We start from the raw sequence: 57,671 nt of genomic DNA on the forward strand, positions 1-57,671 counted from the left end.
CGGATATCGGTGTGCTCGGTGAGATGCGGCGTACCGGCGATGAGGTGACAGATGAATGTGGTGAGCCGCACGGTTCCAAAGTCGTAGGCGTATTCGCTGGTACATACCTCTTCCGCGACCTCAACTCCGCATAACAGCTCTTCTTCGATTTCGCGGTGCAAGGCTTGCCGCGCTGTTTCATGAGGCTCAATTTTGCCGCCGGGGAACTCCCAGTATCCGGCCAACGACTTTCCAGGGCCACGCTGGGCGCATAGTACGGTGCCGTTGGTGACGATTGCAGCTCCCACGACGTTAATGATTTTGCGTTCCCGCTCCATGAACAACCAGGATACAACGCTTCAAGATCCACAAGCGATCCACGATCCTCGGCGGTTTTGCATATCGATCCTGATGCTTTTGATTATGCGATCGGACGGGTCGAAAATGTCGGTGTGGACGCTACCGACTATTGTGGTAGCCAAGAGAAACAGTCTGTTTCCGAGGTGAGATTCGGGAACGGTCCGACTCTCGGCAGTGATTTATCCACGCAGACAAGCCAAAGGAGCCTCGCCATGATCCTCGTCACCACCACCCCGTCTGTCGACGGATACACCATCACCAACTACCAGGGCATCGTCTTCGGCGAAGTGGTGTCCGGTGTGAACATGTTCAAGGATCTTGGCGCGGGCCTGCGCAACATGTTCGGCGGCCGCAGCCAGGGCTATGAGGAAGAGCTGATGCGCGCCCGTAACGAGGCCATCGCCGAAATGCAACAACGCGCGGAGGCGATGGGTGCGCACGCCGTGGTCGGTGTGGACATCGACTACGAGGTGCTCGGCACAGACAATGGCATGCTCATGGTTACCGCGTCCGGCACGGCTGTGCAGCTCGCGCGCAAGGCCTGAAAATACCTATATTGAGGGCGGTCGGGTGGCCTGCTTGGCTGCCCACGCAGTTCGTGCAGCTTACAGCGCGCAAACAATCAGATAAATCGCCACGACGTGGCAGGCGTACCCGATGACCGTGCCCAAGTGAAACACCTCGTGGAACTCGAACCAGCCGGGGACGGGGTTCGGCTTGCGCAGTGCAAAACACACGGCACCGGCGATATACGCAGCGCCTCCGCATGCAATAAGTATGGTCGGCGCCGGGCCCACTGCGGGAGCCGTCCAGAGTTGCGGAATGAGCGTCACCGGGGCCAATCCCAGCACAACATACACAGTGGTGAACACCCAATTCGGGGTTCGTAGCCAGACGATATGCAGTATCGTGCCGATGGCCGCGGTCGCCCAGATCACCGTGAGATATGGCCGGCGAATCGCCGGGTTGAGCGCGAACAGTACGGGCGTATTGGTGCCGGCGATGATGAGGAAGATATTCGAATAATCAATGCCACACAGCACGCGGGTCACCTTCGCGCTGCGCCACGGCACGACGTGCAGCAGCGCGCTGTTGCCGAACAGCAGCATGGCCGAGGCGCCGTACACTGCGCAGGCCGCCTTGACGGGGCCGGCCGGCGCGATACAAATGAGCACGATGGATGCCGCGATGCACAGCGGCAGGGTGGCGAGGTGCAGCCATCCGCGAAGGCGGGGCTTGCGTATGCCGAATGCGTCCACGGGAACAATCTGACGCTTGACCGCTTTCAGCGCGGCTTTGGCCTGACGGTAACGTGATTGCGCGGCCTTGTAGCGGGCCGATGCGCGATCCAGTTCGGCGGGGCCGGTGCTTGCACCGGACTTTTGGCTCGCGGTCACGGAAGGCGTAACTGTTGAGGCGGAAGCCATTTTTCGCCCAGATGGCGTACTGATGGAAACGCTCATACGAATCACCTCGCCATGGCCGGCGACGCTCTCCCGACCACTAACTTACGCTACCGTAACCTAGTATAGGTCGACACAATAATCAAGGTTGATTCGTCCGACAGGTGAATGGACAAAAATCCTATGAACCCAGCAAAGCGGTCCTCGGTCCCGGACAAAGCAAAAGAGCCGGAACCTTTCGGTTCCAGCCCTTTACTTGCTGGTGCGAGTGGGGGGAGTTGAACCCCCACGAGCATACACTCACTGCCACCTGAAGACAGCGCGTCTACCATTCCGCCACACTCGCAGACAGTCGACCAACTTACACCCAGCCGTCCAATCGCACAACGTCCGGCGTGTCGCGTTGGTGGCAGACATGTATTGTTCGTGAATCTCCTACGGGTGCTGTGATTTTTTGAGTGTAGCGCTGCTCCCCTCGGTCACTTCGTGGCAGCTCCCCTCAGAGAGGGAAGCCAGAAGGAGATTGCGCAAGCTACGGCTAGACTCACAGGCCTGGTTTGCGCTCGCCGTTGCCGTAGAAGTGTGCCAGAGCCTCGTCGCGGAACTCGTCGAAGTAGCCGCCGTCGATCGAGGCGCGGATGTCGTCCAGCAGTTTCACGAAGAAATGCTCGTTATGAATCGTGGCCAGTGTGAACCCGTTGAACTCGCGGGCGCGCAGCAGGTGGTCGACGTACGCGCGCGAATAATGCTGGCACGTGTAGCAGTCGCACCCTTCCTCCAGCGGCCCGAAATCGAACTTGTGCTGGGCGCGCTTGATGTTGTACCGGCCGGCGCGCGTGTAGATCGCGCCGTTGCGGGCGCAGCGCGCGGGGGCCACGCAGTCGAAGGTGTCGCCGCCGTTCTCCACGCACGCGAAGATATCGTCCACGGAGGCGATGCCCAGCACATGGCGCGGCCGGTTCTCCGGCATCGTGTCGCAGATCCAGGCGCAAGTGTCGCCGATGATGCGTTTCTCGATCGCGCCGCCAATGCCCACGCCGTCGAAGTCCAGCGACGCGATCTGCGAAGCCGCGCGCCGGCGCAGATCCTCATAATTCGCGCCCTGCACCACGCCGTACAACGCCTGGTAGGGCTTGCCCAGACGCGCTGCCGTCAGCCGCTGATGTTCCTCCACGCACCGGCGGGCCCAGCGGAACGTGCGCTCCACCGAATCCTCCTGATAGGACCGCGTATTCATCAGCGTGGTCAGCTCGTCGAACGCGAACATGATATCCGCGCCAATTTTGTGCTGGATGCCCATCGAAATCTCGGCAGAGAACCGGTGCGTGTCACCGTTCAAAGGAGATTTGAACGTCACGCCGTCCTCGTCCACCCATGCCATGCGTTCCTTGCCTTTGGCGATGATGTCGTCCGACTTCATGCCGGTTACATCCATCGCCAGCGTCTTCTTGAATCCGACGCCCAGCGACATCACCTGGAATCCGCCCGAATCGGTGAACGTCGGGCCGTCCCAATTCATAAAGCGCGCCAGCCCGCCGGCTGCGTCGAGCACATCCTCACCAGGGCGTTCAAACAGGTGGAAGGCGTTGGCCAGCAAGCACTGCGCGCCCAACTCCTTCATCTGCTCGGGCAGCACGGCCTTCATCGCGGCCTGCGTGCCCACCGGTACAAATGCGGGCGTGCGAATGTCGCCGTGCGGCGTATGGATAATGCCGGTGCGCCCGTAGCGGGCGCCGTCACGCCCCAACCCGTTCGCTGCCGAAGGCAGCCGTGTAATCGTCTCGAAGTGGAAAGCGCTGCGGTCGCCGGGCTTTCCAGCCTGCGCTCCCAGCGGATGGTTCAAAACATCGCTTGTCATAGTTTCACTTTAGGCAAAAGGGCCAGAAATTGTGAAGAACTCGGTTTCGAGGGGCTGATTTTGTGTTTTCCAAACATCTATCTCCGCTTCAAGGGGCTGATGCCCAAGTAGACGGCTCACAAGAATGGCGGAATGGCGTTAACGCAAGGCTCCTGATACTCTGATTTGGCCAGCTGAACAGCCCCTTGAAACGGAAGTAGACATCCGGGAATCGCCGAATCAGCCCCTCGAAACCGAGATACCCATGGTGCTCTTCGATGATTACTCATAGACTTTCAACTAACGTTCAGAAAATCTCCAGATTAACTGCCTTTACTACTGAATTAGCGCATGAGAGTGGCGGCGAACAAGCGCCCAGAGCCGCTGAACAAACGTGATAGGAATTTTAGAAAAGGAGCAGCAATGGCTGACGAATTCAACCCGCAGGGCGTCGACCAGACCCCGCAGAACAACGAAAATCCCGCCCCAAACGGCAACGAGACTGAGACTCAGGCATCAGCTCAGACCGCAGCTGAGGGCGATGCCGCAACCACTTCATCTCACGAGGACAGCAACCCGACCCAGCAGATGCCTTCCGCGCAAGACGATGCCCCGACCGCTGCCACCGAGCCCATTCCGGACTACGCCGCAGCCAAGGGCGAGAGCACCGTGGTCTCCAGCGCTCCAGCCTCCACTCCGGCTGCAGGTGCAGACACACAGCCCACAACTCCGCTCTACCGCCCAGCCCCGGAGTTCGGCGCATATGGTCCGACTCCGACGCAGCCCGAGCAGTCCGCACAGAATGCCGCACCGCAGGGTCAGGCCGCCAACGGCCAGCCCACGCAGCAGTTCCCGTACGGCCAGGCCTCTTTGCCGCAGCCGCAAGGCCAGCGCAACCCCTACTTCAACAACCCGCAGCAGGGGAACGGCAACCCGTTCAATCCGCAGCCACAGCAGCCGCGCAACAACGGCAATCCGTTCGCCAACCCGAACGGTCAGCAGCCGCCACGTGGCGGACTGTTCGGCTTCGGCACGCCTGGCGCCGGCACCCCGAATGGTCAGGGTCCCCAGGGCTCGCCCCAGCAGCCCGGCCAGCCCAATAAGCCCGGCGCTTCCAAAACGGTGAACGGTATCGTCACCGCCGTGGTGGCGGCACTGGTTGCCGCCGCCCTGTGCCTGGGCCTCGGCTATGCGGCCATCACCAACGGCTGGGTGACTGTCCCGACCTCCAGCTCGCTCTCGAACGTCACTTCAAACAAGTCCGGCTCCGGCTCTGCCACTGCCAAGACTGGCGAAGCCCCCGATTGGCAGACAGTTGCTAGCGGCGTCTCCGGCTCTGTGGTCTCCATTCAGACCGCAATGGCCAACGGCACTGCCAAGGGATCCGGTGCAATCATTGATACTGAGGGCCACATCATCACCAATAACCACGTGATTTCCGGGGCTCAGCAGATTCAGGTGACGCTTGCTAACGGCAACATCTATTCCGCTCAGCTCGTCGGCACCGACACCACCACCGACCTTGCCGTGATCAAGCTCGACAACCCGCCGAGCGGTCTCAAGGCCGTCGAATTCGCCGATTCCGACAAGCTCGCCGTCGGCGAGAACGTGATGGCTATCGGTAACCCGCTCGGCTACGACGACACCGCCACCACCGGCATCGTCTCCGCCCTGAACCGCCCGGTGACCGTGACCGATGACAACAATAACGAGATCGTCACCAACGCCGTCCAGATCGACGCGGCCATCAACCCCGGTAACTCGGGTGGCCCGACCTTCAACGCGGCCGGCCAGGTAATCGGCATCAACTCCTCGATTGCCTCTACCGCAACTTCCTCCGACTCCGCCGGCTCGATCGGCATCGGCTTCGCGATTCCGTCTAACCTCGTCAAGCGCGTTGCCGATGAGATCATCAAGGATGGCTCGGTTAAGCACGTCGCCCTTGGCGTGGTCATCAAGTCCGACACGGTTGAAGCCGACGGTGTGACCCGCGGCGGCGCGACCATCACCAAGTCGAGCGCCACTGGTTCCGCAGTCGTCTCCGGCGGCCCGGCCGACAAGGCTGGCCTGAAGGAAGGCGACACCATCGTGGCCTTCAACGGTAACGCGGTCAACAACAACTACTCGTTGCTGGGCTTCGTGCGCGCCGCAGCTCTCGGCGATAAAGCGACGCTGACCATCGTGCGCGACGGTAAGACCATGGACGTCGACGTCACGCTCGACCAAGAGGAATCTTCCGTAAACGGTTCGTCCAGCTCGAACTCGAACGGCAACAACCAAAATAACCAGAACAACCAAAATAACCAGAACAACCAAAATAACCAGAACAACCAAAATAACCAGAACGGCAACGGCCGGAATGGTTACGGCAATGGCAACGGCAACAACGATGGCGGCACCGGTGATGGCGGCGGCTTCTCCGACCCGTTCGGTCTGTGGTAAAGCTGGTTCAGCGCGTCACACGGCGTTGAGCGGTAACCGTTGAATACCGTGTCAGACAGGCAAAGGCCCGTAGCAGTGAGCAACTCCTGCTGCGGGCCTTTCGTATACGCGGGAAGCGTTTGGCTGGGTCGGCCGGAGCGGCGGCAGATATCTTGTTCCGTGGGCTTTTGTATGCACGGGAATCGTTCTGGCAGGACGTCAGCTGCAGGCGCATAAGCTCTGTGAGCCCCTCATATGCACGGGAATTCTTGGCGGAATCGTAGGAGGGGGGCGATTGATGCCTTCCGACTGATCCGCCAACGTAGTTTCGCAGCCCGGCATGTCGCGTTCAGGCCGCTGATAGGGTAGGCCAAGCGCTGATTCAGGCAATGTCTCGAGCGATGCGCACAATAATTCAACACATAATTAAAAACGATTTCTTTACGCCGTGTATCGGATGGTCGCGCGGAGCCGAAAGGCCCTAAGCAAAGCCGCCGGTGGGTTAACAAGGCGTGACCGCAGCGCCGATTGCGCGGGCCACGCTTGCCGCAATCGACTCCGTATACGAGCGTAAGGAGCAATGATGAGCGGACTCATCAGATTCTTCACCAAAATCCTCGACATCTGCCGACTTGTGCCGATGCTTCCCGTTGTTGTTATCGCCGCGATCCCGCTAGCCCTGCTGGGCGATTGGTGCCCATGGGGCAACGCAATTGCGATGCCGGTGCTGGGTAATCCTGGTGTAGGCCAATGGCTGATAATCGCGCTGGTGGCAATCATTGTGATTGACACAGTGCGTGGCATGATTGACGATTTGCGCCACGGACAAGTCGGCGTCGATTTGCTGGCCGTAGTGGCGATTCTTTCCACCGTTGCCGTCCGCGAGTACTGGGCAAGCTGGGCGGTCATGCTGATGATTACGTCCGGTGAGGCCATTGAGGAATACGCGCAGGCCAAGGCCGAGCACAGCTTAACCGCTCTGATGCAGGCCGCGCCTCAAACCGCGCACGTCGTCAACCTGCCTGGCGTGGGGCGTGGGGCTGCCGCCGATAAGGACGATTCGTCCGATGGCTTCCGGCGTGTAGGCTCGGTTCCGGCGACGTCCTCCCCTCAGTCGACTTCGCCGACAGCTCCCCTCGGAGAGAGGAACCAAGTCCCGCCGTCGAGGGGAGCTGGCTCGCGGAGCGAGACTGAGGGGAGCTGGTCGGCTGAGGCCGCCACGCGCCGCTTCGACACTGTGCCGGTCGAGCAGGTGAAGCTGGGCGATGTGCTTATGGTGTTGCCGGGCGAAACCGTGCCGGTCGACGGCGAACTGCTTTCCGGCTCGGCCACGCTCGACCTGAGCAACATCAACGGCGAGCCGGTGCCGCGCGAGGTGTTCGCCGGTGCCCGAGTGATGTCTGGCGCAGTGAACGGTTCCACTGCCTTGACCATGCGCGCCACCCAGGTGGCCACCGATTCCCAGTACCAGCGCATCCTCGAACTCGTCGCTTCCGCACAGGAGTCCCGTCCGGCCGTGGTGAAAACCGCTGATCGCCTGGCTGTGCCGTTCACCGTGTTGTCTTTGGCGATCGCCGGCATTGCGTGGGCTGTCTCCGGCGTGCCGACGCGATTCGCCCAGGTGTTGGTACTGGCCACGCCCTGCCCGCTGCTTATCGCTGCGCCTGTGGCGTACATCGCCGGTACTGGTCGACTTGCCGCCGCCGGTGTGCTTATCAAGGCACAGGATGTGCTCGAAAACCTCGGCCGCGTCACTCAGGTATTCTTCGACAAAACCGGCACGCTCACCGTCAAGCAGCCGCAAGTGGTGCGCGTTGAGATGCTGCCCGGGGCTAAAACCCGTCTTAATGAGGATCATGTGCTGATGATGGCCGGCGTTGTGGAAAGCTATTCCGTGCACATCCTGTCGAAGGGCATCGCCAAAGCCGGTGCCGACGCGATGGCCCGCTTGCGTCAGCGTTTCGCGGACGGCCAGCGTCTCTGCCCCGAACCAGAGGCCAGCTGGCCCGGCCACGGCCGCGAATATCCGGTTGTCAAGAATATTAATGAGGACTCCGGCAAGGGCGTGTCCGGCGAGGTGAACGGCCATGCCGTCCGCGTCGGGCGACTGTCGTTCGCTGCGGCCGGCGATGACGGCTTCTTGACTGCCGAGGTAGCGGGTGTAAGCCGGGCGGATGGCCCACGGCAGGAGGCGGCCGACCTCCTCAGCCCGCTTCACGGACAGTCCCCTCTGGGCGGGGATACTGAGGCCGGATCTGGTCGCACGATTGCCGGGAACACTAAGGAAAAGGAAACGCTGCGTACGCGATTCGGTATGCTACAGCCGGACGAAATGGCCTCCTACGTGTCCGTTGACGGGCAACTGATCGCCCGCATCGTGCTGCGAGATGTACCTCGCGCCAACACCAAAACCGCGCTCGCCAATCTGCACGAACTGGGTGTTACCAAGCTCGCCATGCTTACCGGCGATAAGCGCGCCTCGGCCGAAATCATCGCGGACGAAGTCGGCATTGACGAGGTCCACGCCGAGCTGTTCCCCGAAGACAAGGTTGCCGCCGTCAAGGCTGCCACGGAGGCAAGCGCCGCGCCGGCCGGGCGCGCGAATCACGCCGCCAGCCCTGTGTCCGATGCCGTAGATGGCATCCGGTCCGATGGTTCTCAACCGTCGCGTTCTCGATGCAGCCGCGCCGCCGCAATTCGCAAGCCGGTCACGATGATGGTCGGCGACGGCGTGAACGATGCCCCGGTACTTGCCGTCGCCGATATCGGCGTGGCCATGACCGACGGCACTTCCACTGCTGCTTCCGAAAGCGCCCAAGTGGTCATTATGAATGACGATATTGCCGCTGTGCCGCGCGCTATCGCCATTGCACGCCGTACCAAGCGCGTGATGCTGCAGGCCGTGATCGCTGGTCTCGTACTCGCCACCATCGGCATGATTGCCGCCGCCTTCAACCTCATTCCAGTGGTCGTCGGCGCTTTCCTCCAAGAGGCCATCGACGTGGTCAGCATCCTTTGGGCCCTCACTGCCCTCATCGACCGCGACTAGGCGGGGTATCTCCTCGACTGAGTCGCGGTTTTGCCCCGCTGACGGTCTGTAAGCGGGGCGATTCTGTGGGTTAATAGGGGTTTTGCTCCACTCGTGGTCTGCGAGTGGGGTGATTTTACGGTCTAATAGTGGTTTTGCTGCGCTGGTGGGTGTTCAGCGGGGTGCTTTGGCTGGTTAGTCGCGGTTTTGCTCCGTTGATGGGCTGTAAGCGGAGCAATTTCTCGGGTTATTCGCGGTTTTGCTCTGCTGGCGGTCTGTGAGTGGGGCAATTTCTTGATTGACTCGTGGTTTTGCCCCGCTGGCGTGAGGCTGGCAGAGGGTATTAGGCACAGGATTCCCACCATTCGCCCCTGTTGCAACGGAAGGCTTTGCGATAACCTGTAACGCGTGACTGAATCTGAGAACACTGAACTTCGTATTGCTGTAATTGGCGCTGGCCCGGCCGGCGTCTACTCATCCGATATCTTCCTGCGCCAGCTCAAGAAACTCGGCGAGGAACTCGGCCTCGGCACCAAGGCCCGCATCGACCTGTTCGAAAAGCTGCCGGTACCGTTCGGTCTGGTGCGTTACGGCGTGGCCCCCGACCACCCGTCCATCAAGTTCATCGCCTCCGCACTCGAGAAGACGCTTGATAACCCGGACATCCATCTCTACTGCGACGTGGAATTCGGCAAAGACGTGACCCTTGATGATTTGCTTGCCCGCTACGATGCCGTGCTGTTCGCCACCGGCGCAGTCAAGGACAAGCCGCTGAACCTGCCCGGGGCCGACCTCGATGGCGTATACGGCGCGGCCAAGTTCGTCGAATGGTATGACGGCTACCCCACCGGCGCCCGCGAATGGCCGCTTACGGCCGAGAACGTCGCTGTGATCGGTGGCGGCAACGTGGCCATGGATGTGGCTCGCGAGCTCATGCGCAACGCCGACGACCTCAAGGCCAAGACCGATATCCCGGACAATGTCTACGAGGGCATCGACAACAACAAGGCGAAAATCCTCCACCTGTTCATCCGCCGCGGTGTGGCCCAGGCCAAGTTCAGCGTGCAGGAGCTGCGCGAGATGGAGAAGTTGCCCGGCGTGCAGCTCATCATCAATGAGGACGACTTCGATTTGGACGACGAGACCATCGAGGTGGCCGGCAAGGACAAGCTCACCCGCCAGATGGTCGAGGAGCTGTTCGCCATCCGCGAGATGGCCGAGGACATGGAAGATGACGGCGACGTCGACTTCGAAGGCAATCCGGCCGACCGCAAGTACTACGTGCACTTCAACTCCGCACCCACGGAAATCCTCGGCGAGGACGGCAAGGTCAAGGCCATCCGCGTGGAGCGCACCGAAACCGGGGCCGACGGCAAGATGAGCCACACCGGCGAGTTCACCGACTACCCGGTTGAGGCCGTCTACCACGCCATCGGCTACAAGCCGGCCGAGGCTCCCGGCATTACTTACGACGAGCACGGCGCTCACCTGGCCAACGCCAATGGCGATGGCCGCATCACTACCGAAGCGGACGGCGGCGAAGTGCGCGACCGCCTGTACGCCACTGGCTGGGCCAAGCGCGGCCCGGTGGGCCTGATCGGCTCCACCAAGTCCGACGCACTTGCCATCGTGACCAACATGCTTGAGGATCTGGCCAAGGCCGCCGAAGGTGGTCGCGTGGCCGAGGATCGCGACCCCGAATCCATCGACCGACTGCTGGAAAGCCGCGGCGTCAAGCCGATTGACTTCGCTGGCTGGAAGAAGGTCGACACCTTCGAGCGCGCCGAAGGCGCCAAGGAGGGCCGCGAGCACAAGAAGATCATCGAGCCCGACCAGATGCGTGAGCTCGCTCTGGCCTGATTGACTATCAGCTCATCGCATCGGCAACTGCACCAGCAGCTACGCAATCGGCGCGATTGATACATCGATAAATAAGGACGCCGGTTATACGCCGGCGTCCTTATTTATATAAAAGCCAGTGTCATGCCAGTCGAGCAGGCCGATGGGCCAAACGATCCAAGCAGCTAAAGCAAGCCAAACAAGCAAAGCGTCCCGATCAGACCAATCGGTAAAGCGGTAAAACAGGCCAAGCAGCCGCACTGTCAAGCATCGTCAATCCCATGTAAACAGGCTATTCCGATCCCGCAAACCGCACCGTAAGCACCGCCGACCCCCATCCGATTCACCCCTCGGCGCACATCCAGCCAATATTCAGGCAGTGATTTTAGTGTGAGCCTCATGGATGCCAAAGTACGGGTGCACGGCCATTTCAACGGCCTGAAGACTACGCTGCTGTTCGCCTTGATGTGGGCCATCATCATGCTGATATGGTGGGCCACGGGCGGCAGGCAGCAGACGCTGGGCATCTACGTCATTATCGGGTTGGCCACCACGTTCGGCTCATACTGGTTCTCCGACAAACTCGCCATCGCATCCATGGGAGCCAGGGAGGTCAGCGAGCAGGAAGCCCCCGAAATCTACCAGATCGTGCGCGAGCTGAGTGCCAAGGCCGGCAAGCCGATGCCTCGCATCTACATCGCGCCCACCATGAGTCCGAACGCCTTCGCCACCGGCCGCAACGAACGTCACGCTGCCGTATGCTGCACGCAGGGCATCCTGCAGATTCTGAACGCCCGCGAGTTGCGCGGCGTGCTGGGTCATGAACTGATGCACGTGTACAACCGCGACATTCTGACCTCCGCCATCGCCTCTGCCATGGCCACCGTCATCACGTACCTCGGTTATTCTCTGATGTATTTCGGCGGAGGCAACTCGCGCGACGACCGCGATAATTCAGGCGGTCTCGGCTTGATCGGCGTGCTCCTCAGCGTGATTCTCGCGCCGATTGCCGCATCACTGATTCAGATGGCCATCTCCCGCACCCGTGAATATGATGCCGACGAGGACGGCAGCCTGCTGACCGGCGACCCCGAGGCCCTGGCCTCCGCACTCAACAAGATCTCCTATGGTGCCCAGACCACGCCCATGCGCAAAACGGCCGGCACCCAGTCCGTCTCCGCGATGATGATTGCCAATCCGTTCTCCGCGGTCGGTTTCTCCAAACTGTTCTCCACGCATCCGCCGACTGATCAGCGCATCGCACGCCTGATGCAAATGGCCAATGAAATGAACGGCACTCCGGTGGCCGCATCCACGTATTCCACGCGCGCAATTCACTAGTCCAGTACAGAACTCAAACCGGCACATGGCGCAAGGTGCCGCATAGGTGATACACTTGCCTCTCGTGCGTGGAAGCGCACATGCGGACGTAGTTCATCGGTAGAATGAAAGCTTCCCAAGCTTTAGAGGCGGGTTCGACTCCCGTCGTCCGCTCCATCGATTTTCCTTGAAATTCCAACGGTTTTCCTTCTTTTGAGAGCTTATTTTCCTGCCGTATGACCACTATATGAGAACAATTCACGTCGTCCGCGTATCGTGATGGGCGATGTGTGAACCCAAGACCGCTGCAACCAATGGCCAACCAACGCCAACCCTCGAACGCACCCCGCACGACATCTTCGTCGGTGCCGGACTGGCGCTCGCCGGAGGCGTCTTCTGGGGCGTCAACGCCACCGTCTCCAAACTCCTGATGAATGACTACCATGCCGATCCGCTGTGGATCGCCTGCGTACGCGAGCTATTGGCCGGTGTCATCTTTCTGGTTTGCGCAGGAATCTTCACGCCTGACAAGTTCATCAACTCGCTTAAGGACTACCGTTCCTACCCGAGACTTCTGCTGTGCGCGTTTTTCTGTGTGCTCATGGTGCAGGTCTCCTACTTGAAGGCCATTGACTGGACCAATTCCGGCACGGCCACGGTGCTGCAGACGCTCAATCTGCTGGTTGTGCTCGTATTCGTATGCATTATGGGCAAACGGCTGCCCGGCAAACGCGAAAGCATCGGTGTGGTACTCGCTTTTGTGGGCACGGTGCTCATCGCCACAGGCGGCGATCTCAGCCAGCTCAGTCTGCCGCTGCCCGGTCTGCTGTGGGGCCTGACCGATGCCGTATGCACGTCGTTGCTTGCGATTCTGCCCATCGCATTAATGGCCAAATGGGGCAACTTCATGGCCAACGGCGTCATGTTCATCGTTTCCGGCCTGATGCTGCTGCCGCTCGTGCGCCCGTGGGCCACCGCCCCCGCGTTGGACTGGTTCGGCATCGGCCTGATGGCGTTCACCGTGGTGTTCGGCACATTCGGTGCCTATTGGCTATTCCTCGGCGGCACCCAGCGCTGCGGTGCAATGCGCGCCACCATGCTCGGCACCAGTGAACCTGTAACCGCCACTATCACCGGCGTGCTGTTCGCCGGCGCGGTTTTCACCCCGACCGATTTGGTCGGCTTCGCCATGATCATCATCATGGTGTTCCTCGTGAGATAGTTCACAGCTCGCCTGGCCCCAGAACCTAGTCTGGCGGGCACACCCCGAGCGATAATGAAGCCATGACAATCGCAACACCGGAACGTTATGCCGAAATGCTAGACGCCGCGCGACGCGGCGGCTATGCTTACCCTGCCATCAACGTGACCAGCTCGCAGACGCTGAACGCCGCGCTGAAGGGGTTCGCGGACGCCGAATCTGACGGCATCATCCAGGTGTCCGTCGGCGCAGCCGCATACCTTTCCGGCATCGGCGTCAACGACCGTGTCACCGGATCGCTGGCCTTGGCCGCTTTTGCACACGAGGTCGCCGCGAAGTACCCGAACATCACCATCGCCCTGCACACCGATCACTGCGCCAAGCAGTATCTGGACGAATGGGTGCGACCGCTGCTCGCACATGAGGCCGATCAGGTGGCGCACGGCCAGGAGCCCACATTCCAGTCGCATATGTGGGACGGCTCCACCGTGCCGCTCAAGGAAAATCTGGACATCGCCGAGGAGCTGCTCGCCAAGTCGCAGGCCGCGCACACGGTGCTGGAGATCGAGATCGGCGCGGTCGGCGGCGAGGAAGACGGCCATTTCGCCGAAATCGACGAACGCCTCTATTCCACGCCGGCCGATGGCCTTGAAGTGGCCCGTCGCCTTGGTTTGGGCGAGCGTGGCCGATACATGGCCGCCTTCACGTTCGGTAATGTGCACGGCTCCTACAAGCCCGGCGTGGTCAAGCTGCGTCCCGCCCTGCTTGGTGAGATTCAGGCCCGAGTGGCCCGTGCGGTGGCCGAGGGCGAGCTGCCCAGCGCCGCCGGCATGGTCGACTTCCCCAACGGCAAGCCGTTCGAGCTGGTGTTCCACGGCGGCTCCGGTTCCCGTCCGGAAGAGATCGCAGAAGCCGTGAGCCATGGCGTGATCAAGATGAACATCGACACCGACACGCAATACTCGTTCACGCGCCCGATTGCCGACCATGTATTCGAGAACTATGACAAGGTCCTCAAAATCGACGGTGAAGTGGGCGAAAAGAAGTTCTACGATCCGCGTTCCTGGGGCCGCAAGGCCGAGGAATCCATGTCCGCCCGCGTGGTCGAGGCGTGCAAGCAACTCGGCTCGGCCGGCAAAGCACTCAGATAACACCCAAATAAACTGTCATTCGCCGTGGCGGCGCCTTGGTGTCGGCCCGCCTCGCGCAACGCGCGGCAAAGACACCAGAAGCCCGATTGCGTGAGATGGCCGCGCCCCGAGTAGAGGGCGTAAGGTAGTCTGTTTCCGGCGGAATCGTGCGAGTGCGGAGGTGCATCATGCCCGGAATTGTTCTTATCGGTGCCCAGTGGGGTGACGAAGGTAAAGGCAAGGCGACCGATCTGATCGGCACCAAGGTCGATTATGTCGCACGCTTCAACGGCGGCAACAATGCCGGTCATAGCGTGGTGGTCGGCGACGAGTCGTACGCCCTGCACCTGCTGCCCTCCGGCATCATCAACCCGAACCTCACCCCGGTGATCGGCAACGGCGTGGTCGTGGATCCGGAAGTGCTGTTCGAAGAAATCGACGGCCTGGAATCCCGCGGCATCGATTGCTCGCATCTGCTGGTGAGCGAGGCCGCGCACATCATCGCCCCCTACCACCGTACCCTCGACAAGGTGACCGAACGCTTCCTCGGCAAGCACAAGATCGGCACCACCGGCCGCGGCATCGGCCCGGCCTACGCGGATAAGATCAATCGCATCGGCATCCGCGTGCATGACCTGTTCAACGCCGACCACCTGCATGACAAGGTGGAGGCCAGCCTGCACCAGAAGAACCAGATGCTGGTCAAGCTCTACAATCGCCGTGCCATCGACGTGGACCAGACCACCGAGGAACTTCTGAAGCTCGGCGAACGCCTGAAGCCGTACGTGGCCAACACCGGCCTGATCCTGAACAAGGCGCTTGACGAAGGCAAGACCGTGCTGTTCGAAGGTGCCCAGGCCACCATGCTCGATGTGGACCACGGCACCTATCCGTTCGTCACTTCCTCAAACCCGACCGCCGGCGGCGCCTGCACCGGCACCGGCGTGGGCCCCACCAAGATCACCCGCGTGATCGGCGTTGCCAAGGCATACGTCACCCGCGTGGGCGAAGGCCCGTTCCCCACTGAGCTGCTCGACGAGTCCGGCGAATGGCTGCGTCAGCAGGGTCACGAATTTGGCGTGACCACCGGTCGTCCGCGTCGTTGCGGCTGGTTCGATGCCGTCGTCAACCGTTACGCTTCCCAGGTCAATGGCCTGACTGACATCGTGCTGACCAAGCTTGACGTGCTCACCGGCTTGAAGGAGATCCCGATCTGCGTGGCCTATGACGTGGACGGCGAGCGTCATGATGACATGCCGACCGATCAGGCTGCTTTTGCCGCGGCCAAGCCGATTTACGAGACTATGCCCGGCTGGAATGAGGACATCTCCAACTGCCATACGTTCGATGAGCTGCCGGCCACCTGCCAGGCATACGTCAAGCGTCTGGAAGAGCTGAGCAACTGCCGTATCTCCGCCATCGGCACTGGCCCGCAGCGCGACCATGTCATCCAGATCAATTCGCTGGTCGACTGACCGTCTGCAACGAATTTCCCGGCTTGACTGGTAACGACGCGGCACATGATATCCGCCGGCTGATTCCGCGATTCGACCACTTGAAGTGGAAGATGGCGGCGGCCGGCATAGTCATTGGTCTGGTTTCAGGATTGCTGGTTGTCGTATACCGTCTCGGCATCGAATGCGGCACGGATGCGTCCCGTTGGATATATGCGCGGATTCGCGAGACCCCGTGGCTGATTGCGCCGTGGGCGGTTGCCGCGGTGGCGGCCGCGCTGGCGATCGCGTGGATGGTCGGCAAGGAGCCGATGGCTGGTGGCAGCGGCATCCCGCAGACCAACGGCGTGGTGATATGCGGCTTGAAGATGCGTTGGCAGACGATTCTGCCAGTCCGTTTCGTCGGTGGACTGTTGGGCGCGTTGTTTGGTCTGTCGCTCGGTCGTGAGGGGCCGTCCATTCAGATTGGTGCGTCGGGGGCGCAGTGTGTATCCCACCGTTTGCGCGGCCGCCGCCGTGAGGACATGCAGGAGCATTATCTGGTCACCGCCGGTGCCGCGGCCGGCTTGTCCGCCGCGTTCAGCGCGCCGCTGTCCGGCATGATGTTCGCTTTGGAAGGGGTGCATCGGAGTTTTTCCCCTGCGATTCTGATGGGCGCCACCGCCGCATCGCTGACCGCCGATTTCGTCTCAAAATACTGTTTCGGTCTGCGTCCGGTTTTGGATTTCGGTGATATCGGTCAGCTGTCGTTGGAAGAGTATGTGTGGCTGATTCCGTTGGGATTGGTGGCCGGTTTGGTTGGTTCGCTGATGAACCGCTCGTTGCTTGGCTTCCAGACGCTGTACTGCAAACTGCCGGCATGGAGCCGCCCGATGATTGCGATTGCGATCGCGTTGCCTGTCGGCATCTGGTTGCCCGATGTGCTCGGCGGCGGCTCGAATCTGATTGATACCGCCGAACATGCGCGCGTCGGCTTGGGAATGCTGTGTCTGCTGTTCGTGGCGAAGATGCTGTTCACATCTACGAGTTTCGGCTCAGGCGCGCCTGGCGGTATTTTCATGCCGATTCTTGCGGTCGGTTCGTTGGCCGGCGGCATCTGCGGTGAAGTGTTGCATCGATTCGGTAATCTGCCATCCGACGCAGTGGCGGTGTTTGCGGTGTGCGTGATGACGGGCACGCTCGCCGCGTCCGTGAAAACGCCGATCACGTCGATTCTGTTGGCTGTGGAGATGTCTGGAACGTTGACGCACATGCTGCCGGTCGCGGCCGTCGCTTTCGTCGCGCTGTTGGTGTCCGATTTGCTGCGCACCAAACCGATCTATGGGGAGTTGCTGGAGCGGTACGTGCGCGCGCAAGGCATGCAGATGGCGATCGCAAGCCATGTGGGCAGCGGCATTATGGAACTGCCATTGGAAATGGGGGCGATTGCGGACGGCAAGCGGGTGCGTGACGTGCGTTGGCCGTCTGGGTGTCTGATCATCGGCCTGCGTCGCGGCGAAAGCGAGATCGTGCCGCGCGGTGATACACGGCTGCGTGCCGGCGACTATCTGGTGGTGCTGTTCAGTGGCGAGGAGGAGCGCGAGGTGCGACCTGCGATGCGGCGGCTGTGTGATGCCCGGCTTGACTGAGCCTGGCTGAATTCGGCTGGACTCTGGATGTACGAATCTGCGGAATCGGACATCCAGGGTGCATACGTTGGCGCTCCGTGTAAACTCATATGCATTAGGAAGGCAGCAATCGCGGCCCAGCTCGTTGTTGCACGGCCTATGGGCGGGAACAACGCTGTCCGCGGAAGGCCAGTACAGGGGGAGCGCAATGGAATCGCAAGAACAATCGCCGGGAGACGTGGTGACTGCGGGTGAGGACTCGCATCCTATCACGCAGGCAATCGACGCTGTTGAGGTGACGCATGCTGATGCAACCGCGCCCGCCGCTAACACCATGGATCCGCCTACGATTCCCCTGGCACCGATGAAACGTATGCAGGCGCGGTTCAATCCGCTCGCCGACGGACTGATGTATGTTGTGGTGTTCGTCGGTGGATTTGTTGGAGTCGGCTGTCGGCATGCGTTGGATATGCTCCTGCCGTCGGTCAGCGGGACGCCATTCGTTGTGGGCACGTTTGTGTCGAATATGGTCGCCTGCTTCCTGTTCGCGATGCTGACCGAATTCATGGCGACCGCTTCGTGGCTGCGTCGCCGGGTGCGGCAGGTTGTCAGCCGTGGCGTTGGGCTCGGCTTGCTCGGCGGGCTTTCGACGATGTCCGGCGTGATGCTGGAAACGGTGGAAGGTCTGCACGAGCGGCATATCGCCAGTGCGCTTGGCTATCTTGCGGGAAATTTTGCAGGCGGTTTGCTCACTGCCGCCGCCGGCGTGGTTCTGATGCAGGCACTGCTGTCACGGAGTACTCGAAAGCGGGTTCGGGGTGCGTTTTCAGCTGTTTCCGTGTCCGATTCTGCCGAATCGGACACGCAGGGCGTACGCCATGTGAAAGTGGCCGACGTGGCGCGTTCTGCCGCGCAGGCCGCAATGGAAGCCGCGCAGGCGGCGCAGCAGGCCGCGCAGACGGGACAGGTTCCGCGAGTCGAAACGCCAACCGTGCCGCCGACTGCCATCCAGCCTATGCAGACAGGCCACGTTCCGCAGATTCCTCCGCTGGCCGTTCCTCAGCTGGCACAGTCATCGCATCCGTTGCTGCGCGAGCCGGATACTCCAGACTTGGGGCAGCTGCCCGAGATTAAGCAGTCGCAGCCAATCCAGCAGCCGGCCAACCCGCTTCCACCCAGCTTCGAGCCCAAACCGATCACTGCGGAGATTTCGCTTGTCGCCGACCCGACTACCGGGGAGGTGCGCTGATGATGTGGATGATCTGTCTGTTCGGCGGTCTGGGAGCCATGGCCCGTTACGTGCTCGACGTGTCAATTCAACAAGGCTGGAACCGCGAGAATCGAAGAACGAACCGCAACTTCCCGCTATCCACGCTCGTCATCAACGGCGTCGCCTCGCTATGCGCAGGCATCGCCATGATGTCCTACTATTCGCAATCGGTGGATATGGACACAGTCATGATGTTCGTTGTCGGATTTCTCGGTGGTTTCTCGACATTCTCCACGGCGCTCAACGAAGTGGTTTCATTGATTCGCCAGCGTCGTTTTACGCTGGCTCTGGGCTATGGAATAGCAACCGTCGCGGTGCCTCTCATTTGCGTGGCCACCGGTTTCGGCATTGCGCTGCTCGCCAATCCGGCGTAATTTTCACGTTACACGGACGGTCGCTGAGTAACGTGAAAGAAATCTGAGTACAACCGCCATCAAGGCCGCCAGTCCGGATGCAACGCTGGTGATTGCATTCGACCAGACCAAGCCGCTGCTGAAGACCCTCGCCTCCGCGGGAGTCGACACTAAGAAGCTGTATTTCGTTGACGGCAACACCTCCGACTATTCGAGCGAACTCGACGCAGGCCTGCTGGAAGGCTCGAAAGGCACCATTCCTGGCGTCAACCCGTCTGACGATTTCATCAAGCGTCTCGAATCCACCGGTGTGGATCTGAAAAACACCACCACGTATGGTGCTGAAACCTACGATGGCATTATTCTGGCGGCTCTCGCTGCGCAGAAGGGCGGCAGTGCTGACGGCAAGACCATTCAGGCCAATATTCCATCGATGCGGTATCGAATGCAGCGCAAAAGTGGCCCATGAATGTGATTTCAAGGGGGCATCATGAAAATCACATGATGGAAATAAAGTTAGGGGTGCCCCCGTCAAGCGATATACACACCGGACTGTCGAACAGGTTCGAGAGAATGTAAATGAATGTAATATTTCGTGGTAAGCACGTGAACATACAACGATAGAACAGTGATGACGGGGAAGATGCGATCATGGTCGGCATGCGCGATGTGGCGAAGAAGGCCGAGGTGTCTCTGAGCACCGTCTCGCTGGTGGTGAACGGCAACGGGTACGTGTCTGATGACATGCGCGAACGTGTGCGCAAAGCCATGCAACTGCTCAATTATGTGCCGAACGAGCTTGCCCGCAATCTGTATCATGATCGTACGAATCTGGTCGGTGTCATCGTGCCCACCATCCGCCACCCGTTCTTTGCAACGTTTACCGCACATCTGCAGCATGTGCTCGCTGCGCAAGGATTACGCACTATGCTGTGCTCTACCGCAGATGAGGCGGACGGCGAAATCCAGTATGTCGACATGTTGCGTCGGCACATGATGGACGGCATCGTCATGTGTGCTCACACTTCGCATCCCGGCGATTATTGGACGTCGATTCATCGCCCGATCGTCGCGTTCGACCGTGTGCTTGGAGACGGTATTTCGTCGATCGGATCCGACCACGAGCAGGGTGGGCGATTGATTGCGCAGATGCTGATCCGCAATGGTGCTAAACATGTGGTGATGATTGGCGGTCCGCGAGATCAATTCTTCGATTTGGCTGCGCGCGGAGAAGTCGAGGAAGGACCGTTCGATTTGGGAAAGACCACGTTCCCGACGGTGCGCTATTACCTCACGTTGGAACAGGAATTGACCTCCGCAGGCGTGAAATACGAGTATGTTGAAGCTGGCGAAGTGATGGATTTTGCCGGCTATCATCGTGCGGTCGGCAATGCGCTCGACAAGGTGACGGCCGACGGCGTCGATGCCGTGGTCAGTTCCGATATTGGCGCGTCGTTCTGCGTGCGCGAAGCGTTGAGCCGCGGAATTTCCATTCCTGACGAGCTGCAGATCGTTGCCTACGATGGTACGTATTTGACTGATTTGGCCGGCATGAAGCTGACCGCGGTCGCGCAGGATTTCTCGGCGATCGCACAGTCGGCGGCCGACCATATCGTGCAGGCTATTGCCAATGAGGAAGTGGCTGCGGCTAACGCTTCACGCAGGGACATCCCCAAGCCGTTCGAGCCGAACGTGCTTATTCCCATGGCGCTGGTGCCAGGCGATACCACGCGTTGATGCTGCGCGTCTTCATGCGTGTGCCCGGTGTGGATCGCATCGATTTCAGCGGCGTCCACAACCGGCGAACGCCCGTCGATAGTCGTGCTCATCATCCGACTTGTGCACATGTGTCCGATTCTGCCGAATCGGACGTCTAAATTCCGAAAGAAGTGTTCTGTGTGTCTGATTCTGGAGAATCGGTCATGTGTGATGCGTGAGATGTTTGGATGTCCGATTTTGCAGAAACGGACACATTGGGGTCGGACAGGCTGGGTTGTGTAGAACACCGCATCGAACCGGTTCGACACGCGCATTTTGCGGTATTACTGGACATCAACGTCTCTTTCGAGGTAATATCAAACCGGTTCGATACGTATAAGTATGTAAAAGCACGCATACACTGCGTACACATTGCACCTGCATCCATGAACCAAGGGAGGTCCCATGAAAAACAAAGTGCAGCTCATCGCTTACGCCGATCATCTCGGCGATGGCACTCTTAGCTCGATGACCGACATCCTGCGCACCCGCTTCGACGGCGTGTATGACGGCGTGCATATCCTGCCGTTCTTCACTCCGTTCGATGGTGCGGATGCAGGCTTCGACCCGATCGACCACACCAAAGTCGACCCGCGTCTCGGCAGCTGGGACGACGTCGCTGAACTTTCCAAGACCCACGGCATCATGGTCGATGCCATCGTCAACCACATGAGCTGGGAATCCAAGCAGTTCCAAGACGTGCTTGAAAAAGGTGAGGAATCCGAGTATTACCCGATGTTTCTGACCATGAGCTCCGTCTTCCCGAACGGCGCCACCGAAGAGGAACTGGCCGGCATTTACCGCCCGCGCCCGGGCCTGCCGTTCACCCACTACAAGTTCGCCGGCAAGACCCGCCTGGTCTGGGTCAGCTTCACCCCACAGCAGGTGGATATCGACACCGACTCCGCCAAGGGCTGGGAATACCTGATGTCCATCTTCGATCAGATGGCCGCCAGCCACGTGCGCTACATCCGTCTCGACGCCGTGGGCTACGGCGCCAAGGAGGCCGGCACCAGCTGCTTCATGACCCCCAAGACCTTTAAGCTCATCTCACACCTACGCGAGGAAGGCGTCAAGCGAGGCCTCGAAATTCTCATTGAGGTGCATAGCTACTACAAGAAGCAGGTTGAAATCGCCTCCAAGGTGGACCGCGTCTACGACTTCGCCCTGCCTCCGCTGCTCCTGCACTCGCTGTTCACAGGTCACGTGGAACCCGTGGCCCACTGGACCGAAATCCGCCCGAACAACGCCGTCACCGTGCTCGATACGCACGACGGCATCGGCGTGATCGACATCGGCTCCGATCAGCTCGACCGCAGCCTCAAGGGCCTCGTGCCCGACGAGGACGTCGATAATCTGGTCAACACCATCCACGCCAACACCCACGGCGAATCCCAGGCCGCCACCGGTGCCGCCGCCAGCAACCTCGACCTCTATCAGGTCAACAGCACGTACTACTCCGCGCTCGGCTGCAACGACCAGCACTATCTGGCCGCCCGCGCGGTCCAGTTCTTCCTGCCCGGAGTGCCGCAGGTCTACTACGTGGGCGCGCTCGCCGGCCGCAACGACATGGAACTGCTGCGCAAGACCAACAACGGCCGTGACATCAATCGCCATTACTACTCCACCGCCGAAATCGACGAAAACCTCGAGCGCCCGGTGGTGAAGGCCCTGAACGCCCTGGCCAAGTTCCGCAACGAATTGCCTGCATTCAATGGCGAGTTCAGCTACGAAGCCGACGGCGACACATCCATCACCTTCCGCTGGATCGCTGCCGACGGCAAGACCAAGGCCGCCCTCATCTTCGAGCCCGGCCGCGGACTCGGCACGGACAACACCACTCCGGTCGCCAGCCTCGCCTGGACCGATGCCGCCGGTGACCACGAGACTGATGATCTGCTGAGCAACCCGCCGATTGCCGATATCGACTAACCGTTGGCCCATAAACGCCACTCCGCTGTGCGCGCTCCAAGTAGTGCGTCCGGCGTAAGCTGGGTCCATGGAAAACAAACCGCCCGCAGTGCACTGAAGCTAGTGCGCTCGGGCGGTTTTGCATGTGGCGGGGTTGCGGGTCATGCTCAGTCGGAGCTGGCCGGTACCTCCCGCCGGTGATGAGAGCAAAGAAAGAGCAGCAACATGTTGGAACCGTACGTGCGCCCGGGTATTGACGACCGCCCGGATCTCGACAAGGCATTGAGTCCCGAAGACAAGGATGCCGTGGCCCGACTGGCCATCAAAGATCGTCGGCGTCCCCCCGAGGCATCCGCCGATCAGCCCGAGGCCCAGGCCGTGCGTCTGGCGGCCGCCGGTTCGTCGGCTGCTGCCGCTGCCGCGGCCAGCGTGGATGCCCCTGCGCCTGATCTGTCGTCTGCATATCTCGATATGCGCGATCCGATGGTCGCCGCCAATGGTCAGCGACCCACCGCTGTTCAGATTTCCCGTCTTAATTGGGGCTTTTTCGTGGCTTCGATTCTGGTCGGCGCACCTTGGGCGGCGTTGAACACCATCGCCATGCCCAACGCCGTGGCGCGTTTGTTCGACTACGACACCGCTTCTGCCATATCGGTCACCATCAATCCGTCCACCGGCCGTCCGCTGCCCGTCGCCACTGACTTGGTGGTGCCTCTGGCCGTGCTGGTGGTCGTTGGCGTGGTGGCCTCCATGTTCGCAATGCCCTTGGTCTCCGCGCTGTCCGACCGCACACGTATTCCTCTGGGCCGCCGTACCCCGTGGATGGTGGCGGGTGGCGTGCTGTGCGCGCTGATCACGCTGGTTCTGGGGCAGAACACAGGCCTCGTAGCGCTGTGTTTCTTCTGGGCGCTCATGCAGTTTGCCTATGCGATGATTTCCGTGCCGTTGGCCAGCGCCATCAGCGAACGGGTTCCGGACAAATTCCGTCCGCGCATTGAGCGCTGGCACGGTATCGGCGTGATGCTTGGCCAAGCGCTTGGTGTATGCATGGGTGCGCTCGGCGTGATGTTCGACTCCTTCACGCCGTTTGCTTGCACCGCCGCGCTGTTTGCGGTTTCCGGCATCCTGACCGTGATCATGCTGCCCAAGGAGCCTTCCAGCCAGGAGCAGCCACATCAACGATTCGAGTCGAGCCAGGTGTTTGACCAGCTGCGTCCGCCGGCACATGCGCCTGCATTCGCCCGTGTGTTCGCCGCTCGCGTGTGCATGATGACGGGCGTTGGGCTGACCGGGGTCTTTCTGTGGTATCTCGTGCGCTTTTGGGTGTATGGCAAGGCTGTGGTGTTCACTTCCGCGCCATTGACCATTCCCGCGGGCCTCCTCATCGCCGGCATGGCCGCGGCAACGCTCATCGGTGCCGCGCTCGCGTCCTGGGCCGCTGGGCCGATTTCCGAGAAGATCGAGGAACGGAACATCGCCACCACTGCAGTGGTGGCGGCATCCTGCCTGCTGTATGCCATCGGCGTGGCGGTGGCATGGGGGCTCGGCGTCTGGTCCACCGGCACGGCACGCGAAAACGGCATGCTGCTCTTCGCGCTGATCTCCGGATTCGCCTTCGGCGTCTACGATGCGTTAGGCCTTGAACTGGTAATGAATGCCCTACCCGACCCGCGCAACGCCGGTCATGATCTTGGCATCTATGCACTGGCCAATTCGGTCGGACTGGCGCTCGCCGCCATTATCGGAGCCGTGCTGGTCAGCGCATTTGCGAGCAGCTTCGGCTACTACCTGCTGTTCCCCTCCGCCATCGTCATGGTGTTCCTCGCCGGAATCATCACGCTCTCTTCCAAGGCAGAGTAACAGCGCGATAAACCGGTTCGAGTACACTGGTCGTCAGTAATCCAGCTAGTACTCACGGGGGAGCAAACCATGGTCGGTATGCGCGACGTAGCCAAAACGGCAGGAGTGTCGCTCAGCACCGTTTCGCTGGTGGTCAATAACACCGGCTATGTCTCGGACGATATGCGCGCCAAAGTCGAGGCCGCGATGCGCCAGCTCAACTATATTCCCAACGAGCTGGCCCGCAATCTGTACCGCAATCGCACCAACACCATCGGTGTGATTATGCCGACTATCGCCCACCCGTTCTTCGCCACGCTCACTGCGCATCTGCAGCGTGAGTTCGCCGCGCGCGACCTCAAAACCCTATTGTGTTCCATCGCTGATGCAGACAAAGGCGAGGGTGAATATGTCGACATGCTGCAGCGGCACATGATGGACGGCATCGTCATGGCGGCCCACACCGAGCATCCGGGCGGCTACTGGACATCCATTCATCGTCCGATTGTTGCTTTTGATCGCACGTTGGGCGAGGGTGTTCCGGCCGTTCGATCCGATCATGAACAGGGCGGCCGGCTGATTGCCCGTCAGCTCATCGATTCCGGAGCGCGCCATGTGGTGCTCGTCGGTGGTCCGCGCTCCCAGTTCGCGGAAGCCACCACGTTCCCCACGATTCGTTATCATCTCACCGTTGAACGGATGCTGGCTGATGCCGGCATTGCCTGCGATTACGTGGAAGCCGGCATTGTGGCCGATATTTCCGCACACGAGGCCACCGCCCGTGCCATCTTTGAGAGATATTCCGATGTCGATGCCCTCGTCGGATCGGACCTGGTGGCATCCGTGGCGTTGCAGGAGGCGCTGCGCCGAGGAATTTCAGTTCCCCGCGATCTGCAGATCATCGCCTACGACGGCACCTTCATGGCCGAGACCGCCGGCATGCGCCTGACCGCGGTGCGGCAGGATTTCCCCGCCGTCGCCGCCGCCCTCGCCTCCCGCATGGACTCCCAAATCGCCGCCGATAACGGAACCACGAGTGCCGCTGCAGCTGAGGGCGGGAATGCAGTTGCGGCCAATGGCGGCCAGTCTACTTCCGAAGACATCATCTCCGTAACCCTCATCCCCGGAGAGACTACCCGGTAGCTGTATCGTGGCTTTCCCCCTCCTCCCGATGAGAGGAGCTGTCTCACCACGACGGAAGCCGTGACGTTCTCCATCGTGGCTTCCTCTCCGAGGGGGAGCTGTCGCCGTAGGCGACTGAGGGGAGTTCGGCAGAACTACTTGGTAACCGATTTGCGGTGCAATCTTGTCAGTATTTGGCGGGTTAACTTCGCTGGGGAAGCGGCCGGCGAAGCCAAACTGCCAGTTACTGGTGGTTTTGCTCCGCTGGTGCGTTGTTAGCGGTGCTTTTTTACCAGCTCTTGGCGGGATAGCTCCGCTGAGGAGCTGTCAGCGGTGCAAAACTTCCAGTTATTGGTAGTCTGGCCTCATTGAGTATTAGTAAGCGGTGTAGAGCTGCCAGCTACTGGTGGTTTTGCCCCGCTGAGGGGTTGTGGACGGTGCGGAGCCCCCATGTACTGGCGGTTTTGCCCCGCTGAGGAGCTGTCAGTGGCACGAAGTTTCCAGTTACTGGTGGTTTTGCGTCGTTGAGGGGTGCTGAGCGACGCTTTTATGCCAATTGCTGGCGATTTTGCGCCGCACAGGGCATACATGCCGTCCACAATGTGAACCCTTGCTGGATTGGTGAGATGACCGAACCTATGTTTACATTCCAGTTCGGGTCGAACGGCCCGAGAAGATACCGAAAGGAGGCCACGCGATGACTGGATTCAATGCTTCTGCGTTTGTATCCGCACGAATTATTAGCCCGTCTTCGCTGGCGGACTAATTCGGCACTGATGCTTGAAGCCCCGTCAACGAAGGCAGGGCCAATCAAGCTGACACAATCGGCACGGCCCTGCATGATGCGGGGCTTTTTTTGTTGCGCTCACAAGGCTTACGGCAAAATCCCGCAGACGGAAACGGTAGCGACGGTACTCGGCAACAACAGCAACAGAACAGCAAACCTCCCGCAGGTGTCAATCACCTGCCGATGAGAGTGAACAGAGAACACACAGGAGTTACCAATGACTGCAGCAGTCGAAGAGACTGGCCTGGGACAGGCGGCCAGTAAGGCCACTGCCATGGTTCGCGATTCGGTCAAGACCGTGATCGCTGCATCGATGGTTGGGACCGCCATCGAATTCTACGATTTCTACGCCTACGGCACTGCCGCGGCAAATTACTTCCCGCACATCTTCTTCTCCGACAAGGCCAACCCGACCGTCGCCCTGCTGATGAGCTTGCTGACCTTCGCCATCGCCTTCATTGCCCGCCCATTGGGCTCGCTGGTGTTCGGTCACTTCGGTGACCGTATGGGCCGCAAGACTACGCTGGTCGTCAGCCTCATGACCATGGGTGTCGGCACGTTCCTCATCGGCTGCCTGCCCACCTATGACCAGGTCGGCGTCGCAGCAGTCGCCATCCTCTGCCTGCTGCGCTTCATCCAGGGCATCGGCCTGGGCGGCGAATGGTCCGGTGCGGCACTGGTCGCCACCGAGAACGCGCCTGAAGACAAGCGCGCGCTGTACGGCTCCTTCCCGGAGCTTGGCGCACCGATCGGCTTCTTCCTGTCCAACGGCACCTACTTCGTGCTCGAGTCCTTCAATGACCAGAGCGCGATGCTGGCGTGGGGCTGGCGCGTGCCGTTCCTGCTGTCCGCCATCCTCGTGATTGTCGGCCTCGTGGTCCGCGTTCACATGGAGGAGACCCCGATCTTCCGTATGGCCCAGGAGCAGAAGAAGGTCGTCAAGTCCCCGCTGACCGAGGTCTTCCGCAAGTCCTGGCGTCAGGTGCTGCAGGCCACCTTCCTCGTGGCCGTGACCTACACGCTGTTCTACACGCTCGCCACTTGGTCCCTTGCTTGGGGCACCAAGGACACCGCGAACGGCGGCGGCAGCCTCGGCTTCACCAACCAGGAATACCTGCTCATGCTCATGATCTCCATCTGCGTGTTCGCCCTGTTCATCGTGCTGTCCTGCCTGTACGCGGACAAGCTCGGCCGTCGTCGCGTGCTGACCTTCTCCTCCTGCGCACTCGTGGTGTTCGCCGTGCTGTTCCCGTTCCTGCTGGACGGACAGGTCGTCGGCCAGCACAACTTCTTCGCCAACATGGTGTTCCTGTGCGTCGGCTTCGCCCTGATGGGTATCGCCTTCGGCCCGATCGGCGCCTTCCTGCCTGAGCTGTTCGACGCCAACGTGCGCTACTCCGGCTCCGGCATCGGCTACAACCTGGCCGCCATCGTCGGCGCGGCCTTCGTGCCGACCATCGCCACCTGGCTCGCCCACAACTGGGGCGTCCACTCCGTGGGCCTCTACCTCGCTGTGATGGCCGTGTGCTGCTTGGTCTCCGTGCTCACCTGCAAGGAGACCAAGGACGTTGACTTTACTAAGTAAAGTCAACGGCTGGTTTCCTACCCCTCACTCAGCTATCGCTTCGTTCGGGCGTCGCCTACAGACAGCCTGGTGGGCTGTTCGTGGGCGAAGGCGAGCCGAGAGGCGAGCAGACAGGCCGCGGACGGTAGTCCGTCCATAATTGCGGCCGAGCTGTTGCGGAGTGACTGAGGGGAGTTCATCCCCATAACTGAATATCGCCAAGTTCACAACGTGAAAAATCTCAATTCCACGAAGTGAACCCCTGCGAGGCTTTTCCGGTGCAACAGGACTAAACCTGCATATCGGAAAAGCCCACAAGGAAAGCCACAACAGAATATCGCTCAGCGAAACCCCGCAGAGCACAAGAAAATTTCAACCCCATAAATAAACAAATAAAAGGAGCGCCGAAAATGGCAGCAACTATCTGGTACGAGAAGGACGCCGATCTGTCCGTGTTCGATGGCAAGAAGGTGGCCATCCTGGGCTACGGTTCTCAGGGTCATGCCCACGCGCTGAACCTGCGTGACTCCGGTGTCGACGTGGTTGTCGGCCTGCGTCCGTCCTCCAAGTCCGTCGAGTTCGCCAAGGAGCAGGGCCTTGAGGTCAAGCCGGTTGGCGAGGCCGTCGCTGAGGCTGACGTTGTTATGATCCTTCTGCCTGACCAGTACCAGGCCAAGGTCTACGAGGAAGAAGTTGAGCCGAACCTGAAGCCGGGCGCTGCTCTGGCCTTCGCTCACGGCTTCAACATCCACTACGGCTACATCAAGCCGTCTGAGGATCACCCGGTCTTCATGGTCGCTCCGAAGGGCCCGGGCCACATCGTTCGTCGTGAGTACGCCGCTGGCCGTGGCGTCCCGGTCGTCGTTGCCGTCGAGCAGGATCCGGACGGCAAGACCTGGCCGCTGTGCCTGGCTTACGCCAAGGCTCTGGGCGCTCTGCGTGCAGGCGCCATCAAGACCACCTTCACTGAGGAGACCGAGACTGATCTGTTCGGTGAGCAGGACGTCCTCATGGGCGGCATCAACCACCTGTGCGACCTCGGCTTCGACGTGCTGACCGAGGCCGGCTACCAGCCGGAGATCGCCTACTTCGAGGTCTTCCACGAGCTGAAGATGCTGGTCGACCTGGCTAACGAGGGTGGCCTGAACAAGGCTCGTTGGTCCTGCTCTGACACCGCTCAGTACGGCGACTACACCTCCACCGTCATCACCGACGAGACCAAGAAGCGCATGCAGTACCAGCTCAAGCGCATTCAGGACGGCTCCTTCGCCAAGGAGTTCATGGACGACCAGGCTGCTGGCGCCCCGAAGTTCAAGAAGCTGCAGGAAGAGTTCTCTCACCCGCACCTTGAGACTGTTGGCCCGAAGCTGCGCGCCATGTTCTCCTGGAACAACGCCGAGGCCAAGGACAAGGATGAGGCTGAGTCCTTCAACGGCAAGATCGCTCGTACCCAGGTTCAGTGATTGCCGCCCCTAAAGGGGATTTAAGCTAGCAAACCGCCGTTCCCGCCCATACGGGAGCGGCGGTTTTGTGTTGTTGCGCGCAGCGAATCATTCTCAATAACAACTATGCGCTGATTTCTTGCAGGCAAACGAACACCGAATATGCAAGATCGTTGATATCTCAGCCTTTCCCCATATGTGCGATTGTGCGATTCTGTTCAAAAGGGTGCAGAGTTGTTATCGAGAATCGTTCTCTGCACACGGCTGTCCATACTCCAATAGTGGCCTAGCTCACGTTGTGGACTCCAGCGGGGCTGCGACGGCGTTCTCGGTAGGATTGATTTCGGTTTGAAGGACACAATCCTCGCAACACAGGACTTATCTGCACACCGTAGATACCCCGGCGCCCAGCGGCGCCACACCCCACTACTGAAAAGGAGTGCCAATAATGGCAGCACAGATCTGGTATGAGAACGACGGCGATCTTTCCGTCCTCGAAGGCAAGAAAGTCGCAATCATCGGTTACGGTTCCCAGGGCCATGCCCACGCGCTGAACCTGCGCGATTCCGGTGTCGACGTGGTCGTCGGTCTGCGTCCGACCTCCAAGTCGGTTGATTTCGCCAAGGAGCAGGGCCTCGAGGTCAAGTCCGTGGCCGAGGCTTCCGCCGAAGCCGACGTGATTATGATTCTGGCCCCCGACCAGTACCAGCGCACCATCTGGGCCAACGACATCGAGCCCAACATCAAGCCGGGTGCCGCCGTCGCCTTCGCTCACGGCTTCAACATTCACTACGGCTACATCAAGCCCACCGAGGATCACCCGGTGTTCATGGTTGCCCCGAAGGGCCCGGGCCACATCGTTCGTCGTGAGTACGCTGCTGGCCGTGGCGTCCCGGTCGTCGTGGCCGTCGAGCAGGACCCGCGCGGTGACGGCTGGGCTCTGACCCTCGCCTACGCCAAGGCCCTCGGTGCTCTGCGCGCCGGTGCCATTAAGACCACCTTCAAGGAAGAGACCGAGACCGATCTCTTCGGTGAGCAGAACGTGCTCATGGGTGGCGTGAACAAACTCGTCGAGATGGGCTTCGAGGTCCTCACCGACGCCGGCTACCAGCCGGAGATTGCCTACTTCGAGGTCTGCCACGAGCTCAAGATGCTCGTTGACCTGATGAACGAAGGTGGTCTGAACAAGGCTCGTTGGTCCTGCTCGGACACCGCCCAGTACGGCGACTACACCAACACCGTCATCAACGAGGATTGCCGCAAGCGCATGGAATACCACCTGCAGCGCATCCAAGACGGTTCCTTCGCCAAGGAGTTCATCGATGACCAGGATGCCGGCGCCCCGCACTTCAAGGAACTGCAGGAGAAGTATTCCAACGAGCGTATCGAGACCGTCGGCCCGAAGCTGCGCGCCATGTTCTCCTGGAACAAGGACGGCGTCAAGGACGCCGACGAGGCCAACTCCTTCACCGGCAAGATCGCCCGCGCCCAGGTGCAGTGATTCTTCCTTGGCTCCCCTCGGGTGAGGTGCGAACGGACGGCGAGCCGGCAATCGCAGCCTTCATGCTGTCCGTGTTTGCAGTACGCTGGCGCGTAAGCGCCTGAGGGTGGTCCCCAGTGCATACCAAAAGGCCGCCGCTCCGATTCATTCGGAACGGCGGCCTTTCGCATGGTCCCACCATATAGTCAAACCTCCACCACGTAGTAAAATCCCCACGACGTAGCAAACTACCCACCACGTGGTGACGCAAAACGGCTTTATTCCGCGGAATACAAAATTACGCTGACATCGTGGTAGAAGATTCATCGCGTGGTGGGCAGTTCATCGCGTGGTGGGATAGACAGTTGATATACGCCGGCTATCAAATCAATGATGTCTTGCTGTGTTCCCCGTATGCCGAGCTGCTTCATCGGAAGCGTTTCATGAGATATTTCCCCAAGAAAATCAGCGAGATCATGGTAGGCCTCGTCGTTGAGAGACACGCGATCCTCTGGAGCAAGTAGTTGAGCCAAACGGAATACATCATATTTATGCTTCTTGAGATCTTTTCCGTCTACGTGCTCGCCATGTTGTTCTCGGGCGTTGAGATCCAACCATGCTTTCGCCTTGAAAGGAATGAGATATTTCTCGTTAAGCACGCTGATGCCTTGTATTGATTCGCGGCCTTGCTGCAGTAGCCGATAGTAGCTGTCGTTCAGCATAATGGCTGACAGGCTGGAAACGTCGTTTGCAATATGCAATGGCGTCAGGAACGAGTTCGGCACAATAGGGAAGTCAGGGTGACGTGAAAATAGCTCGATCATAGTGGGATACCCGTACGTACTGGGGTGCATGAAACGGTACAGGTGAGGCTGTGCGGAGTTCTTCGTGATAGAGGTGTATCCGCCATCGCGAATGAAAGACCACAATCGTTGTGCAAACTCGCGAAGATGTCCCTCGGCAATCAGCACCATGTCAATATCTTTGGTGGCTCGGAAGTCCAGGTCGTTGTCGGTCATGATGATGTCACAAGCAGTGCCGCCGATGATTACGTAAGAATCTTCGTAGCCGGCAAAGGCCGTTCTGATGAGCTGCAGGCCTTGTGTCGTATTGTCGCTCCTGAGAAAGTATTGCGGATGGATTCTTGTATGGCGTCTTCCAAACGTTCGTCGGCAATCTCGCCAAGAGTCAGGGCCGTGGAAATGGGGTCGGCAAGGTAGTCTTCCTGCGTATATTGAGCAAGTAGGCGGGGATCGTACCTCCACAGCTCCAGAATATATGCATTATCTGGCACCTTTTCCAAAGCGGGGTCGATAATGCATAGTTCCTTGTTGTGCTGCTTGAGCCAATGACGTTCAACGGCATAGATTCGCAGTTTTGGGGTGGCCAGTTGCGTCCTGCGCGAAAGAGCAAATTCGCCGGCCGGAATCAGCTCGTCGGCAATCATCTGGCGATTGCGATTCGTGACGGTATATTTGCTGAATATTGGTGACTTCAGGAGATGCCAAGATGATTTCAGTAAATCAAGTCGGCTGGTCTGCCTTGAAGTCAGTAGTTCGACGCTATTGCTGCGGCCTTGCTTGGTGCGGTGCACGAATGCCAGCTGTTCTAACAGCGTCACGGCAACGCTGACCTGAGCTTCGGTAAACTGAAGCGCTCGGGCAATATCTGATTGGACTTTGCTCTCGTTGGAGTAGAGCAAATACAGCCAGACCAGCTGTGTTGCGGGGGAGAAGGGTCGCACCTCGATATCCTGTGCGTTCTCCAGCGGCCGCGAGGAGATGCGCTGGGTGAACACCATGCCCAGTGAAGGGATATACAGTTGGGTACCGGGCACGATGAAAGGAACGTGATTCTGAATCAGGGCTTTTCGCTGGTATGCAGAAAGCCGGGGAAACTGAAAGACAACGGGCAGATCCGTCCGCTGCTCAAGCCTGCTGGCGTCGGCGGTGACGCGTGTGATGCTGAATGGGTGAGCCTCTCCGCTCGCGATTAGCATGCTCGTGTTGTCGATGGTGAGTTTGCTGAATGTCCGTCCGTTGGTCAGAAATAGCGGCAGTGAGGCAGTGCCATCCCAAGAAGTGATTTGGCAGGGCAGACCAAGTGTCTCGCGAATGTAATGCTCGGCATCCATGTCGACCTCAATCCTTAACGAAAATCTGTAAGATTCACATCTCTTGTTAAGTATATAGAATATTATTAAGTATTTCGGGGTTGGCATGTCGCGAATGGAAAGAAAGGGCAGTCATCCCCGAAATGGAGACAGCTTAGCCGGGAAAAAGGACGACGCCAGCATCCGGAGAAGATGGATGACTGGCGTCGGGTAAGCTCGCAAAAGCACTACTGAACAACCCACGCAGAAGTGTCGGTGGGGAGCTGGCCTTCGGGGGTCAGCGGGCCGGACGCCAGCACCACGGAGCCATTGGGCAGCGCGACCGGAGCATTGCCGAAGTTGGTGATTGAGGTGAACACCCGCCCGCCAACCGCCGCGCGGGTGTACGCCACCACATCGTCGCCCATGTCCACTTGCTCGGCCGTGGTGTCGCGCGTGGCGGTCAGCGACTCCTGGCGAATCGCCAGTGCGGCGCGATACAGCGCGAGCATCGAGTCCGGGTCGGCTTGCTCCACGTCCACCGCGTAATCCTTGAACCACAGCGGTTGCGGCAGGTGCGGGTCGGCGGCCGGCGTCACGCCCTCAGCGCGCGTAGTCGGCGAGAAGCCGAAGGAAGCGCCCGTGCCGAACTGGCCGGCGGCGCACAGCGGCACATGGTTCTCGCCGGTACCGTCATCGGCCGGAGTCGGACGGCTGAAATCGGCCAAGGCCGGCTCATCGGCGGCGGTCCACGGCAGCGGCACGCGGCAGCCGTCTCGGCCCTTGTCCATCGTGGCCTGAGCGGTGTGGAAAGCGGTCGGATCTTCCAGTCGATCCCACGGAATATCGGCCACTTCAAACAGGCCCAGCTCCTCGCCCTGATAGATATAGGCGGCGCCGGGCAGGCCGAGCTCCATCAAAGCGGCGGCGCGGGCGCGGCGGGTGCCAAGCTCGCGATCCTCGGGATACGTGGTGCCGTTGCGCAGCAGCCAGTCGTGCGGCAGCTGGTGGTAGGGCGCGCCCTTGACCTGCGGCAGGCCGTAGCGGGAGGGGCTGCGCGGCACATCGTGATTGTTCATCACCCACGTGGTGGTGGAGCCGCCGGTTTCGGCGGCGGCCTTGAGACCCGCGTCGATGGCTTCGCGGAACTCGTCGGCATACCAGCTGGCTTGGGCGAAATCGAAGTTGAACGACTGCCCCAACTCGTCCATCGAGGCATACAGGTGCTGGTGCTCGGGCACCACCCACGCCTCGGCCACGGCAAAGCGCGGCGGGTCGTACTCGTTGAACACCTTGCGCCATTCGCGGTAGATGTCGTGCACTTCGCGGCGATCGAACAGCGGGTGGCTGAAGTCGTGGTTCAGCACGCCGACCACGCTGTATTCGCGGCCGAGCTCCTCCAGCGGCTTGGATTCAAGGTCTTTGGCCAGACCGTGCGCCACGTCGATGCGGAAGCCGTCGGTGCCGTGGTCGGACCAGAAGCGCAGGGTTTTCTTGAATTCCTCGTGGATGTCCGGGTTCTTCCAGTTGACGTCCGGTTGCGCCTTGTCGAACAGGTGCAGATACCACTGGCCGTCGGCCACGCGCGCCCAGGCCGGGCCGCCGAAGAAGGACTGCCAGTCGTTGGGCGGCAGTTCGCCGTGCTCGCCGCGGCCGTCGCGGAAGATGTAGCGGTCGCGCGCCGGGGAGCCGGGCTCGGCGGCGAGGGCTTCCTTGAAGAACACGTGCTTGTCGGCGGTGTGATTGGGCACGATGTCCACGATCACCTTGATGCCGGCCTCATGCGCGGCTTTGGCCATGGCGTCGAAGTCGTCCATGGTGCCCAGCCGCGGGTCGACGTTGCGGTAGTCGATCACGTCGTAGCCGCCGTCCGCCAGATCGGAGGGGTAGAACGGGGAGAGCCAGATGGCGTCCACGCCGAGGTTCTTCAGGTAGTCCATTTTCTCGGTAACGCCGGCGATGTCGCCAATGCCGTCGCCGTTAACGTCCTTGAAGCTGCGCGGGTAAATCTGGTAAACGACGGCCTGCTTCCACCAGTCGTCATTGAGGTTGTTGGCGGTCATGCCGATTCCTTTCTGTGCGTGCGTGATTGTGTGGCTCACGTGGTGTGTTGCGCCCGATTGCTGTGGGTTAGTGGTTATTGGGTTCAGCAGGACTCGAACTGCAACGGTGAACCCATGCTTGCCTATCACATTGATGACAACGGTATCATGCAAATGATTTATGCGAAAGTACAAGCATCGGCGTTTCTTGGTGGTAACGTGGTCACGCTCACCTTAGTCCACACAGAAAAGACATTGAGGGCAGAGGTGGGACGCGGTGTACCGTGCCCAATCACCCCTGCGCAGGCACGGGCGCGGCAGGAGGCGCAGTGGTCTCACGCAGCACGAGCGGCACATCGGGCTGAATGAACGCCGGTTCAATCGGCCCGCCCGCAATGGCCTCCAACGCCATGCGCCCAGCGTCGGCACCCATGGCAAACGGATCCTGATGCATGGTGGTTAGCCCCACGGCCTGAGACATTTCAACGTCGTCAAATCCCACAATCGAAATATCCTGCGGCACGCGTTTGCCGTACTGGCGCAGGCGATACAGCACCGGCAGCGCCAGCTCATCGTCCTCAAAACAGAATGCAGTGGTGCCGGCCGGGGCGGTCAGTACCGCGTTCAGAGCCGCGCTGGTCTCCGTTGCGCCGCGGGACACCTGAAGGTTGGTCACGGTGCGCTCCGGGTGCGCGGCCTGCGCGTCCAGCACGCCCTGCAGTCGCGATTCGGCGCTATAGCGCATATTGGTTTCGGCGGGAGTGCCGCCAACGAATGCGATGCCCCGATGCCCCAGCGCGATGAGGTGTTCGACGGCCGCGCGGGTGGCGGTACGATCGTCAATGCTTACGCCGGAGTCGAACCCGTCCGTGGAGGGGATGTTAATGCCGATGATCGGCACATGCATATGCTTGAGGCGCTCCACCTCGGCCGGCTCGATGTTGAACGAGCTGACGATTACCGCATCTGCATTGCGGCGCACGGGCAGGTCCGCAAAGAAATCGTGACGCTCTTCGGCGTTGCGCATGGGGTAGGCCACGGTGTCATAGCCAGCAGGGCGCAGCACCGAGTCGAGCCCTGCAAAGATGTTCGCATTGAACCAGGTGGTGATGGTCTCGCTGGCCAGCAGTGCGATGCGGAACGACTGGCCGGACTTCAGCGCGGCGGCCGATCGGGAGATGGAATAATCGAGCTTTTCGGCGGCGGCCATTACTTTGTCACGAGTTTCAGGGAGTACCAGGTCGGGCTTGGCGAAGGTTCGGGACACCGTGGATACGGAGACGCCGGCTTCCTTTGCCACCGCTTGAATGCTTGCTTTTGCCATAGTCTTTATCCTCTGCTGCTGTGCGGATGCGTGTTGCCTTGTTCTTGTGTATGTTGCGCTGCGCCGTCGGTGTGTGCGTTTCGATTGTCATTGCTATGACAACGGTATCATGCCCGGTGGCGGTAATGCCGTCGATTGCTCGGCAGTGGGAATCTGCTTCGCGCTGCGTGACGTGTCGAAAGCGGCGGTGAGGAAATTCGCCGACATGGGGTGTGTTGTACATATTGACATCGTTTGCATAATAGCATGGGACAATTCGCTGTTGATTCCCGATGGCGGGGTCCTGACCTCTGCCGTTCCCCTTTGAATAGATGGTAATGCATATGCATGCAATACGTAGATTCCCCCGTATGGGGGGGTAAATGTTTTCGACACGCCGGCGTATAGTGTCAACATATTCAACGCATTTCCCCTGTTGCTATGCGGGAAGAGAACCCATACCCCCTTAATTAGAGGGCATGCGGGTTGAATAATGACAACCTTTGCAGTATGATGTTGTGCACACGAGAGAAGTGATGCACGTCGAAGTCGACCAGTGGTAAGTGGTTGTTTGGAGTCGACTTCGGGGAGGCCAAAAGCCAACGTGTGCAAAACCGATTTCGCTAATGTAGTGGGCATATTCCGCAAAGCTGCGTGCTCGCTCCACGACCCGTGAGCATAACGAGCGCGCTGTAGCGATACGCCGATATCGACGCGTTAGACGACGGTTCGCCGGAGACGAGGAAAGCATGATGATAGCGAGAAGTTTCGGGGGGGGGTAGCGAAATTCAAGGCTGCCGCCGCTGCCCTGCTTGCCGCTGCCGTGCTGGTGACGTCAACTGGCTCACTCGCATTTTCCAATAACAAACTTGCCTATGCCGCCGATCTGAGCGACGGCGCATTATGCACTCCGACCAGCCAGTCGATGGGCACTGAAGCAAATCCCGCAACTGAGAGGGATTCCGGCGTTGCCACTTGGGTTGGCGGCGATATGTATGTCGGTAAGAAGTCCGACAACCTGACCAATGTTGACGGTCCTGATGCTTCATATTCCGCAGAGGCCGAAGGCTTGACTGTGGTCAACGGCAAGCTCATGCTGCATCCTCGGAAGAATTCGTGGAACGGCAAGGGCTTTCGTTTCGGCGTTGCCGGCTTCGGTACGCAGTATCGTCCCGCCGAAGGCAGCACCGCATTGGTAGTTGGCGGCAATACCGTAACCGTAATGGATAGTGCCACTTCCACCGCTGATGTGAAAGCGTGGAATAAGCCTGGTTTTATTGATGGACATTCGCACGTCGGCTCACTCTCCGGTAGCCAGTCGGATGTATGGGGCAGGGACGGCACGTCGTCGATTGGCAGCTATAACGGTGCTTCCGTCAACTGGCAGAAGGACAAGTCCGGGAATACTCAGAACCAAGACGCCGGCAATCTGACCAAAGTTTCAGTCAAGGCTACCGATGGCGGTGCCGCCACTGACAAAGATTTTTCGAAGGATACGTTCTATCAAGGGTATGTGGTCGACGATATCGTTAGCCCGCTGGCCAAGCAAAATAAAACCGGTACAGTGAGTTCACGCATCTCCACGTTGTCTGAGCTTCCTCGCCATAAGTACAACTATTACAAGGAAGGCGCCAACGCCGCTAGCGGCATATCTTACACTTTCAAATACGACGACACCACCAAGTACGGTACCGGCCGCGGCATTGCTCCCACAACGTCGTACACCAATCGCGAAAAGCTCATCACGTTCACCGGCACGAACAATGCCAGCATGGAGGTATTCAATCTCGATGCCAGCATGCTCAGCGACACCGATGCGAATGGCACCCTCTACCGTGGCGTAGGTTTCGCCTTTACGAACATCGCCGACACTGCATCTGTCGTAATCAATGTGATCGACAACGCCAGTAATATCTCGTTCCACAACGGTTGGCAGTTCTGGTGGAACGGTGCGGAAATCTCCGATGGCTACTCCAACTACAACAACACCGACGAGTTGAAGAAGAAGTCGGCTGCATACGACAAAGCCTCCCAGAAGATTCTATGGAACTTCAGCAATACCGATAACCTCACCATCTACGGTGGCGTGGCCAATGAGGACGGTACGAACACCAATGCCGATAAAATTACCCAGGATGATGCCGCCGCCGCGATGATGGGCAGCATTATCGTCAGGGGCAACTTCGAATCGCATGTTTCCACCAACGGCCGTGTGTACACGGGTGGCGACTTCTCCATGCACAACCCGTACAAGGCATGGACGTTCAATCAAGCCGGTGCGAACGATGGTGATTCCGCCTCTGTGCTCGACATGGATCAGGAGCGTCACAACTTCCCGTGGAACGGTTCGTACACCGAGTCCTGTTCCGCTATCGCGTGGCAGAAGGCCGATGAAAGCGGCACCCTGCTCGGTGGCACGACGTGGGCTGTGTACGGTAAGTACGATGATGCCGCAAGCGGAAAGAACGCACTGCTTACCGTGCAGGATAACGCGTTCTACGACAAGGACTCTGCCGATGGCCGGTTCACTGTGGAAGGTCTGAAGCCCAACGCAACCTACTACATCAAGGAAGTCTCCGCCGGCAACGATTACCAGCTGAATACGAACGTCTATTACGTAGCGACTGGGGACTCATCGGCAACGCCGGTCAATGTCACGCAATCGGTGACAAAGACGAACGGTGCTTATACGTACGGCAGCGCCGACATGACCGATGGCAAGATCGTCAACAAAAAGAACGGCCATGAGGTTTCTTGGTCGAAGGTCGATGCCGACACTAACAAGGAGCTTGCCGGCTCTCAGTGGCAGATTCAGCAGGTGAAAGATGGCGCGGCCACTAAGAGCTGGAACGTCACAGACAACACCAGCAAAGCAACCGGCGTAACGGTCAATCCGACCTCAGCCACGTTGGATTCTACCAATGGGTGGAAGACCGATTTGACCGCAGCCGTCGATCCGAAGGATGCCTTGCAAGAGGTTGCATGGACGTTCACCGATAAAGATGGCAATGCTGTCGATTCGTCCACTGTTGCGGTATTGACCCGTACGGGTAATCTGAAAACCACCGTCACCGGTATCAGCAGCATTGATACCACTGTGTATGTGAAGGCATGCTCGGTCTCCAATCCTGAGGTGTGCAGCGCCCTGGTCGCCATCAAGGTGAAAGCTATGAGCGTCAAGGATTTCACCGTCAAGGATTCCTCGAACCGGACTGTTGAGAACAATTTCACCATCACCGCCGCTGCAGTGGATAGCACGCTGACGTTCACCGCTTCCTCCACTCCGGCTGTCCCGATTACTTGGGAGTCGAGCAACAAGAGCGTGGCAACGGTTACTTCCAGCGGCGAGAACGGTCAGAAAGCAACCGTGACGATGACGGGATTCGGCTCTGCGGTCATCACCGCGAAGGCCGGCGACAAGAAGGTTTCGTTCACGGTCAAGGTGCCGTCTACCACGGTGTACTTCAAGAAGTCGTTGATGAATTGGTCGAAGTACTACGTGTACTACAACGCTGGCAACAATAACTGGAAGTTCGTGGAGATGAGCCAGAGCTGCGGTGATTATGTGTATGCCATATTGCCGAAGCAGTCGCCTGGTACGAAATTTTTGTTCCACGGTGACGATGAAAACACGAGCACCAACAAGTGGTACCAGGGGTCGAATAAGAGCGATTTCAAGTTCACGGGCAACGAAGTGCAAGTCGTGAACCAGCATAACGATTCACAGGTCTCCACCGCTCCGGCCGGCTGCCCTGCATCCGCCGCAGCTGCTGCCCAGTCGAATGATGCGGCGGTGCTCAACGAGAACGCCGTGGTGACGCCCGCCGATGACCCGCAGCCCAGTGATGCTGACGGTGTTGCCGAAAACGCTATTGACGATGGTGCAAAGGCCATTTCCTGCACGGCAGCCGACGGCGAGAACGGTCAGCCCGGCGTGAAGTGCGATATGGACACCGCGGCCGGCAAATTCAAGGTCGGTGGTCTGGATGCCGGCACGTACTGGCTCCATGAGACCGCGGCTCCGGACGGATACACGATCAATAAGACCCTGTACCAATTCACGATTGATGCCAATGGCAACGTCACGTGGAACGGCGGTTGGGCCAGCGGCGAGGCGACTGGCGCCATCGATGAAAAGCTGAAGCCCGGTGACAACAACGCAATCTCGGACACCCCTACCGAAGTGACCTGGAACAAGGTCGACACCAAGGGCGGCAAACTTGCCGGTTCCCAGTGGAAGATCGTTGGTCCAAGCCCTGCGACGGACGTGTACTGCGTGGCCGACAACGTGACGGTTGATGCCAATGGCGCCACCACGCCGGCAGGCATCGAGTTCACAGGCTGCACTGGCGAAAAGCTGTCCGATGCCGCGAACACCGCAGACGAGGCCGGCGTCATCACGGTCAGGGGCCTGCCGGTCGGCACGTACACGCTAACCGAGACTAAGGCTCCGGGCGGCTACGTGGCAACAACCACGGTCTACACGCTTACCATCTCTGCCACTGAAGCTTCCACCGTTGTGGCTCAGACCGCGACCGATAGGCCCACGACCCGTTCTGGCGGCAATCGCGAAGCTGCGGCCAATGTTCCCAACGCTTCGGCTCCGGTGAACATCCAAATCCCGGTAAAGAAGAGCGTGAAATACACGTCGTGGCCAAAGGACAGCAACGGCAACTACGTCAACTTCAACTTCAAGATTGAAGCGACCAAGTCGACTGTGGACGCGAACCCCGCCGCGCCGATGCCTGCCGAATGCAGTAGCAGCGACGCGACCAAGAATGACTGCACCATCTCCTTGGCTCCGAAGTCTGACGCTGATGATCTGTCCAACGTCATAGCCAAGTTCGGCAAGATGACGTTCACCGACGCGAACCTCGCGGCGGCAGCTGGCGACGCCAGCGACTACGCCAAGACCTACACCTACAAGATCACCGAGATTGTGCCAGATTCCGCCGACGCGGTGGAAAACCTGCGCTACTCGAAGGCGGAGTACCAAGTCGTAGTCACGGTCAAGCAAGCCAAGGATTCCAGCGGAAAGCTGTCCGGCTTGTCCGTCTCCGCCACGATGACACGCATCAAGGATGACTCCGGCAATGCCGAAGCTGGCGGCGGAAAGGTGATCGGCACATGGTCATCAACGTCCACCGGCAGCAGCGCCGGAACCGCCGTCGAAGCAACCTTCGTGAACACCAAGGTGCTCACCGGCCTGCCCACCACGGGCGCCGACTGGACCGGACGCCTAGTGCTTCTGGTCGGCGACGGATTCATACTTGCTGGCGTTCTCATCGCCGGCGGATATCAACTGGCCAAACGTCAACGGGAGGAGGACTCCGACTGATTTTTCTCCCTAGGCCACTCGATTGGCCACCTACCAACACTCATAACTGAATAACCAATATTCAACACAATCTTCTTCTTCATTTCAGAGAAAGGAAAAGAGAAATGAACACCATATTCAAGAGGGTGATCTCCGGAGCCGCCGCTCTGGGCATCGCCGTCAGCGGTCTAGCCATAGGCGTCTCCACCGCGTATGCTGCGGATCCGACCACCGGCAGCATCACCATCAACAAGTCAGACGCTGGTCAGGTGGATCACAGCTTCGATGGCTGGCACCTGGCATCGTTGACCAACGTCACCAAGGATAGTGCTGGCAAGATCAACGGCTTCCTCATCGATACCGATGACCATATGGCCAGAACCATTGTTGCCGCGATGACTAGCAGTCAAAGGGATGCATACGAGAAAGACGCCAACTACTACAGCGACGACCCCGCCGTCGCCAACCCGATGGGGTACTTGGTCGAGAAGGTATTTAAGGATACATCTGGCAAGGCGCTGAGCGAGCTGACCAGCCCGTGGGGCGGCGATAGCTCCGCGCTGCGTGCGTTCGCCAAGTCGCTGTCCAAGGAACTTGCCAAGGCCGGTGCTCCCGCTGCCGATAAGACCGGTGACAGCGCACTGAAGACCGGTGAGAACAAGGAACTCAAACAGGGCCTGTGGTTCCTCAAGGATGTCACGACCACGGATGACACCAAGGGTACCAACTCCATCCCGATCATCACGCCGACCACCTTCGATGGCGCCGACAGCTGGGGCACGGTGACGCTGAAGAACACCACCCCGACCATCGACAAGAAGCTGGTTGATTCCAAGGACAACGGCACCTACACGCCGAACACTCAGCCGGATTACGCAGTTGGCGATGATGTCTACTATGAGCTGACCTCCACCGTGCCGGTCTACACCGGCTACGACATCGATCCGACGATGAAGGACGCAACCAAGACCCGTATCTTCAAGATCAATGACACCGCCAGCAAGGCGCTGACCGTGTCCGCCGGCACCGTCATCGAATCTGTCAAGCTGACTCCTGCTCAGGGTACGGCCGTCACTCTGGTCAAGGACAAGGACTACACCGTTACCGTCGCTGACTATGGCGATGTGAACACTCCTGACACCGATGCCTACAAGGGCGGACACGTGACCACTATCGACCTTGGTAAGTACGTCAACAAGGCCGAGGGCTCTAAGTCCGCTACTACTACTGACGGCATCCTCGAAGGCGCCACCGTCACCGTGATCGTCAAGGCTAAGCTCAACAAGGATGCGCTGATTTCCGAGCCCGGCAATCTGCAGAAGAACCCGAACAAGGTCGACCTCGAATACTCCAACCGCCCGGAAGAAGTGAACCACGCCCATAAGGTTCCTGGCCCGGAAGTGCCCGTGTATGCCTATAAGTTCGACATCTTGAAGACCGATAAGGCTGGTACCACTAAGCTGCCCGGCGCTAAGTTCACGATCAAGGCAGTCTCCGGTACCAGCAAGCACGACGGCAAGTACCTCGGTTCTTATGGCAAGGATGGCTGGAGCTACCTCGATAGCGAGCCGGCGGTCGCTGATACCGATGGTGTGTTCACCACTGGCACAGACGGTAAGATCAACGTCTCCGGCCTCGATGCCGGCACCTACGAGGTCCATGAGATTGCGCCACCGGACGGCTACACCGCGATTAGTCTGCCGAAGTTCCAGTTCACCATCACGCCGACCGTCGGCGATGAGGTCGCCGGACGCAAGACCATCACCGTCGTGGCGCTGAGCCTCGCGAAGGGCGCCGACGTGCGTGCCTTGCTGTCCCAGGACGGCAAGACGCTGAACATCTGGAACGCCAAGAACATCACCGAGCTGCCGAAGACCGGTGGCGCTGGTCTGGCCATGATTGTGGCCGTCGGCGCACTGTTCATCGCGGCCTCCGGTATCTTCGCCCTCCGCGCTCGCCGCAAGGCCTGAGCGGACACGCCTAGATAGCTAAGGAACGGCGGCCAGCGCACCGCATTTACCCCTCGCAAACCGCCGTTCCTGCTCCGTCTCCGGCCGCATCGTCTTGTTCCCGATCGATGCGCCCGGAGACTTTTTCCATATTTCTTTATTTTTTGCTGATTCTGAAGAACCGAATGATGCAAACAATTATCATGAAGTCCCGTATCCGCAGGGTTTTCTTAGCTCTTGGGGTAGTGTCGTTTATTGAGCGGAAATGAGTCCATCCAATGCGAAGCAGCACCGGAGCAAAACAAAGTGGTACGCGCACACAGTCGCGCGTGTTTACTGTGCTGTCGGTGCTGTTTTTGCTGATCGGGTTTGCCATCATCACCACGCCGTTCGTCATGCGCGCCATCAGCGAATACCAGCAGAACGCCACCGTGCAGCAGACGCAGCGCGAGGTGGATGGCTGGCCGTACCCACAGGCGGAGAACCAGCTCAAAACCGCCCGCGAGTACAACAAGAAACTCGCGGCTGGCGGCCAGGCCGCCATCGGCGAGGTCAAAGATCCTTTTGCCGGCAATGCCGGCCAGTCCACCACTTCCGGCGCGGATGATTCGATGGCCGCCAAAGATCAAGAATATCAGAGTCTGCTCGACGCCGGCCAAGGCGTGATGGGCTCCATCCGCATTCCTAAAATCGACGTCAACCTGCCCATATACCACGGCACCAGCGAAGATGCGCTCGCCGTGGGCGCGGGACACCTTTATGGCACTTCATTGCCGGTCGGCGGCAAATCCACACACTCTGTAATCACCGGCCACCGCGGTTTGCCGAACTCGTTGCTGTTCACTCGCCTTGATGAGATGAAGAAGGGTGATGCCTTCTACATCGAGGTCATGGGCAAGACACTCGGCTACAAGGTCGACCGCATTACCGTGATCAAGCCCGACGATTCCAGCAAACTGCGCATCACCAAAGGCGAGGATCGCGTAACCCTCATGACCTGTACGCCTTATGGTGTCAATTCTCATCGCCTACTGGTCTCCGGTGTGCGTGCCGAAATCCCGGAGGAAGTGCCTGACCCGGACGATGTGCATGGCATCAACACCACATGGCTGGCGTTGGGAGCCATGGTGTTTTTGGCCATGCTGTTCGCTTTCATCGTCATATTGATGCGGCGTAAGCAAAAGCGCGATCGGGAATTTGCCGGCCTCGCCCGGCACGCCGCACGTCCGACAAAATAAGCGCCCCGCGCGTATGCGATTCCGCGTTGGGAATATGAACGGTTTCGGGTGCCGGACTATTCAAAAAGCGGCCAGATTGTCGTAACTCGATTTCGAGGGGCTGATTTGGCGTGTTCCGGAGGTCTACTTCCGTTTCGAGGGGCTGATGCCAAAGTAGACACAGCTACAAAACGGCAAAATGACGTTGATGCAAAGCCGTTTCTACTTCCGTTTCAACGGATGAGGAGCCCCTTGAAGCGGAAGTAGACCTCCGGCAAACACGAAATCAGCCCCTCGAAATCGATCTAGGCAGTCTCTCTACCGTCGGGAAGCGTTTCAGCGCTTCTCGCGGCGCATTACGGCGGACAGGGACTGCACGCGCGGCAGGTCGAAGACCTCGTCGGTGTGCACTACGTGCCCTTCGCCATCTGCCAGCGGCACTCGCCAGTTGGAATACTCGCTGGACGTGCCCGGCTGATTCTGCGAGCGGCATTCGCCCACGCCGTCCACCAGCGCAGCCTGCAACAACAGCGACGGCGTATCAGTGAGCATGGCGTGCATGGCTTCAACGATCTCCTGCACATGACCTTCCACGTCATCGGCCACAGCCTGCGTGATATAACCGCCCTCCACCAGTCGGTTCATCATCGCGGTGCGCTCGGCCATGGCCGAAGCGGCAAACACCTCCACCGGCTCGCTGAGCAAATGCAGCTCCTCGCGCAGTTTCACATGCTCGAAGTTCAGATAGCCGGCGGTTGGCGGCAGATCGTGTGTGGTGACCGATGCCAGTGCCTGCTTGCGGTACTCCTGCGGCGCGCGGTAGGGATCGCCGGCGTTCGGCGAATCGTCCACACGGTTGAACCACTCCACATCGGTGCCAAGCACGCCATGATCGGCCAGAATGCGGCGCACATAATCCGGCACGGTGCCCAAATCCTCGCCGATCACCATGCCGCCGGCGCGCGTGGCCTCGATGGCCAGTACGCCGAGCATCGCCTCGTGGTTGTACATCACGTAGGCGCCATTGCGGGCGCCAAGTCCCTGCGGAATCCACCACAGGCGGAACAGTCCCAGCACGTGATCGATACGCACCGCGCCCGCATGCTCATACATGGAATGCACCATTTCGCGGTACACCTGGTAGCCGGTGGCTTCTAGATAACGCGGGTTGAACGGTGGCTGGCCCCAATCCTGGCCCTGCTGGTTGTAGAAGTCCGGCGGGCAGCCGACCGTGACGCCACCGGAGGCGAAACGCTCCGGGTTGGCCCATGCGTCAGCGCCGAGCCCGTGCACGCCAACGGCCATATCCTGCATAAGGCCAAGTGTCATGCCATGATCCAAGGCCGTGTGCTGAGCGTCGTTCACCTGCTCGGCGGCGATCCACTGCAGCCAGCGGTTGAACTCGAACAGATCATGATGGTCCTTGACCAGCGTCTGCACGGTCGGGTCGTCGATGGTCTTCTCGAAGAACCAGCGGTTCTCGCCCCAAGGTGCGCCCCACACCTCGAAGCACAGGCACCAGGTGGCGAAGGAATTGAGGTCCGGGCCGGCCGTGGCCTTGAAATACTCGAACTCCAGCTCGCGCTTGTTGTTGCGGCCCGCATCGAAGATCAGGCGCAGGGCCGGGCGCTTGGCCTCCCACGCCGCGTTGATATCCATCGGCGTGGATTCATCATTGCGTGCGGCCACCGAGGCATGCAGTGCATCCACCTGGGCGCGCACGTCATCCGGCAGGGTGGCGTATTCGGGAATGTCTTGCGGGCGAATGTACGTCACGTTGAGGAACCGGCGCGATTCCGGCAGATACGGCGAAGGCTCGAGCGGCGGAATCGGCGCACCGGCGTGAATCGGATTGATGAGCATGAAGTCGGCCTTGGACTTCTCGGCGGCATCCGCCAAAAGACGCTTCAGATCGCCGTAGTCGCCGATGCCCCAGGAATCGTGGGAGCGTACCGAATACATTTGCGTCATCCAGCCCCAGCGCTGATGCTCCTCGACCGCCTTCGGCACGGCGATGCGTGCGGGGGCGGCGATGATGGTCGCCTTGCCTTCGCGCCCGTCAACCGTGACGGTCAGCGTGTGGTAACCCATCGGCAGGTCGGGGGCGATGGTGAGATCCGGCTGGCCGGAGTTGAGATTCGGCAGTAGGGAGAAGCGGTCGAATGCGGTGCCGTCTTCCAGCGTGATGGCGGTGGTGACGTCCGCGTCCGACGGGCAATTCAGGGTCAGGCTTGTCGGCTTGCCGGTGGTGGCCACGATGGTGGGCGGTAGCAAACGTTTGCTGTTTTCGGCCTCAAGTTCGGTCATGGAACGTTTTATGGCCTCGTCGCTGGAGGCATCCACATCGAGGGCCTTGAGCACGGCGACCAATGCGTCATCGCTGATTTCGGTGTAGGTGCCGAGCTGGTCGATGAACGAGGTCGCAAGCCCGGATGCTTTGGCCAATTTGATCAGCGGTCGAGCAAGGCGTTCGGCGCTTTCCGTTCGTTGTGTGGTGTCCGGTGCATTGGTTGCCGCTTCATTGCTGCGCGCCTCGGTCATAATAGCTCCTTGCTGTGCGTCCATGTACTGCTGTTCGTTTGCATTGCTGTTTGATGGCCGCTCTACGTTGAGAATCCGGCAATCTGACAGACCAATGTTGAACCTGTTCTGCTCTTACCGTAGCTCATATTGACAACGATTGCAATAGGGCGGTGAGTTGGGCCGGTTCGGAGGCGTCGGGGGCGCCGGCCTGTTGCCCCCAGTCGGCTTTGCCGACAGCCCCCGCCAGCGGGGGCGAGGCTGAGCGGGTCTCTAGCCGAGGATGGCGAATGACTGGGCGGGGAGTGTCAAGGTGCGACCGGATACGGTGGGGGAGCCGAGGGCTAGCAGCATTGATGCATCGGGACGGAGTTCGCTCGGCAGTTCCACGGTTTCAATCCCTCGACCGGGGTTCATGGCTATGAGCAACGGCCGGCCCGTAGCGCCATTTCGGTCTGAGACATCATCGCGAGTGGCGGCGGGGGCAGGGGCCGAGCTGGAATCCGCGGTCGTGCGTGGGTGGGTGGACGCGTGACCATCCGCAGGAGTGCGTATGTAGGCAAACGCGCGGCCATCCACTGGCGCTGCCACCACGTCGAATCGGGCATCGGAAGCCAGTGCGGGCTGCTCGGTGCGCAATGCCAGCACCTCGCGAACCCAGTTGAACAGTGAATCCTCGCGTGCGGCTTCGCTGGCAACGGTCGGCGCATCGGCGGCCGAATCGACCGGCAGATATAACGACTCGGATGGTGCGCAGGAGAAGCCAAGATTCGGCTTATCGGCATCCCACTGCATCGGCGTGCGACTGCCGGTGCGCACATAGCCGCCCTCCTTGGTGGGCAGCGGCCGGTATCGCATGCCGATTTCGTCGCCGTAGTAAAGGAACGGGCAGCCGGGCATGGTCAGCAGCATGCCGTACGCCACCTTGAGCTCGCGCTCGGTAAGCCTCTGTGCCACGCGCAATGTGTCGTGATTGCACGTGATGAGGTTGAAGGTGCCGCTGGCTCGTTCGCAGTCGTGCAGCTGCGGCAGATATTGTTCGAGGAACGGTGCGATAGAAGTGCCGGAATCGGCGTTGAAGTAACTGGCGTCACTCTCGTGGTCCAGCGGCGTATCCGTATTACGCAGCAGCATGTTGTACCCGTTCGGATGGCCGTCCCAGCGCCAGTCGAGGTAGAAATCCATGTCGAAGCCGGCCTGCATCGACTCATAGGGGCGCCCCCATTCGGCAACGAACGCTGCCTCGGGGAATTCGGGGCGGATTCTCGAGAAGATGTATTGCCAGGTGCGGATGGTGAAAGGCTTGCCGTCGTCGTCGTGTTTGACGAGGCTGTCGGCCATGTCCACGCGGAAGCCGTCTGCCCCGCGGGAGAGCCAGAAGCGCATGACGTCGAGCATCGCCTCGCACGTGGCCAGTGCTTCGGGGCCGAGTGCGGGCTTCTGCCATGGGTGTTTGGGGTGGGCGAAGCCGTAGTTGAGGGCGGGCTGGCATTTGAAGAAGTTGATGATGTAGGTGCCGTCGCGCTCGGTTTCGCCGCCGATAAAGGGTAGGCCGTCGCCGCCGGCGATCCAGGAGTCGGTCCAGATGTAGCGGTCGGAGACGGATTCTTGGATGGCGGATTCCTGGACCACCCCCCGGATTGCTTCACAATCCGACCCCCGCCGGCGGGGGTCGAAGAGCGAAGCGATTCGGGGGGTGGTTTGTCCGACGGGGGTAACACTCTCGACGGGGATAGTTCGATCGGCATCAACGGGGGTAACGCGCTCAGTAGGGGCAGGACGTGAGCTGGCCTGGAACCAAGGATGCTCCTCGCTGGTGTGGCCAGGGACCAAGTCGAGCAGCACGTGCATGCCGAGCGTGTGGGCGTGCTCGAACAGGGCGGTCAGGTCATCGTTGGTGCCGTAGCGCGGTGCGACCTTCGTGTAGTCGCGCACATCATATCCGGCATCTTTGAACGGTGAATCGAAGCAGGGATTGATCCATAGCGCGTTGCAGCCCAGGTCATGGATATAGCCAAGTCGTTCGGTCAGTCCGCGAAGATCACCGATGCCGTCGCCGTTCGAGTCGGCGAAGCTTTGGGGGTACACCTCGTAAAAACGGGCGGAACTCAGCCAGGATGGACGGGGGGATGCTTCGGCGTGTCGTACGCGGCTTGACATGGAAACTCCTTTGTTTATGCGGGGTCAAGGCTATGCCTATCGATTGCAATAATACCAGCAAAAGCAAAACTGCATACGTATGCAAAATGCGTGTTATACTAAAAACCAACGATGTTCAGCAATGTTGCAAACGACAAACATTTCAAGGTCTAATCACGATAATGCGAGCGTATGCATCATTCATTTTTCGGCAGAACTGAAAACGTGTGCATCGAAACTATCGGAACAGGAACCGAATCAGGAAAGGACGGATCAATGAAGATCGATTGGAAGAAGGCTATCGGCCTCACTGCTGCCGCAGCTATGCTGCTGCCCCTCGCCGCATGTGGTGGCTCCAACAATGCCGGCGACGCAAAGTCCGGAGGCACCGAAGACGTGACCCTGAGCGTGTGGCCCCGCAGGAGGACCAGGACGGCGGCAACGACTCCTGGCTGAGCCAGGTCGAAGCCAACTTCGAGAAGGAGCACCCCGAGTACAAGATCACTTGGAAGAACGACGTGCTCTCCGAGGGCGACGCCGCCACCCAGGTCCAGACCGACCCGACCGCCGCCGCAGACGTCTACATGTTCGCCTCCGATCAGCTCGGCGCCTTGATGAAGGCCCAGGGCATCGGCGAGCTCGGCTCCGACGCCGAGAAGCAGGTCAAGGAGCAGAACGGCGACCTGGAAGTCGCCTCCGTGACCGGCTCCGACGGCAAGATATACGGCGTGCCCTACACCGACAACACCTGGTTCATGTACTACGACAAGTCCACCTTCTCCGAGGATGACATCAAGAGCCTCGACACTATGGTCTCCAAGGCCGCGGTCGCCTTCCCGCTCAACGATTCCTGGTACATTGGTGGCTTCTACGATGGCCTGACCCTCTTCGGCGAGGACGGCACCGACCCGGATGCCGGCATGGTGTTCCCGAAGGACGCCGGCGACATCACCAAGTACCTGGTCGACCTTGCCGCCAACCCGAACTTCCACAACAGCGCCGACAACTCCGGCCTGTCCGAGATGCAGGCCGGCACCGTCAAGGCCTTCTTCTCCGGCTCCTGGTCCGCTGCCGACGTCAAGGAAGCCCTCGGCGACAACATGGGCGTCGCCCAGCTGCCGACCTTCACCGTGAACGGTACACCGAAGCAGATGAAGTCCTTCGCCGCCACCAAGGCCGCCGCCTACAACCCGAACGCCAAGAACCCGAAGGCCGCCGCCCAGTTCGCCGCTTACCTCGGCTCCACCGAGTCCCAGAAGCTGCACTACACGGTGCGCAACATCATCCCGACCGACAAGACCCTCACCGATCTGACCGCCGATGACCCGGTGGCCATCGGACAGACCGATACCATGGCCAACACCGCCATCCTGCAGTCCGGTCTGGCCGGCATGGCTGACTGGTGGGATCCGGCCAAGGCCTTCGGCGACGCCATCCTCAACAAGGAAGTCACCGCAGACAACGCTCAGGCCAAGACCGACGCCTGGGTCGAGCAGGTCGGTTCCTACGCCAAGTGATCGCTTGACGGCTCGCAGCACTTGGCCGGCGCGGACCACTCCTCTGCGCCAGTCAACCCAACCTATAACCGAATAACCAACAATCAAATATGAGGGGTCCGTAAGGTACGCCAGCTGCGGGCGGATGATGTGAAGCCGTTGCATCCGCCCGCAGCCCCTCACCTATCAACGGTTTCAACCTTCTTTGTTTCTCCTCCTTCATTGCCGGCAGAGCTCGGGCAGCGTGCATGCGGTGTCCGGGCTCTGAACGGGTTTAAGCGAAGACAAACAAACAACAAGCCGGGCTCGCGGCCCGGAGCAACGGTTTCCATCATTTACAGTGAGAGGCGGTAGGGTGCAATGACAGCAGCAGCACTTTCCCCGCGCGAGATGAAGCGCCGCCGCAAAATGGGTGCGGATTATGTGGCGCCCTCGCCATACTCGGTAGGCAACGCGCTTACCAAGGGCGATGTGTTCACCAAACTATCCGCAGTCGTATTCGGACTGGGCAACATCGTTCGCAAGCAATACGTTAAGGGCGTGGCACTGCTGGCCCTTGAAATCGCATTCTTCGTATTTCTGTTCACCAACGGCATCACGTGCCTATCCAAGCTCCCCAGCCTGGGCGACCAGAAGCAAGGCAAGGTACTCGTCGACGGCTTCTGGGAATACACCCAGGGCGACAATTCCGTGGTCATCCTGCTGTACGGCGTCTGCACGGTGGTGCTCTGCCTGCTCTTCGTCTATCTGTGGACGGTCTCGCTCAAGTCCGCATACAAGGCCGAGTGCCTGGCCCGCGAGCAGGGCAAGGCCCCGAGCCTGGGCGACGATCTGCGTGAGCTGACCAACGCCAAGGTGCACCGACTGCTCATGTTCCTGCCAACGCTCGGCATTCTGGTCTTCACCGTCCTGCCGTTGATCTTCATGATCTCGATGGCATTCACCAGCTACGACCGCAACCATCTGGTGCTGTTCGACTGGGTGGGCTTCGACAACTTCGCCAAGGTGTTCTCCAACAGCGGCGGCACCGTCAACGCTCGCCTGTTCCTGCAGGTGACCATCTGGACGCTGGTCTGGGCGTTTTTCGCCACCTTCCTGAACTTCTTTATCGGCATGTTCTTCGCGATGGTCATCAACCGCAAGACCACGCGCTTCAAGGGCTTCTGGCGTGCGTGCTTCTCCATGTCCATCGCCGTGCCGCTGTTCGTCTCCCTGCTGGTCATGCGCACCATGCTTCAGCCCACCGGCGCCATCAACCGCCTGCTCATGGAGTGGGGTTGGATTGATCAGGCTCTGCCGTTCTTCACGGATGCCACTTGGGCCCGCGTCACGGTCATCGTGATCAACCTGTGGGTTGGTATTCCGTACACCATCATGCAGGTCACCGGTATTCTGCAGAACATCCCGGCCGATCAGTACGAGGCGGCCAAGATCGACGGCGCGAACTGGTGGCAGATCTTCACCAAGATCACCATGCCGTACATCATCTTCGTGCTTACCCCGTACCTGATCACCACGTTCACCGGCAACGTGAACAACTTCAACGTGATCTACCTGCTGTCCGGCGGCAACCCGGTGCCGGTCGGCGATTCCGCAGGCAAGACCGACCTTCTGATCACCTGGCTGTACAAGCTGACCGTCGATAAGAACGATTACAACCTCGGTGCCGTGATTGGCATCATGACGTTCATCGTCCTCGCGGTGGTGTCGCTGATCACCTACCGCAATTCCGGTTCCTACAAGAACGAGGAGGCATTCCGATGAGCAGGCATTCCGAGCAGACCATACAGACGACTGCCCGTATGAAGCGACCCGAATCGCACGGTCTGATGCATGACGCCAAGAAGCGTCGTATTCTTGGCGACGTCCTCTCCTATCTCTTCCTGGGAGTCATGGCCATCATCTGGCTGATTCCGATTGTCTGGGTGTTTGCGGAGAGCTTCAACAAGAACACCGCCCCCTACACCAAGACGTTCTTCCCCACCGAGTTCTCGCTCGACAACTACATCACGCTGTTCACCGACCGCTCGGTGCTGAACTTCCCGAAGATGTTCATGAACACGTTCATCGTGGCGTGCTTCGTGTGCCTCATCTCGGTGGTGTTCGTGTTGTCCGTGGCCTACTGCATGAGCCGCATGCGCTTCCGCACCCGCAAGACGTTCATGAACGTGGTGCTGGTGCTGGGCATGTTCCCCGGCATCATGGCCGTTTCCGCCATCTACTTCATCTTGAAGGCCGTGGGTCTGACCAGCGAAGGCATGACCACCGTGGCCCTGATTCTGGTCTACTCCGCCGGTACCGGCGCGGGCTTCTACGTGATGAAGGGATACATGGATACGATTCCGACCTCGCTTGACGAGGCCGCGCTGCTGGACGGCTGCACCCGTCTGCAGGTGTTCACCAAGATCATCATCCCGATTTGTAAGCCCATGATCGTCTACCAGGCCATCATCGGCTTCCTGACCCCGTGGCTCGACTTCGTGATGGCCAAGGTGATTTGCCGCACGCAGTCCAATTACACAGTGGCCCTCGGCCTGTGGCTCATGCTGCAGAAGGAATACATCCAGAACTGGTACGCGCGCTTCGCCGCCGCAGCCGTGGTGATTTCCATCCCGATCGCCATCCTGTTCATCGTCATGCAGCGCTTCTACCAGGAATCGATGTCTGGTTCGGTTAAGGGCTGACGCGTTAAGCAGACAGCCCGGTGGGCTGTCTGTAGCGTCAGCCTGAGCGAGGCGATAGCCGGGCGAAGGTCGGATTGAGCCTCGCCGCAGGCGAGTCCGTAATTGCAGGACTGAGCCGTTAAGTAGTGGGGTTTAACTTGGCTCCCCTCTGAAGAGGGGAGCTGGCGCCGTAGGCGACTGAGGGGGAGCACCAGCTTACGCCAATACTCCCCTCAGCGGGGGCCGGAAAGTGAGAAAGGACCGCAATGGAGAGGCAGATTTCCGTGGTGGCGGTGGCGGACTGGACGCCCGCCGAGCTAGCCATGCCATGCCCCGATTATCCCGTCTACCAGGATGGCGATCTCGGCGCGTTCCCCGACGCCAAGGGCACCACGTTCCGTATCTGGGCGCCCACGGCCAACGGCATCACCTTGCGCCTGTTCGACTCCGGCGCACCCTATGACACCGTCGAGCCCTTCCAGTCCCGTGAAATGACCCCCGGCACAGCCGGCACCTGGCAGATCCACTGCGACGGCATCGGCCACGGCACGTACTACGACTATCTCGTCCGTTTCCCGGACGGCACCGTCAATCGCACGGCGGATCCTTGGGCCCGCGCGGCCGGTGTGAACGGGCGCCGCAGCATGGTCGTGGACCTGGCGCAAACCAATCCGGACGGCTGGGAGCAGGACCGCCGCCCGCACATCCCCAGCCGTGACCTGGTGATCTGGGAAACCCATATCGGCGATTTCAGCAACGACGAGCACAGCGGCATCCCCGAAGAACATCGCGGCACCTATCTGGCGTTCACCCATCCGGACACCAGCGTGGACGGCGAGGGCGAATTCCCCACCTGCGTGGCCTATCTTAAGCGGCTCGGCATCACCGCCGTACAGCTCATGCCGTTCTACGACTATGGTTCCATCGACGAATCGATTCCGCGAACCGACCCCAAGCACGGCTTCAACTGGGGCTATGATCCGCTGAATTACAATGTGCCCGAAGGTTCATACAGCACCGACCCGTATGACGGCGCCGTGCGCATCCGCGAATGCAAGCAGATGATCCAATCGCTGCACGCGGCCGGCATCAAAGTGATCATGGACGTGGTCTACAACCACATGTTCTCCACCGACAACTGGTTCGAGCGCATGATCCCCGGTTACGCGCTGCGCCGCCGCGCCGACGGCACGTTCGCCGACGGTTCGGCCTGCACGAACGATGTGGCCACCGAACATCCGATGATGCGCAAATACATTGTGGATTCGGTGGTCTACTGGGCTCGCGAATACCATGTCGACGGCTTCCGATTCGACCTGATGGGCCTGATTGACGTGGAGACGATGAACGTCATCCGCACCGCGCTGGACCAGCTGCCCGACGGCGCCACAATCCTCATGCACGGCGAGCCTTGGACCGCCCGGGAAACCGCGCTCGAACCCGGCACGATTCTGGCCGACAAGCGCGGCATGCCTTACTTGGGCCCGCGGATCGGCGCGTTCTGCGATTCCACGCGAGACACCGTGCGCGGCCACGTGTTCTATCAGTGGGTTCCCGGATACCTGACCGGTGCCGCCGCCGATTACGCCGAGGACATCCGCCATGCCGAGGATGCCTGGCGCGGCACGTTGCGCGAAACCGCCAGCGTGGGGCAGGTGGTCCAGTACGTTTCCGCCCACGACGATCTGACCCTGTGGGACAAGCTGTGTGCTTCGATGCGCCGAGTGCCCACGGATGTCGACTACGACGCCCAGGACGAGTCCAGCACGGATCTGATACGCGCCAACCGTTTGGCCGCCGGCATCGTGTTCTCCGCGGCCGGTGTGCCGTTCATGCTTTCGGGCGAGGAGTTCGCGCGTACCAAGCACGGCGTCTCCGATTCGTATTGCAGCCCGTCCGCCCTGAACCAGTTGGATTGGCGGCGGGCGCAGCGCATGGGCGCGTTGGTGAATCATTATGCCGCGCTGATTCGTCTGCGCCGCAGCAATCCGGCCTACTTTGGCGGGGCCCGCATGATCGTGCCGCGTACCGATGAGATCGTGGTGTTCCGTGTGGGCGACGATTGCGTGGCCATCAACCCGACCGGCGAGCCGCGGACTCAGCTGGCCACCGATCTGGAGAGGCCCGGCCCGTACGGCGAAGTGTCGAAAATCGCTCCCGACGAATGGGCCTGCATCTATTGCTCCGGTGACGAGATGCCAGGCGAAGTCGAGAACCGGCGATTGCCCCTGCCATCCCACACCTTCACTATCTGGCGGCGCAATCGTGGGTGAATATGAAGTTTGCTCCCGCCGGTGGGGGCTGTCGAACAGCATACTGAACGTGATCAATGAACGAGGGGTCACCGCTGGTCATGCTGCCGATAGCCCACGCCGGCTGGGCTTGTCATATGACGCGATTTTCTTTGACCTCTACGGCACTTTGGTGGACATTCGCACCGATGAGGAGTCGGCCGCGGCATGGGGCGCACTGCGCGCCGCTCTGGCGGAATACGAGGTGCCGTATCCGGACAATGCTTCGCTGAGGGCCCGGTTCGAAACGTTGGCCGAGCCGATTCGCGCGGCGGCCTTTGCCGCTCATGGCGCACACGCCGAACCTGATCTGCTGCCGGTGTTCGCCGGACTGATGGGTTGTCGGGATGCGGCATTGGCCGATCTTGCCAGCCGGGCCGACGCCGTATTGGCGAGGTTCAGAGAGTGCGATGACGTGATATGCCGCGATTCCCAAGCCGCCGCGCAGACTTCGCTTGAGGGGAACGCTGCCGTTCGGGAAAGCCGGATGGATATGGCCCGGGCGTTGGCTTGGACGTTTCGACAGGCCGGCACCAGTATGCTGCGCCTCTACCCGGGCGCGCTGGAATTGCTGGCGCGATTGCGATCCGTGGGATTGCGCGTTGTGCTCGTCAGCAACGCGCAATCCTGCTATACGCGGCCGGAGCTGGCGATGTTGGGCTTGGAATATGCGTTCGACCGGATTGTTATCTCCAGTGAAATCGGCGTGCGCAAACCATCTCCCGCCATATTCCGCCGTGCCGCGCAGGCCGAGGGTGTGGCCCCCTGCAGGGTGCTGATGGTGGGCAACGACGAACGTTCGGACATTATGGGCGCGGCTGGCGCGGGCATCGATGGCGTCTATATGCGCACCGAGATCTCCCCGCCCGGCGATCCGCAAACCAGCCAGCACGCCGTGCGCTCGCTGACCGGCCCCGATTATGCTGGATTATTGGGATACTTGAATATATAGCTTGGCTCCCCTCTCTGAGGGGAGTTGTCGCCGTAGGCGACTGAGGGGAGTTTGCCTGACACATAGGCTCCCCTCAGTCTTGCTGCGCGAGCCAGCTCCCCCTCTTCAGAGGGGAGCCAGAACAGGAAGGCGCAACCTTATGAACGAAGTGGAGATGGCAAAGCAGCGGCGTGGTGAGAAGCGCCGCCGCAAGGGCCTGTCCGTATTCCGTCTCAAGATGATCGGCGCCCTATTCATGGCATTGGGCGTGGCCGGCGTCTCGGTCCTGCCGGCCATGTTGGGCGACCCGACTCAGGACATGGCTGCACTGACCGTGGTGGTGGCGTGCACGGCGGCTTCATGGTGCGCCATCCCCATCTACTCATGGCTGCTGTTCGACGGCTACCGGCATACGGGCAGCATTGGAAAATATGTGCTCCGTCTGTTCATCGTCGCGGTGGTCAGCGATGTGCCGTACGACCTGATTATGACCGGCAAGCCATTCGACTTGAGCGCGCAGAACCCGGTGTATGGCTTGGTCATCGCCCTGGTCGTGCTCATGCTGGTGGATTGGATTGCATACCAGTACGGCGGGGAGAGTCTGCG

General features: G+C 60.0%; 34 protein-coding genes, 2 tRNA genes and 4 pseudogenes (2 of these 40 cut by a window edge). 30 read left to right on the forward strand and 10 right to left on the reverse strand.

Features of this window, described 5'->3' with window-relative positions; translation table 11 throughout:
- Positions 1 to 317 carry the 5' portion of a (deoxy)nucleoside triphosphate pyrophosphohydrolase gene (locus NBH12_RS09065; RefSeq protein WP_021649998.1) on the reverse strand. 97 nt of this gene lie to the left of the window's left edge, so 317 of the gene's 414 nt are visible here — the first part of the coding sequence; its start codon is at positions 315 to 317; the stop codon falls past the left edge of the window.
- A 234-nt stretch (positions 318 to 551) separates the two neighbouring features.
- Between NBH12_RS09065 and NBH12_RS09070 the strand changes: the two genes are divergently transcribed.
- Positions 552 to 884: a putative heavy metal-binding protein gene (locus tag NBH12_RS09070; protein WP_003832521.1), complete on the forward strand. Its 333-nt coding sequence runs from the start codon at positions 552 to 554 to the stop codon at positions 882 to 884.
- Positions 885 to 944: 60 nt separating this feature from the next.
- Here NBH12_RS09070 and trhA read toward each other — a convergent pair whose 3' ends face one another.
- The 3 genes from trhA to tgt form a co-directional block, all read right to left on the reverse strand.
- Positions 945 to 1,802, reverse strand: coding sequence for a PAQR family membrane homeostasis protein TrhA (trhA, locus tag NBH12_RS09075; protein WP_025262659.1), 858 nt, complete (start codon positions 1,800 to 1,802; stop codon positions 945 to 947).
- Positions 1,803 to 2,002: 200 nt separating this feature from the next.
- Positions 2,003 to 2,088, reverse strand: a tRNA-Leu gene (locus NBH12_RS09080).
- A gap of 198 nt (positions 2,089 to 2,286) precedes the next feature.
- The gene (gene tgt, locus NBH12_RS09085; protein WP_065452445.1) at positions 2,287 to 3,600 is read right to left on the reverse strand and encodes a tRNA guanosine(34) transglycosylase Tgt; all 1,314 of its coding nucleotides are present in this window, start codon (positions 3,598 to 3,600) and stop codon (positions 2,287 to 2,289) included.
- A 402-nt stretch (positions 3,601 to 4,002) separates the two neighbouring features.
- Between tgt and NBH12_RS09090 the strand changes: the two genes are divergently transcribed.
- The 20 genes and pseudogenes from NBH12_RS09090 to ilvC (NBH12_RS09180) all read left to right on the forward strand — a co-directional run bounded on the left by NBH12_RS09090 (position 4,003) and on the right by ilvC (NBH12_RS09180) (position 31,126).
- Positions 4,003 to 6,021, forward strand: coding sequence for a S1C family serine protease (locus NBH12_RS09090; RefSeq protein ID WP_250819400.1), 2,019 nt, complete (start codon positions 4,003 to 4,005; stop codon positions 6,019 to 6,021).
- 562 nt (positions 6,022 to 6,583) lie between these two features.
- Positions 6,584 to 8,581: pseudogene (locus NBH12_RS09095) on the forward strand (HAD-IC family P-type ATPase); the annotation flags it as partial.
- Between the two features lie 120 nt (positions 8,582 to 8,701).
- Positions 8,702 to 9,049, forward strand: a pseudogene (locus NBH12_RS11170) (HAD hydrolase family protein); the annotation flags it as partial.
- 387 nt (positions 9,050 to 9,436) lie between these two features.
- Complete coding sequence (locus NBH12_RS09100; RefSeq protein ID WP_003827952.1) at positions 9,437 to 10,888, forward strand: FAD-dependent oxidoreductase; 1,452 nt, start codon at positions 9,437 to 9,439, stop codon at positions 10,886 to 10,888.
- A 378-nt stretch (positions 10,889 to 11,266) separates the two neighbouring features.
- Positions 11,267 to 12,208 (forward strand): zinc metalloprotease HtpX, encoded by a 942-nt coding sequence (gene htpX / locus NBH12_RS09105; protein ID WP_003827954.1) that lies wholly within the window; start codon positions 11,267 to 11,269, stop codon positions 12,206 to 12,208.
- An 82-nt stretch (positions 12,209 to 12,290) separates the two neighbouring features.
- Positions 12,291 to 12,364: transfer RNA gene (locus NBH12_RS09110), tRNA-Gly, on the forward strand.
- A gap of 109 nt (positions 12,365 to 12,473) precedes the next feature.
- On the forward strand, positions 12,474 to 13,409 hold the full coding sequence (locus NBH12_RS09115; protein ID WP_250819401.1) for a DMT family transporter: 936 nt from the start codon (positions 12,474 to 12,476) through the stop codon (positions 13,407 to 13,409).
- Positions 13,410 to 13,471: 62 nt separating this feature from the next.
- A complete protein-coding gene (gene fbaA, locus NBH12_RS09120) occupies positions 13,472 to 14,539 on the forward strand; it encodes a class II fructose-bisphosphate aldolase (RefSeq protein ID WP_250819403.1) in 1,068 nt (355 codons plus the stop codon).
- A 167-nt stretch (positions 14,540 to 14,706) separates the two neighbouring features.
- On the forward strand, positions 14,707 to 15,993 hold the full coding sequence (locus tag NBH12_RS09125) for an adenylosuccinate synthase (RefSeq protein WP_065457120.1): 1,287 nt from the start codon (positions 14,707 to 14,709) through the stop codon (positions 15,991 to 15,993).
- 23 nt (positions 15,994 to 16,016) lie between these two features.
- Positions 16,017 to 17,600, forward strand: a complete 1,584-nt coding sequence (locus NBH12_RS09130; RefSeq protein WP_250819404.1) for a ClC family H(+)/Cl(-) exchange transporter — start codon at positions 16,017 to 16,019, stop codon at positions 17,598 to 17,600.
- Positions 17,601 to 17,787: 187 nt separating this feature from the next.
- Positions 17,788 to 18,828 (forward strand): fluoride efflux transporter FluC, encoded by a 1,041-nt coding sequence (locus tag NBH12_RS09135; RefSeq protein WP_250819405.1) that lies wholly within the window; start codon positions 17,788 to 17,790, stop codon positions 18,826 to 18,828.
- Complete coding sequence (locus NBH12_RS09140; protein ID WP_003827961.1) at positions 18,828 to 19,223, forward strand: fluoride efflux transporter FluC; 396 nt, start codon at positions 18,828 to 18,830, stop codon at positions 19,221 to 19,223. The genes NBH12_RS09135 and NBH12_RS09140 overlap by 1 nt, the downstream gene beginning before the upstream one ends.
- A gap of 46 nt (positions 19,224 to 19,269) precedes the next feature.
- Positions 19,270 to 19,638: pseudogene (locus NBH12_RS09145) on the forward strand (ABC transporter substrate-binding protein); the annotation flags it as partial.
- Positions 19,639 to 19,853: 215 nt separating this feature from the next.
- Positions 19,854 to 20,939, forward strand: a complete 1,086-nt coding sequence (locus tag NBH12_RS09150; protein ID WP_250819406.1) for a LacI family DNA-binding transcriptional regulator — start codon at positions 19,854 to 19,856, stop codon at positions 20,937 to 20,939.
- Positions 20,940 to 21,365: 426 nt separating this feature from the next.
- On the forward strand, positions 21,366 to 22,892 hold the full coding sequence (gene gtfA, locus NBH12_RS09155) for a sucrose phosphorylase (RefSeq protein ID WP_250819407.1): 1,527 nt from the start codon (positions 21,366 to 21,368) through the stop codon (positions 22,890 to 22,892).
- A gap of 204 nt (positions 22,893 to 23,096) precedes the next feature.
- Positions 23,097 to 24,731: an MFS transporter gene (locus NBH12_RS09160; RefSeq protein WP_250819408.1), complete on the forward strand. Its 1,635-nt coding sequence runs from the start codon at positions 23,097 to 23,099 to the stop codon at positions 24,729 to 24,731.
- A gap of 69 nt (positions 24,732 to 24,800) precedes the next feature.
- Positions 24,801 to 25,853 carry a LacI family DNA-binding transcriptional regulator gene (locus NBH12_RS09165; RefSeq protein WP_050824529.1) on the forward strand — a complete coding sequence of 351 codons (1,053 nt, stop codon included), beginning with the start codon at positions 24,801 to 24,803 and terminating at the stop codon, positions 25,851 to 25,853.
- Between the two features lie 983 nt (positions 25,854 to 26,836).
- Positions 26,837 to 28,204 carry an MFS transporter gene (locus NBH12_RS09170; protein ID WP_025221006.1) on the forward strand — a complete coding sequence of 456 codons (1,368 nt, stop codon included), beginning with the start codon at positions 26,837 to 26,839 and terminating at the stop codon, positions 28,202 to 28,204.
- A gap of 389 nt (positions 28,205 to 28,593) precedes the next feature.
- Positions 28,594 to 29,646: a ketol-acid reductoisomerase gene (ilvC, locus tag NBH12_RS09175; RefSeq protein ID WP_003827968.1), complete on the forward strand. Its 1,053-nt coding sequence runs from the start codon at positions 28,594 to 28,596 to the stop codon at positions 29,644 to 29,646.
- Positions 29,647 to 30,073: 427 nt separating this feature from the next.
- Entirely contained in the window at positions 30,074 to 31,126 is a 1,053-nt protein-coding gene (ilvC, locus tag NBH12_RS09180) for a ketol-acid reductoisomerase (RefSeq protein WP_003832411.1), read from the forward strand.
- Between the two features lie 302 nt (positions 31,127 to 31,428).
- Here the strand turns inward: ilvC (NBH12_RS09180) and NBH12_RS09185 are convergent, their stop codons facing one another.
- From NBH12_RS09185 to NBH12_RS09200, 4 genes are all read right to left on the reverse strand, one after another.
- Positions 31,429 to 32,124: a hypothetical protein gene (locus NBH12_RS09185; RefSeq protein ID WP_250819409.1), complete on the reverse strand. Its 696-nt coding sequence runs from the start codon at positions 32,122 to 32,124 to the stop codon at positions 31,429 to 31,431.
- 29 nt (positions 32,125 to 32,153) lie between these two features.
- On the reverse strand, positions 32,154 to 33,239 hold the full coding sequence (locus tag NBH12_RS09190; protein WP_250819410.1) for a helix-turn-helix domain-containing protein: 1,086 nt from the start codon (positions 33,237 to 33,239) through the stop codon (positions 32,154 to 32,156).
- A 206-nt stretch (positions 33,240 to 33,445) separates the two neighbouring features.
- The gene (locus tag NBH12_RS09195) at positions 33,446 to 35,260 is read right to left on the reverse strand and encodes a glycoside hydrolase family 13 protein (protein WP_065464435.1); all 1,815 of its coding nucleotides are present in this window, start codon (positions 35,258 to 35,260) and stop codon (positions 33,446 to 33,448) included.
- 271 nt (positions 35,261 to 35,531) lie between these two features.
- Complete coding sequence (locus NBH12_RS09200) at positions 35,532 to 36,563, reverse strand: LacI family DNA-binding transcriptional regulator (RefSeq protein WP_250819411.1); 1,032 nt, start codon at positions 36,561 to 36,563, stop codon at positions 35,532 to 35,534.
- Positions 36,564 to 37,467: 904 nt separating this feature from the next.
- Between NBH12_RS09200 and NBH12_RS09205 the strand changes: the two genes are divergently transcribed.
- The 3 genes from NBH12_RS09205 (at position 37,468) to NBH12_RS09215 (ending at position 45,046) form a co-directional block, all read left to right on the forward strand.
- The gene (locus NBH12_RS09205) at positions 37,468 to 41,880 is read left to right on the forward strand and encodes a SpaA isopeptide-forming pilin-related protein (RefSeq protein ID WP_250819412.1); all 4,413 of its coding nucleotides are present in this window, start codon (positions 37,468 to 37,470) and stop codon (positions 41,878 to 41,880) included.
- Positions 41,881 to 41,984: 104 nt separating this feature from the next.
- Entirely contained in the window at positions 41,985 to 43,829 is a 1,845-nt protein-coding gene (locus NBH12_RS09210) for a SpaA isopeptide-forming pilin-related protein (protein WP_250819413.1), read from the forward strand.
- Positions 43,830 to 44,086: 257 nt separating this feature from the next.
- Entirely contained in the window at positions 44,087 to 45,046 is a 960-nt protein-coding gene (locus tag NBH12_RS09215; RefSeq protein ID WP_250819414.1) for a class C sortase, read from the forward strand.
- A gap of 315 nt (positions 45,047 to 45,361) precedes the next feature.
- Here the strand turns inward: NBH12_RS09215 and malQ are convergent, their stop codons facing one another.
- Entirely contained in the window at positions 45,362 to 47,566 is a 2,205-nt protein-coding gene (malQ, locus tag NBH12_RS09220) for a 4-alpha-glucanotransferase (protein ID WP_077149321.1), read from the reverse strand.
- Positions 47,567 to 47,818: 252 nt separating this feature from the next.
- Positions 47,819 to 49,705, reverse strand: coding sequence for an alpha-amylase family glycosyl hydrolase (locus NBH12_RS09225; RefSeq protein WP_060618853.1), 1,887 nt, complete (start codon positions 49,703 to 49,705; stop codon positions 47,819 to 47,821).
- 255 nt (positions 49,706 to 49,960) lie between these two features.
- On the opposite strand from NBH12_RS09225, the pseudogene NBH12_RS09230 reads away from it, so the two are divergent.
- The 6 genes and pseudogenes from NBH12_RS09230 to NBH12_RS09255 form a co-directional block, all read left to right on the forward strand.
- Positions 49,961 to 51,201 (forward strand): annotated as a pseudogene (locus NBH12_RS09230) (extracellular solute-binding protein).
- A gap of 369 nt (positions 51,202 to 51,570) precedes the next feature.
- On the forward strand, positions 51,571 to 52,944 hold the full coding sequence (locus NBH12_RS09235; protein ID WP_124880382.1) for a carbohydrate ABC transporter permease: 1,374 nt from the start codon (positions 51,571 to 51,573) through the stop codon (positions 52,942 to 52,944).
- Positions 52,945 to 52,982: 38 nt separating this feature from the next.
- Positions 52,983 to 53,864 (forward strand): sugar ABC transporter permease, encoded by an 882-nt coding sequence (locus NBH12_RS09240; protein WP_226790876.1) that lies wholly within the window; start codon positions 52,983 to 52,985, stop codon positions 53,862 to 53,864.
- A gap of 245 nt (positions 53,865 to 54,109) precedes the next feature.
- Entirely contained in the window at positions 54,110 to 56,116 is a 2,007-nt protein-coding gene (pulA, locus tag NBH12_RS09245; protein WP_250819415.1) for a type I pullulanase, read from the forward strand.
- A 49-nt stretch (positions 56,117 to 56,165) separates the two neighbouring features.
- Positions 56,166 to 57,086, forward strand: a complete 921-nt coding sequence (locus NBH12_RS09250) for an HAD family hydrolase (RefSeq protein ID WP_065453999.1) — start codon at positions 56,166 to 56,168, stop codon at positions 57,084 to 57,086.
- A gap of 139 nt (positions 57,087 to 57,225) precedes the next feature.
- Positions 57,226 to 57,671, forward strand: partial view of a TraX family protein gene (locus tag NBH12_RS09255; protein ID WP_052792217.1) — the 5' portion only. It continues 358 nt past the right edge of the window; the window shows 446 of its 804 coding nt (coding positions 1–446); its start codon is at positions 57,226 to 57,228; its stop codon lies off the right edge, out of view.

Origin of the sequence: Bifidobacterium sp. M3-N-101, from assembly GCF_023656805.1 — a bacterium.
GTDB classification, from domain to species: Bacteria; Actinomycetota; Actinomycetes; order Actinomycetales; family Bifidobacteriaceae; genus Bifidobacterium; species Bifidobacterium breve.

Excerpts from the sequence above, each read along its gene's own strand:
- NBH12_RS09205 (WP_250819412.1), top strand. The coding sequence starts at position 37,468 with ATGGGCACTGAAGCAAATCCCGCAACTGAGAGGGATTCCGGCGTTGCC.
- NBH12_RS09235 (WP_124880382.1), top strand. The coding sequence starts at position 51,571 with ATGAAGCGCCGCCGCAAAATGGGTGCGGATTATGTGGCGCCCTCGCCA.
- fbaA (WP_250819403.1), top strand. The coding sequence starts at position 13,472 with ATGACAATCGCAACACCGGAACGTTATGCCGAAATGCTAGACGCCGCG.
- NBH12_RS09215 (WP_250819414.1), top strand. The coding sequence starts at position 44,087 with ATGCGAAGCAGCACCGGAGCAAAACAAAGTGGTACGCGCACACAGTCG.
- ilvC (WP_003827968.1), top strand. The coding sequence starts at position 28,594 with ATGGCAGCAACTATCTGGTACGAGAAGGACGCCGATCTGTCCGTGTTC.
- NBH12_RS09160 (WP_250819408.1), top strand. The coding sequence starts at position 23,097 with ATGTTGGAACCGTACGTGCGCCCGGGTATTGACGACCGCCCGGATCTC.
- NBH12_RS09090 (WP_250819400.1), top strand. The coding sequence starts at position 4,003 with ATGGCTGACGAATTCAACCCGCAGGGCGTCGACCAGACCCCGCAGAAC.
- tgt (WP_065452445.1), bottom strand. The coding sequence starts at position 3,600 with ATGACAAGCGATGTTTTGAACCATCCGCTGGGAGCGCAGGCTGGAAAG.
- NBH12_RS09135 (WP_250819405.1), top strand. The coding sequence starts at position 17,788 with ATGGAATCGCAAGAACAATCGCCGGGAGACGTGGTGACTGCGGGTGAG.
- NBH12_RS09190 (WP_250819410.1), bottom strand. The coding sequence starts at position 33,239 with ATGGATGCCGAGCATTACATTCGCGAGACACTTGGTCTGCCCTGCCAA.
- ilvC (WP_003832411.1), top strand. The coding sequence starts at position 30,074 with ATGGCAGCACAGATCTGGTATGAGAACGACGGCGATCTTTCCGTCCTC.
- gtfA (WP_250819407.1), top strand. The coding sequence starts at position 21,366 with ATGAAAAACAAAGTGCAGCTCATCGCTTACGCCGATCATCTCGGCGAT.
- htpX (WP_003827954.1), top strand. The coding sequence starts at position 11,267 with ATGGATGCCAAAGTACGGGTGCACGGCCATTTCAACGGCCTGAAGACT.
- NBH12_RS09140 (WP_003827961.1), top strand. The coding sequence starts at position 18,828 with ATGATGTGGATGATCTGTCTGTTCGGCGGTCTGGGAGCCATGGCCCGT.
- NBH12_RS09195 (WP_065464435.1), bottom strand. The coding sequence starts at position 35,260 with ATGACCGCCAACAACCTCAATGACGACTGGTGGAAGCAGGCCGTCGTT.
- malQ (WP_077149321.1), bottom strand. The coding sequence starts at position 47,566 with ATGACCGAGGCGCGCAGCAATGAAGCGGCAACCAATGCACCGGACACC.
- NBH12_RS09170 (WP_025221006.1), top strand. The coding sequence starts at position 26,837 with ATGACTGCAGCAGTCGAAGAGACTGGCCTGGGACAGGCGGCCAGTAAG.
- NBH12_RS09115 (WP_250819401.1), top strand. The coding sequence starts at position 12,474 with ATGTGTGAACCCAAGACCGCTGCAACCAATGGCCAACCAACGCCAACC.
- NBH12_RS09070 (WP_003832521.1), top strand. The coding sequence starts at position 552 with ATGATCCTCGTCACCACCACCCCGTCTGTCGACGGATACACCATCACC.
- NBH12_RS09210 (WP_250819413.1), top strand. The coding sequence starts at position 41,985 with ATGAACACCATATTCAAGAGGGTGATCTCCGGAGCCGCCGCTCTGGGC.
- NBH12_RS09150 (WP_250819406.1), top strand. The coding sequence starts at position 19,854 with ATGGTCGGCATGCGCGATGTGGCGAAGAAGGCCGAGGTGTCTCTGAGC.
- NBH12_RS09200 (WP_250819411.1), bottom strand. The coding sequence starts at position 36,563 with ATGGCAAAAGCAAGCATTCAAGCGGTGGCAAAGGAAGCCGGCGTCTCC.
- NBH12_RS09125 (WP_065457120.1), top strand. The coding sequence starts at position 14,707 with ATGCCCGGAATTGTTCTTATCGGTGCCCAGTGGGGTGACGAAGGTAAA.
- trhA (WP_025262659.1), bottom strand. The coding sequence starts at position 1,802 with ATGAGCGTTTCCATCAGTACGCCATCTGGGCGAAAAATGGCTTCCGCC.
- NBH12_RS09185 (WP_250819409.1), bottom strand. The coding sequence starts at position 32,124 with ATGACCGACAACGACCTGGACTTCCGAGCCACCAAAGATATTGACATG.
- NBH12_RS09165 (WP_050824529.1), top strand. The coding sequence starts at position 24,801 with ATGGTCGGTATGCGCGACGTAGCCAAAACGGCAGGAGTGTCGCTCAGC.
- NBH12_RS09225 (WP_060618853.1), bottom strand. The coding sequence starts at position 49,705 with ATGTCAAGCCGCGTACGACACGCCGAAGCATCCCCCCGTCCATCCTGG.
- pulA (WP_250819415.1), top strand. The coding sequence starts at position 54,110 with ATGGAGAGGCAGATTTCCGTGGTGGCGGTGGCGGACTGGACGCCCGCC.
- NBH12_RS09240 (WP_226790876.1), top strand. The coding sequence starts at position 52,983 with ATGAAGCGACCCGAATCGCACGGTCTGATGCATGACGCCAAGAAGCGT.